Annotated in this window: 54 protein-coding genes and 1 pseudogene (2 of these 55 running past the window's edge); 34 read left to right on the top strand and 21 right to left on the bottom strand. The window is 43.3% G+C overall.

Annotated elements, in window-relative coordinates; all coding sequences use genetic code 11:
- Nucleotides 1-480 carry the 3' portion of a hypothetical protein gene (locus CA600_RS01025; RefSeq protein ID WP_094868485.1) on the top strand. It extends 105 nt beyond the left edge of the window, so the window shows 480 of its 585 coding nt (coding positions 106-585); the start codon falls outside the window, past its left edge; its stop codon occupies nt 478-480.
- 12 nt (nt 481-492) lie between these two features.
- On the opposite strand, the gene CA600_RS01020 is transcribed toward CA600_RS01025, so the two are convergent.
- Nucleotides 493-1,917, bottom strand: a complete 1,425-nt coding sequence (locus tag CA600_RS01020) for a HAMP domain-containing sensor histidine kinase (RefSeq protein ID WP_094868484.1) — start codon at nt 1,915-1,917, stop codon at nt 493-495.
- Nucleotides 1,914-2,603 (bottom strand): response regulator transcription factor, encoded by a 690-nt coding sequence (locus tag CA600_RS01015; protein WP_179281477.1) that lies wholly within the window; start codon nt 2,601-2,603, stop codon nt 1,914-1,916. The genes CA600_RS01020 and CA600_RS01015 overlap by 4 nt, the downstream gene beginning before the upstream one ends.
- A gap of 200 nt (nt 2,604-2,803) precedes the next feature.
- Here CA600_RS01015 and CA600_RS01010 point away from each other — a divergent pair, with 200 nt between their 5' ends.
- The gene (locus tag CA600_RS01010; RefSeq protein ID WP_094868482.1) at nt 2,804-4,006 is read left to right on the top strand and encodes a macrolide family glycosyltransferase; all 1,203 of its coding nucleotides are present in this window, start codon (nt 2,804-2,806) and stop codon (nt 4,004-4,006) included.
- A 37-nt stretch (nt 4,007-4,043) separates the two neighbouring features.
- Here the strand turns inward: CA600_RS01010 and CA600_RS01005 are convergent, their stop codons facing one another.
- Nucleotides 4,044-4,802, bottom strand: coding sequence for an SDR family NAD(P)-dependent oxidoreductase (locus CA600_RS01005; protein ID WP_094868481.1), 759 nt, complete (start codon nt 4,800-4,802; stop codon nt 4,044-4,046).
- A gap of 138 nt (nt 4,803-4,940) precedes the next feature.
- On the opposite strand from CA600_RS01005, the gene CA600_RS01000 reads away from it, so the two are divergent.
- The gene (locus tag CA600_RS01000; protein ID WP_094868480.1) at nt 4,941-5,327 is read left to right on the top strand and encodes a MerR family transcriptional regulator; all 387 of its coding nucleotides are present in this window, start codon (nt 4,941-4,943) and stop codon (nt 5,325-5,327) included.
- Between the two features lie 109 nt (nt 5,328-5,436).
- On the opposite strand, the gene CA600_RS00995 is transcribed toward CA600_RS01000, so the two are convergent.
- From CA600_RS00995 to CA600_RS00985, 3 genes are read right to left on the bottom strand one after another with little or no spacing between them, the layout of a single operon-like run.
- Nucleotides 5,437-6,342, bottom strand: coding sequence for a DUF5643 domain-containing protein (locus CA600_RS00995; protein ID WP_094868479.1), 906 nt, complete (start codon nt 6,340-6,342; stop codon nt 5,437-5,439).
- Nucleotides 6,343-6,362: 20 nt separating this feature from the next.
- Complete coding sequence (locus CA600_RS00990; RefSeq protein ID WP_179281476.1) at nt 6,363-7,520, bottom strand: DUF4179 domain-containing protein; 1,158 nt, start codon at nt 7,518-7,520, stop codon at nt 6,363-6,365.
- On the bottom strand, nt 7,513-8,055 hold the full coding sequence (locus CA600_RS00985) for a sigma-70 family RNA polymerase sigma factor (protein ID WP_256989671.1): 543 nt from the start codon (nt 8,053-8,055) through the stop codon (nt 7,513-7,515). The genes CA600_RS00990 and CA600_RS00985 overlap by 8 nt, the downstream gene beginning before the upstream one ends.
- Before the next feature lie 352 nt (nt 8,056-8,407).
- Between CA600_RS00985 and CA600_RS00980 the strand changes: the two genes are divergently transcribed.
- Together CA600_RS00980 and helD are read left to right on the top strand one after the other, a co-directional pair.
- Nucleotides 8,408-12,466, top strand: coding sequence for a glycosyl hydrolase 53 family protein (locus CA600_RS00980; RefSeq protein WP_256989675.1), 4,059 nt, complete (start codon nt 8,408-8,410; stop codon nt 12,464-12,466).
- 298 nt (nt 12,467-12,764) lie between these two features.
- A complete protein-coding gene (gene helD / locus CA600_RS00975) occupies nt 12,765-15,188 on the top strand; it encodes an RNA polymerase recycling motor HelD (protein ID WP_094868476.1) in 2,424 nt (807 codons plus the stop codon).
- On the opposite strand, the gene CA600_RS00970 is transcribed toward helD, so the two are convergent.
- On the bottom strand, nt 15,152-15,634 hold the full coding sequence (locus tag CA600_RS00970; protein ID WP_094868475.1) for a VOC family protein: 483 nt from the start codon (nt 15,632-15,634) through the stop codon (nt 15,152-15,154). The genes helD and CA600_RS00970 overlap by 37 nt on opposite strands.
- Before the next feature lie 159 nt (nt 15,635-15,793).
- On the opposite strand from CA600_RS00970, the gene CA600_RS00965 reads away from it, so the two are divergent.
- The 10 genes and pseudogenes from CA600_RS00965 (at nt 15,794) to CA600_RS00925 (ending at nt 25,114) form a co-directional block, all read left to right on the top strand.
- A complete protein-coding gene (locus CA600_RS00965) occupies nt 15,794-16,228 on the top strand; it encodes an Lrp/AsnC family transcriptional regulator (RefSeq protein ID WP_094868474.1) in 435 nt (144 codons plus the stop codon).
- Between the two features lie 100 nt (nt 16,229-16,328).
- Nucleotides 16,329-18,065, top strand: a complete 1,737-nt coding sequence (locus CA600_RS00960; RefSeq protein ID WP_094868473.1) for a sensor histidine kinase — start codon at nt 16,329-16,331, stop codon at nt 18,063-18,065.
- An 11-nt stretch (nt 18,066-18,076) separates the two neighbouring features.
- The gene (locus CA600_RS00955) at nt 18,077-19,651 is read left to right on the top strand and encodes a response regulator (protein WP_094868503.1); all 1,575 of its coding nucleotides are present in this window, start codon (nt 18,077-18,079) and stop codon (nt 19,649-19,651) included.
- A 169-nt stretch (nt 19,652-19,820) separates the two neighbouring features.
- Nucleotides 19,821-20,741: an ABC transporter permease gene (locus CA600_RS00950; protein WP_094868472.1), complete on the top strand. Its 921-nt coding sequence runs from the start codon at nt 19,821-19,823 to the stop codon at nt 20,739-20,741.
- 39 nt (nt 20,742-20,780) lie between these two features.
- Nucleotides 20,781-21,662, top strand: coding sequence for a carbohydrate ABC transporter permease (locus CA600_RS00945; protein ID WP_094868471.1), 882 nt, complete (start codon nt 20,781-20,783; stop codon nt 21,660-21,662).
- Nucleotides 21,663-21,715: 53 nt separating this feature from the next.
- Entirely contained in the window at nt 21,716-23,311 is a 1,596-nt protein-coding gene (locus CA600_RS00940; RefSeq protein ID WP_076298071.1) for an ABC transporter substrate-binding protein, read from the top strand.
- Nucleotides 23,312-23,545: 234 nt separating this feature from the next.
- The gene (locus CA600_RS00935) at nt 23,546-23,830 is read left to right on the top strand and encodes an alpha/beta-type small acid-soluble spore protein (protein WP_076285007.1); all 285 of its coding nucleotides are present in this window, start codon (nt 23,546-23,548) and stop codon (nt 23,828-23,830) included.
- A 192-nt stretch (nt 23,831-24,022) separates the two neighbouring features.
- Nucleotides 24,023-24,205: pseudogene (locus tag CA600_RS32065) on the top strand (YiaA/YiaB family inner membrane protein); the annotation flags it as partial.
- Between the two features lie 57 nt (nt 24,206-24,262).
- Complete coding sequence (locus tag CA600_RS32060) at nt 24,263-24,499, top strand: YiaA/YiaB family inner membrane protein (RefSeq protein WP_306035596.1); 237 nt, start codon at nt 24,263-24,265, stop codon at nt 24,497-24,499.
- Between the two features lie 27 nt (nt 24,500-24,526).
- Nucleotides 24,527-25,114 (top strand): DUF1349 domain-containing protein, encoded by a 588-nt coding sequence (locus CA600_RS00925; RefSeq protein ID WP_094868470.1) that lies wholly within the window; start codon nt 24,527-24,529, stop codon nt 25,112-25,114.
- 98 nt (nt 25,115-25,212) lie between these two features.
- Here the strand turns inward: CA600_RS00925 and CA600_RS00920 are convergent, their stop codons facing one another.
- Nucleotides 25,213-25,815: a TetR/AcrR family transcriptional regulator gene (locus CA600_RS00920; RefSeq protein WP_094868469.1), complete on the bottom strand. Its 603-nt coding sequence runs from the start codon at nt 25,813-25,815 to the stop codon at nt 25,213-25,215.
- Nucleotides 25,816-25,951: 136 nt separating this feature from the next.
- Here CA600_RS00920 and CA600_RS00915 point away from each other — a divergent pair, with 136 nt between their 5' ends.
- The 3 genes from CA600_RS00915 to CA600_RS00905 all read left to right on the top strand — a co-directional run bounded on the left by CA600_RS00915 (nt 25,952) and on the right by CA600_RS00905 (nt 29,334).
- The gene (locus CA600_RS00915) at nt 25,952-27,202 is read left to right on the top strand and encodes an MFS transporter (RefSeq protein WP_094868468.1); all 1,251 of its coding nucleotides are present in this window, start codon (nt 25,952-25,954) and stop codon (nt 27,200-27,202) included.
- Between the two features lie 88 nt (nt 27,203-27,290).
- Entirely contained in the window at nt 27,291-27,881 is a 591-nt protein-coding gene (locus tag CA600_RS00910; protein WP_094868502.1) for a spore coat protein, read from the top strand.
- A gap of 142 nt (nt 27,882-28,023) precedes the next feature.
- Nucleotides 28,024-29,334 (top strand): amino acid permease, encoded by a 1,311-nt coding sequence (locus CA600_RS00905; protein WP_094868467.1) that lies wholly within the window; start codon nt 28,024-28,026, stop codon nt 29,332-29,334.
- A gap of 4 nt (nt 29,335-29,338) precedes the next feature.
- Here the strand turns inward: CA600_RS00905 and CA600_RS00900 are convergent, their stop codons facing one another.
- The 3 genes from CA600_RS00900 to CA600_RS00890 form a co-directional block, all read right to left on the bottom strand.
- Nucleotides 29,339-30,112, bottom strand: a complete 774-nt coding sequence (locus CA600_RS00900) for a YqcI/YcgG family protein (protein WP_094868466.1) — start codon at nt 30,110-30,112, stop codon at nt 29,339-29,341.
- A 92-nt stretch (nt 30,113-30,204) separates the two neighbouring features.
- The gene (locus tag CA600_RS00895) at nt 30,205-30,831 is read right to left on the bottom strand and encodes a LysE family transporter (RefSeq protein ID WP_094868465.1); all 627 of its coding nucleotides are present in this window, start codon (nt 30,829-30,831) and stop codon (nt 30,205-30,207) included.
- 107 nt (nt 30,832-30,938) lie between these two features.
- Nucleotides 30,939-31,529 (bottom strand): DUF1989 domain-containing protein, encoded by a 591-nt coding sequence (locus tag CA600_RS00890; protein ID WP_094868464.1) that lies wholly within the window; start codon nt 31,527-31,529, stop codon nt 30,939-30,941.
- Nucleotides 31,530-31,754: 225 nt separating this feature from the next.
- On the opposite strand from CA600_RS00890, the gene hprK reads away from it, so the two are divergent.
- The 5 genes from hprK to CA600_RS00865 all read left to right on the top strand — a co-directional run bounded on the left by hprK (nt 31,755) and on the right by CA600_RS00865 (nt 36,601).
- Complete coding sequence (gene hprK, locus CA600_RS00885) at nt 31,755-32,672, top strand: HPr(Ser) kinase/phosphatase (protein WP_094868501.1); 918 nt, start codon at nt 31,755-31,757, stop codon at nt 32,670-32,672.
- Nucleotides 32,673-32,826: 154 nt separating this feature from the next.
- The gene (locus CA600_RS00880) at nt 32,827-33,393 is read left to right on the top strand and encodes a TetR/AcrR family transcriptional regulator (protein ID WP_094868463.1); all 567 of its coding nucleotides are present in this window, start codon (nt 32,827-32,829) and stop codon (nt 33,391-33,393) included.
- A 123-nt stretch (nt 33,394-33,516) separates the two neighbouring features.
- The gene (locus CA600_RS00875; RefSeq protein WP_094868462.1) at nt 33,517-34,638 is read left to right on the top strand and encodes an ABC transporter permease; all 1,122 of its coding nucleotides are present in this window, start codon (nt 33,517-33,519) and stop codon (nt 34,636-34,638) included.
- Entirely contained in the window at nt 34,638-35,336 is a 699-nt protein-coding gene (locus tag CA600_RS00870) for an ABC transporter ATP-binding protein (RefSeq protein WP_094868461.1), read from the top strand. The genes CA600_RS00875 and CA600_RS00870 overlap by 1 nt, the downstream gene beginning before the upstream one ends.
- A gap of 383 nt (nt 35,337-35,719) precedes the next feature.
- On the top strand, nt 35,720-36,601 hold the full coding sequence (locus CA600_RS00865; RefSeq protein WP_094868460.1) for an SMI1/KNR4 family protein: 882 nt from the start codon (nt 35,720-35,722) through the stop codon (nt 36,599-36,601).
- 157 nt (nt 36,602-36,758) lie between these two features.
- Here the strand turns inward: CA600_RS00865 and CA600_RS00860 are convergent, their stop codons facing one another.
- A complete protein-coding gene (locus tag CA600_RS00860) occupies nt 36,759-37,196 on the bottom strand; it encodes a MarR family winged helix-turn-helix transcriptional regulator (RefSeq protein WP_094868459.1) in 438 nt (145 codons plus the stop codon).
- A gap of 121 nt (nt 37,197-37,317) precedes the next feature.
- Here CA600_RS00860 and CA600_RS00855 point away from each other — a divergent pair, with 121 nt between their 5' ends.
- Complete coding sequence (locus tag CA600_RS00855) at nt 37,318-37,905, top strand: NAD(P)H-dependent oxidoreductase (RefSeq protein ID WP_094868458.1); 588 nt, start codon at nt 37,318-37,320, stop codon at nt 37,903-37,905.
- Nucleotides 37,906-37,930: 25 nt separating this feature from the next.
- On the opposite strand, the gene CA600_RS00850 is transcribed toward CA600_RS00855, so the two are convergent.
- From CA600_RS00850 to CA600_RS00835, 4 genes are all read right to left on the bottom strand, one after another.
- Nucleotides 37,931-38,443, bottom strand: a complete 513-nt coding sequence (locus tag CA600_RS00850) for a DinB family protein (protein WP_256989670.1) — start codon at nt 38,441-38,443, stop codon at nt 37,931-37,933.
- A gap of 164 nt (nt 38,444-38,607) precedes the next feature.
- Nucleotides 38,608-39,714 carry an undecaprenyldiphospho-muramoylpentapeptide beta-N-acetylglucosaminyltransferase gene (locus CA600_RS00845; RefSeq protein WP_094868457.1) on the bottom strand — a complete coding sequence of 369 codons (1,107 nt, stop codon included), beginning with the start codon at nt 39,712-39,714 and terminating at the stop codon, nt 38,608-38,610.
- Nucleotides 39,711-40,697, bottom strand: a complete 987-nt coding sequence (locus CA600_RS00840) for an SDR family NAD(P)-dependent oxidoreductase (RefSeq protein ID WP_094868456.1) — start codon at nt 40,695-40,697, stop codon at nt 39,711-39,713. The genes CA600_RS00845 and CA600_RS00840 overlap by 4 nt, the downstream gene beginning before the upstream one ends.
- 140 nt (nt 40,698-40,837) lie before the next feature.
- Nucleotides 40,838-42,403 carry a catalase gene (locus tag CA600_RS00835; protein WP_094868455.1) on the bottom strand — a complete coding sequence of 522 codons (1,566 nt, stop codon included), beginning with the start codon at nt 42,401-42,403 and terminating at the stop codon, nt 40,838-40,840.
- A 199-nt stretch (nt 42,404-42,602) separates the two neighbouring features.
- Between CA600_RS00835 and CA600_RS00830 the strand changes: the two genes are divergently transcribed.
- Nucleotides 42,603-44,015 (top strand): alanine/glycine:cation symporter family protein, encoded by a 1,413-nt coding sequence (locus CA600_RS00830; protein WP_094868454.1) that lies wholly within the window; start codon nt 42,603-42,605, stop codon nt 44,013-44,015.
- A gap of 129 nt (nt 44,016-44,144) precedes the next feature.
- On the opposite strand, the gene CA600_RS00825 is transcribed toward CA600_RS00830, so the two are convergent.
- Nucleotides 44,145-44,546 carry a RidA family protein gene (locus tag CA600_RS00825; RefSeq protein WP_094868453.1) on the bottom strand — a complete coding sequence of 134 codons (402 nt, stop codon included), beginning with the start codon at nt 44,544-44,546 and terminating at the stop codon, nt 44,145-44,147.
- A 347-nt stretch (nt 44,547-44,893) separates the two neighbouring features.
- Between CA600_RS00825 and CA600_RS00820 the strand changes: the two genes are divergently transcribed.
- From CA600_RS00820 to CA600_RS00810, 3 genes are all read left to right on the top strand, one after another.
- Nucleotides 44,894-45,460 (top strand): TetR/AcrR family transcriptional regulator, encoded by a 567-nt coding sequence (locus CA600_RS00820; RefSeq protein ID WP_094868452.1) that lies wholly within the window; start codon nt 44,894-44,896, stop codon nt 45,458-45,460.
- Nucleotides 45,457-45,969, top strand: a complete 513-nt coding sequence (locus tag CA600_RS00815; protein WP_218832750.1) for a DUF2798 domain-containing protein — start codon at nt 45,457-45,459, stop codon at nt 45,967-45,969. Before CA600_RS00820 ends, CA600_RS00815 begins: the two co-directional genes overlap by 4 nt.
- 258 nt (nt 45,970-46,227) lie before the next feature.
- A complete protein-coding gene (locus tag CA600_RS00810; RefSeq protein WP_094868451.1) occupies nt 46,228-47,409 on the top strand; it encodes a multidrug effflux MFS transporter in 1,182 nt (393 codons plus the stop codon).
- 99 nt (nt 47,410-47,508) lie between these two features.
- On the opposite strand, the gene CA600_RS00805 is transcribed toward CA600_RS00810, so the two are convergent.
- The 4 genes from CA600_RS00805 to CA600_RS00790 form a co-directional block, all read right to left on the bottom strand.
- Nucleotides 47,509-48,399, bottom strand: coding sequence for a diacylglycerol/lipid kinase family protein (locus tag CA600_RS00805; RefSeq protein WP_094868450.1), 891 nt, complete (start codon nt 48,397-48,399; stop codon nt 47,509-47,511).
- A 156-nt stretch (nt 48,400-48,555) separates the two neighbouring features.
- Entirely contained in the window at nt 48,556-49,539 is a 984-nt protein-coding gene (gene guaC, locus CA600_RS00800) for a GMP reductase (protein ID WP_094868449.1), read from the bottom strand.
- A gap of 349 nt (nt 49,540-49,888) precedes the next feature.
- Nucleotides 49,889-50,488, bottom strand: a complete 600-nt coding sequence (locus tag CA600_RS00795) for a DUF4179 domain-containing protein (RefSeq protein WP_179281474.1) — start codon at nt 50,486-50,488, stop codon at nt 49,889-49,891.
- A 97-nt stretch (nt 50,489-50,585) separates the two neighbouring features.
- Nucleotides 50,586-51,167 carry an RNA polymerase sigma factor gene (locus tag CA600_RS00790; protein ID WP_094868447.1) on the bottom strand — a complete coding sequence of 194 codons (582 nt, stop codon included), beginning with the start codon at nt 51,165-51,167 and terminating at the stop codon, nt 50,586-50,588.
- Between the two features lie 220 nt (nt 51,168-51,387).
- On the opposite strand from CA600_RS00790, the gene CA600_RS00785 reads away from it, so the two are divergent.
- The 6 genes from CA600_RS00785 to CA600_RS00760 all read left to right on the top strand — a co-directional run.
- The gene (locus tag CA600_RS00785; protein WP_094868446.1) at nt 51,388-53,175 is read left to right on the top strand and encodes a helix-turn-helix transcriptional regulator; all 1,788 of its coding nucleotides are present in this window, start codon (nt 51,388-51,390) and stop codon (nt 53,173-53,175) included.
- A gap of 197 nt (nt 53,176-53,372) precedes the next feature.
- On the top strand, nt 53,373-53,969 hold the full coding sequence (locus CA600_RS00780) for a sensor domain-containing protein (RefSeq protein WP_094868445.1): 597 nt from the start codon (nt 53,373-53,375) through the stop codon (nt 53,967-53,969).
- A gap of 25 nt (nt 53,970-53,994) precedes the next feature.
- Nucleotides 53,995-54,597, top strand: coding sequence for a YkoP family protein (locus CA600_RS00775; protein WP_094868444.1), 603 nt, complete (start codon nt 53,995-53,997; stop codon nt 54,595-54,597).
- Nucleotides 54,597-55,361 carry a polysaccharide deacetylase family protein gene (locus CA600_RS00770; RefSeq protein WP_094868443.1) on the top strand — a complete coding sequence of 255 codons (765 nt, stop codon included), beginning with the start codon at nt 54,597-54,599 and terminating at the stop codon, nt 55,359-55,361. Before CA600_RS00775 ends, CA600_RS00770 begins: the two co-directional genes overlap by 1 nt.
- A gap of 44 nt (nt 55,362-55,405) precedes the next feature.
- Nucleotides 55,406-57,040, top strand: a complete 1,635-nt coding sequence (locus CA600_RS00765) for a methyl-accepting chemotaxis protein (RefSeq protein ID WP_179281473.1) — start codon at nt 55,406-55,408, stop codon at nt 57,038-57,040.
- Between the two features lie 110 nt (nt 57,041-57,150).
- On the top strand, nt 57,151-57,671 hold the 5' end (the start) of the coding sequence (locus CA600_RS00760; protein ID WP_094868441.1) for an amidohydrolase. Its footprint extends 703 nt past the window's final position; 521 of the gene's 1,224 nt are visible here — the first part of the coding sequence; the start codon lies at nt 57,151-57,153; its stop codon lies beyond the right edge, outside the window.

The raw sequence follows: 57,671 nt of genomic DNA, 5'->3' as shown, positions 1-57,671 counted from the left end.
GATAAAACATTTCAAGCGGCCCTTATCATTCTGGTCCTGTTACTCTTTAAGGGCTTAATCACAAGGACCAACAGCGAACTGCCTCCCGTACTTCAATTTTCGGTGCTGGTCTTTATCACAATCACGATGATGCTCGCCAATTTATTCAATTTGTATGGTGTCATCCCTTACTTAGATAAGATTGAACATCTGCTGTCTGGAATTATTTTATTCTTCGTAGGACGATTCATCTTGTTCAAGTTGGCTAAGCGTAAAGAGCTGGGCGGTCTGCCTTCTAACATCATCACTTGGTTCGCGTTCCTGTTTGCTGTTGCAATGGCTGGAATGTGGGAGATTTATGAGTTTACGGTGGATCATCTCTTTGAGCTTCATTCGCAAAATGGTAGTTTGACCGATACGATGATGGATATGATTTGCGGAACATTGGGCGCTCTCGTCGCTTCCTTCTATTTATTCGTAAAAGCACGCAGAAAAACGTAGCTTTGATCAACGTTAATTTTCACGTTCACTAGGAGACTTCTTAGGAATTCTAATCTGAAAAATGGTTTCCGTCACGGCTTCGTCCAGCAATTGCACGCTGCCATGGTGCAATTCCGCGATTTCCTTGACGATCGAGAGCCCGAGGCCGAGCCCTTCGCCTTTTCTTCCACCGTCGGCGCGGTAGAAACGCTCGAAGATATGCTCGCGATCCTTCAGGGCGATACCTTTACCCCGGTTTTTGACCGTGAGAGCCACTTCCTCTTGTTCCTCCGTTAGTCCAATTCCCAGATAATGTCCCTCTTCACCGTAACGAACGGCATTGTCCAGCAAGTTGCGCAAAGCACGTTCGATTAGCGGTGCGTCGATCATGACCTCGACATCTGTATCTTGGATGTCTGCCTCCACCACGATGTTCTTATCGTCCAGGAATAAGAGGTACTCGGCTGCGATCCTTCGCATTAATTCCGACAGATTATGCGGAGCGAGTTGAAGCCGAAGTAGATGCTCTTCTTGACGGGTAATGTCAAGTAATTGATCAAGCAGCTTATCCATGTAGCGAGAGCGCTGCAGGATGATTTTGGCCCCGGACTGAAGCTCGTTCTCATTCTTGTACGCACCGGTTCGGATCATCTCGGCATAACCCAAAATCATAGTTAATGGCGTTCGCAAATCGTGAGACAGGTCCGATAAGAGCAGTCTTCGCCGATGTTCTAACTGTTCGATGTGGGCAGACTGGCTCTGGATACGCTTTGCCATTGAATTGTAGTGCTGAGTCAGCTGAGCAATCTCGTCCCTCGACTTATCCTCCAGCACGATGATATCGCGTCGGATTCCAACTTGGTTCAGCGCGTTGTTCAGTTTTGTAATGCGACGATCGGTGGAAGAGAAAAACCATAAGGAAAGGAGATAGGGTAGCAACAACGCCAGTAACAGAGGTAAAATAAATGTTAATAAAGCCTTATACGTTCGGAGAAAAAAATATATTTGTCCAGATGTCATGTCTTCGCTGGATAAACTCAATAACATGTAATAGGATCGATGATCATGGGCAACGGAATAAGTGAGAGTGATCGGAGTATTTTCACCCCAAAGATTATTTGGCATATGGTCAACACGGTCGGCTAATTTGCGGAAGTCGTAGGAATTATTCTCGCCGGCGGAATCATACAGCGTCGACCCGTCCTCAGCCAGCCACTCTAGGCGGATCTTGGAATGCGGGCGTAGTACTTCTTCCAGAAGAGGTTGAACCTCTGGTCCCGAGTAGGCGTCTTGCCGTTCTATAGCCGCAAGTGCTTCATGTGAGATGGCGTTTAACGTCTTCAGATCATATCCTGGGGTCCAAGTCTTCCCGGTCATTAGGGTAATCGTAATAAACAAGACGATACTTCCTGCGGCACTGGATAGCATCATCAGCCATAGCTTAGTTCGTCTCTTCATCGTCCGTCACCTGAGAGGCGGTAGCCGATGCCGCGAATGGTATGAAGATTAGATTGGGACCCGGGTGCGCTTTCAAGTATTTTTCGGATGCGGCTGATGAAGACGCTGAGGTTGTTGGCGTCATAGTTTTCATGCTGCCAAACTTGCTTGTATATTTCTCCTTTTGTTAGTACGCGGTCAGGATTGAGCATGAACACTTGCAGTAGATGGCATTCGACTGGAGTCAGTCCATGTTGTTGCCCATCATTATGTAGTACATAATTGTCGATATCCAGAATAAGCTTATTCAATTGAATCACATGGGGCCGGCTAAATGTCTCGGGATGGCGCCTGCGGAAATGGGCCTGTATCCGCGCCAGCAGTTCCATTGGACTGAAAGGCTTGGTCATATAATCGTCGGCTCCCAGTCCAAGCGCATCAATTCTGTCCTCCACTTCTCTTCTCGCACTAAGCGCAATAACCAGCGTTTCCGGGCGATGTTCCCGCAAGTAGCGTAGAACTTCGAAACCGTTACCGTCGTCCATCATGATGTCCAGAACGATCAGTGAGAAAGGCTGCGTTTGTAGCTGTAGGATCGCCTGCCGCCCAGACTCCGCTTCGGAGATGTCCCATCCCGCACGTTCCAGATGTAAGCGAATAAGCTCACGAATGTCGGGTTCATCATCGACGATCAGAATCCGGTCCATGTTTTCATCACTCTCCATTCTTCGCTAAATATGTTTTCATTATTATAGCAAGATTAGATAAAATTAGGATTAGAATATCATTTGGAGATTTTGATAAGTAGAAGTCGGTTCTTAGTTAAACATATAATGGGTACATTGAAAAGGACAAAAGAGGGAGCTACATACATCGTAACTAAGGTCATAACTGAGGAGTGGTAGGCATGGCACGTGTCTTATTTATTAATGCTGGATCAGAGGGACATATCAATCCAACGATTGGTGTTGTACAGGAGCTTATTTCTCGTGGAGAAGAGGTAATGTACTTCACTATAGAAGCTTTTCGGGAGCGTATGGAGGAGACAGGTGCTATAGTACGGACATTGGACGCTCAACAATTTGTAAAGGCCTTTATTTCAGGTGGAAGGGATTATCTGCTTGAAAGAGTCAATGGGCTTTTACTTACGGCGGATATCGTTATACCAAGCGTTCTTGAACAGATCAAAGGGGAGCATTTCGAATACATCATCCATGATTCGATGTTTGGTTGTGGACGTTTACTGGCTCAAATTCTTAATCTTCCTGCAATCAACTCTTGTACTTCTTTTGCACAGACTAAGGAATCATTTGATCAAATCATGGAACGATTCTACACAGAAGCCCCTGCAGAAATAGTAAAAGCTGTAGACGATAGATTTCAAATTCTGACCTTAAAAATAAAGGAACAATACGGTGTACAGATTCACTCTCCTTATGAAGTGTTCTGTAATCCTGCACCACTTACCATCGTGTATACGACAAGGGAGTTTCAACCTTATGGAGAAGCCTTCGACCCATCATATAAATTCGTTGGTCCTTCCATCTCTTCACGATTAACGTCAGATCATTTTGAATTTTCTGCAATCAAGGGGAAGGACCTAATTTACATTTCAATGGGTACGGTCTTCAACCAAGCAAGTGATTTCTATAAGCTTTGTTTTGAGGCATTCGGGAATACGGATCATACGATTGTTATGTCCATTGGGAACAAAGTGCAAATCTATGATTTGGGAGAAATTCCTCACAACTTCATAGTTAAAAACTATGTTCCACAGACGGATATATTACAGTACACAAAAATATTCATTACGCATGGTGGAATGAATAGTGCGCATGAAGGTCTCTACTATGGGGTTCCGCTAATTGTAATCCCACAAAGTGCGGATCAGCCGATCATTGCGGAGCAAGTCGTCAATCTTGGAGCGGGCATTAAATTACAAATGCAAGGATTAACTGCAACTGAACTGCGTGAAGCTGTAGAGCGTGTGCTCACCCTTCCGTCATTCCCAAAAGCTGTTGCAACGACTAAAGATTCTTTTCGAACATCCGGTGGAGCTCATCAAGCTGTTGATGAGATTTTCGAATGGAAGTGTCAATATCTTGGTTAGTGTGCATGGCCATATTTGTTTAACTTTCGAGACAAGCCTATCGCGTACTCTCCACATAATTTAAAATAGCGTCTCTCAACTCAAACTCATACGTCAAACCATTCACAAGTCCTACCACATGATTGCTGTCATACAGATCAAGCATGAAGCCAGCCATTTCCTTCGCGGTATGGAATTTCCGCACAGCGCCGTGATATTCGAAGTTCGTGACATCAAAAGCACGCTTCGCGAATTCTGTTTCTGTTGCGGCAGGTGCCAACACTTTAGCCTGCATAGGTGCACCTTGACTCTTTAATTCATGAGATAGTCCTTCGGTAAATGCACTTACATAAAACTTGGTCGCGCAGTAGGTTATAGCATTGCCCACAAGGGTGTAGCCGCCACCAGATGAAACGTTGATTAATTGCGCTCCTTCAACAGTAGAATAGTCACGAACGAAAAGAGAGGAGAGTATGGTTAACGCTTCTATGTTCAGATGTAGCATTGTAGTTATTTTATTTAAGTCTTGCTCGGCTACTGAAGCGAAGTTCCCAAATCCGGCATTGTTGATCCAGGTTTCGATGGCATATCCTTGCAGGCTCTCATACAACGTATAAGCATTCTCGATAACGGATAAGTCAGCCGTTTGAATGACGACCTCTACATTCGGTTGAATCCGGGCAATTTCAGACTGTAATTCCTCCAGCTGTTCCTTTCTGCGGGCCACAAGGATTAAGTTTTTTCCACGAGAAGCAAAAGCTAGGGCTGTTTCATAACCTATCCCTGAACTAGCGCCGGTAATTACAGTGTATTTCATGTGAATGCCTCCTATTTTTTCTACGAGAATGTAATTCGATCTTAAAGCGATTTGATTATATAGGTTAGAGTTTACTCTAAGGCAAATGTTTTTTATAATCAGGGTGACTTACAAAATAAAATAGAGTAGAGGATATGCATGTACACGATTAGCGAGGTATCCAAGTTATTGGGGATAACCACATATACACTGAGATATTATGAAAAAGAAGAGATCGTTGCTCCGATACGAAATGCCAATGGGGAAAGGGTATATGATGATACTCATCTTGCTTGGCTGCGATTTGTGCTGAGGTTAAAGCAAACCCAAATGCCCATCTCACAAATCAGGCAATATGCCCAGTTATATTTAGAAGGAGAACATACAAGCCAAGCCCGCTTGAATCTTCTGGAGGATCATAGAAGCTCAGTTCAGGATCAAATCAGACATTTAACAGAGACAGAGAAGATGCTGAACGACAAAATTGCTAATTACAAGGTCTTCATTCGAAAAGGGAATACACTGGATTTGTCTATGGATGACTAGTAGTACAATTACGTTTTATCCATGCAAAAGGGGAGTACCTCAGGCCTTACGGCCAACAGGTACTCCCCTTTTCCTCCTAAATATGGATCTGTTGCTGCGATAACGATTATTATTTCAAAGGAATTTTGATCTCCAGTTGTTTGTTGTAATTCTTAACTACATTGCCTTTGGCATCTACTTTATAAGCCCCGGCAGTGCCTTTTTCAAATACCGCTTGATAAGGTCTGATAATGAGATATTCTGCGGCCGGGCGAAGCGCCTCGAACAATAAATCTTCAGAAACAGTATTCTGGGTTGTTGCAACAGATTCCCGTGCAATATATTCTAATTCGTTTCCCAGATTATCATAAATATCATATCCTAAAGCCTGTGCTTGGGTAGCAACACCTTTCACTGCTAAAGCAATGCGCACAGAAGTCTCTCCCACAGCAACATGATTGGTTTTGATTTCAAATTGGTTGTCTTTCTTTAAAGCGGGTAGCTGAATGTTACGCGCTACTCCTGCTTGCTTGAGAGAAAACTTTAGTACATACGGATCTTCGATTCCGTTAAGCTTCACATGGATGCTCAATTCAGAGGAAGCTAGGCTTGCCTTTTGCTGTTCAGTTAGCCATCCGGTCTGCAATACAACAACCGCCTTGTTGGCGTCAGCATCACTGATCCAGCGTGGTGATTGTAAATCAATCCCTCCTGGTCCAGAGATCTTGGCGTCTATCCCCACAATGGTTCCTTCTGCCAGATAAGTTTCACCTTTCTCATTCAAGGTTACTCCTGCGAGCATTCCTGAGAACAGGGATCCCTCACGGTTCAGATCGATCTTAATATAATTACCGTCAAACTGTGCACTGCCCTTTAAAGTAAGCTGATCGTGTGAATCGGCGACTTTTGTTGTATTCAGGGAAGCTTCAGCGGCGGTTTGAACACTGGCTGCTTGGGTTAGCGCCGGCATTCCCAACGCTCCAAGGCATACAGCAGCACTTAAAATTACAGACAGTTTCGTAGTCATTTTCTTCATGAAATCCATCTCCTTAGTTTTTATTTAACTAGCACGTTTATTTCCAGACCGTCGATATAATGCTTCATAGGATTTCCAGCATGGTCTATTTTGAATGCGCCACTCTTACTTTTTGGGTCCTCGAACTCATAAAGATAGCCACGGATTGTGAGCATATTGGGATGTTTCTCGAACGGCTCTACAAGCAGATTCAGATCCCGCGATCTATTGGAAGACAGGAGTGCTTTTTGTGATATATTTTGCAGAACCATCCCCTGTTCGTCCATCACTTCAAAGCCAAATGTATTAAAATCTGCGTAATCGCCGCCAGTCTCTTGTTCAAGCTTAAGCAACAGACGTGTGGTTAATGGGCTATATTCCAGCTTTTGTAGCGTCAGACTCCATTCCTTTGCTTGTGCACGTATATCAGGTACGGCAATACTATTTTCTGTGACCTTCCGTGCAGGAATCTCTAGAATATATGGTGTATCTATACCGTTTAAGAGAAGGGTTACAGTCAGTACAAATTGATCAGGAAAAGGCTTGGTGATCCCCAAATTCGAAGCATCCACCAGTTCAAAAATAGCTGTATTCTGCTCCTTGCCTTCCATCCAGGATAGAAAAGGAACAGCTTCCCAACGACCATCTGAGAATTGCTCCATTGAAACCCCATCGATCAATACTTCTGCTGACATTATCGAACCTTTCCCTAGAAAAGGTTTTCCATCTGCTCCAATCGTCACCCCGGCAAGCTTACCGTCCAGCCCTTCTCCCTCACGTTTCACTGAGAATGCCAATCGGTTGCCATCAAATACTGCTTCTTCGGCAGACAAGGTGATTCCATCATGCGTATCACTGCTATTCGGTCGGGTGATCAGACCCAGACGCTGAGCGGCCTGCAATCCTATATCATCTGCCCTTTCAAAAATCCCACCAATCAATGGAAGCTGCTTGAGCGCATTGGCCAATGTTGGCGGATAGACGGCCGTTAGCATAACACTTAGCACTATCGCTGCAGATACAGCAGCTGCGATTTTTGGATATATCCGTTTTTTCTTTTCCTTTTTCACAGGATCCTGGACAATTGTGGCGAGCGATGCATAAATGGAATCCTGCCGCGACCGCAGTAAAGGAGGAAGCTCCTGTGTATTAGCCTTTCCTAGCTCCCTGATCTGCTTCTCTAAATGGTTATTATTCATTAGCAAGACCCTCCTCCCGCACAGGATGTATCTGTTTGGACAACAATCTCCGTGCGCGATGAAGTCGTGCTCTGACCGCTCCCTCGGAGATGTCGAGCACATCTGCAATCTGCTTAATGGATAAATCGTCATAATAAAAAAGCACGATAGCAAGCCGCAGGGATTCGTCCAACTGATTAATGAAGCTTTGCAGGTCTACGTTGCCTGAATCTTCAAAATGCACATAGGAATCGACCGGTTCTTCGGGAATCTCCGCCACAGCTATAGTTCGCTCTCGCATACGAAGTAACTGATTGCATTCATTAATCAGGATGCGTATAACCCACGTTTTAAAAAACTTAGGCTGTTTAAGGTTGGTGAGCCCTTTATACACCTTCAGTGTCGTTTCCTGAAGAGCATCCGCGCAATCTTCATCTTTTAGCAGAATGGTTTTGGCTAATCTGTACAACTGGGATTCCAGTTGCCTGAAAAGACGGGTAAACGCCTCGTGGTCGCCTTTCTGCGCTTTTTTGATATCCAGTTCGTTTTCCAGCAAATGATTGTTCCTCCTTGAGGGCCCTCTGTATGATTAGATGGAGAAGGCATACAAAAAGTTATATTTGGATAAAAAAATCTAAAATCTATTTAATATCATCTATTCCAGAATAATGGAAAATGAAGATTAAAGCCTATAAAGCTTGCTTAAGCATACAAAATGTTATCTTTTCATCCGTTACTAAATATTTTAACTATTGGTATATTGATTTGTAAGTGCTTACATAAATCAGAACGCGCACATATGCATCTAAAAATTTAGAATGGAAGGTGATCAGAACGTGAGAGTTAATCAAAAGGGTATCTCTGCATTTTTAGCAGTGTTGTTGCTGCTAAGTTCATTCTCATTCAACATGAGGAGTGCTTTGGCTGCAGATTCGAACAGTTCTTTAATAGTAAATGGCGGTTTCGAGGACAATTTCTGGGAAGATGGATCATGGAGTGTCGATGCGGCAGATTGGGATCAGGTAGAAATTAAGCATTTTGCATATGCCGATGATACTTGGCTAAATCCAGCTGAAGGTGCTCATGCTTTTAAATATTGGATTAACAAAGTTGCTACTGGAAACCAGACCATCTCGCTTAAGCAGACCATAACGAACCTGCCTGCGGGAAGTTATGAGCTCTCAGTTAAGTCAATGGGCGGTACTGACAATGAAACGGGGAATGTTGAATTGTTTGCGGGTGACGAGAAGGCATCCGCTGTGGCTACCACTGGCTATAATGCTTGGGGAACACTCAATCTGAAATTTATCCTGAAGCAGGCTATTCCGAGTCTTGAGGTCGGTGCGAATATAAGCGGCGCTCCAAGCGCATATGGATTTTTGGACAGCTTTGAGTTGAAACAAGTGAGTACGGATACGACCCTGCCGGTGCCGGCAGATATTTTTGTAAAGAAGGTGGAAGGACTTCAGCCTGATTTTATTAAGGGCGTGGACATCTCCAGTATTATTTCTTTAGAGAATAGCGGAGTCAAATTTTATAATGAAGGCGGAGCTGAGCAGGATATATTTCAAACCGTACATGAAGCCGGGGTTAATTACGTTCGGGTACGGATATGGAATAATCCTTTTGATACAGCTGGAAAAGGTTATGGTGGGGGCAATAATGATCTGGCAACCGCGATTGAAATTGGTAAAAGGGCGACCGCAAACGGCATGAAGTTGCTAGTGGACTTCCATTATTCCGACTTTTGGGCCGATCCGGCCAAGCAGCATACGCCGAAGGCATGGGCCAATTTGAGTTTTGAAGATAAGAAGACTGCACTTTACGAATATACCAAAGTAAGTCTGCAAGCCCTGCTTAATGCAGGAATTGATATTGGTATGGTTCAGGTAGGCAATGAAACGAATGGACAATTCGTTGGTGAATCTAATTGGACGAAGATGAGCCAATTGTTCAATGAGGGAAGTAAAGCCATTCGGGAGATCAATCCGAATATTCTGGTTGCTCTGCATTTTACAAATCCGGAGTCGGCAGGCAGATATGCCACTATAGCGAAGAATTTGCAAGATAACAATGTAGACTATGATGTGTTTGCAAGTTCTTATTATCCATTCTGGCACGGTACATTAAGCAATTTGACAGCTGTGTTGAAGCAAGTGGCTGATACTTATGGAAAAAAAGTAATGGTAGCAGAAACCTCTTACGCGTATACCGCTGAGGATGGGGATGGACACGGAAATACAGCACCGCAAAGCTCAGGTCAAACCTTAAACTATCCTATAAGCGTTCAAGGTCAGGCCACTTCGGTTAGAGATGTAATTGCAGCGGTTGCGAATGTGGGTAAAGCGGGAATTGGCGTGTTTTATTGGGAGCCTGCATGGCTTCCGGTAGGTTCGAAAGACAATCTGGAGCAGAATAAGTTGATTTGGGAACAGTACGGTTCCGGTTGGGCATCTAGCTACGCGAAGGAATATGACCCTGATGATGCAGGGGAATGGTATGGCGGAAGTGCCGTTGATAACCAGGCTTTGTTTGATTTTAACGGACATCCGCTTGCCTCGCTGAATGTGTTCAAATATGTGAATACAGGCGCAGTGGCCCCTATTGCTGTAGATGAAATTAAGGATGTTTCGATAACGGCGATTGCTGGGGAGCCAATTCATCTGCCAACAGAGGTAAGTGTTACTTACAATGATGGAAGTTCCGGCAAGATGTCAGTCGTTTGGGATCAAGTTGCGCTTGAGCAAGCCATTAGTAAGGGCGCGGGCAGCTATGTGATCGGTGGAACGGTGGAAGGCGGTCAGGTGGTAAAGGCTTTTCTAGTTATTAAAAAAGAGAACTTTATCGTCAACGCAGGCTTTGAAAATAGTGATAGAAGCATGTGGAAAATCACCTATGCTGACGTTAATGCTCCACATACAGACTACCAAAATAAAGTTACTGATGCCAAAACAGGCAACTATTCACTACATTTCTACTCTGCAAAAGCAGTGGATTTTAGAGTAGAGCAGACTATTTCTGGTCTGAAGCCGGGATATTATAATCTTTCGATGTTTATTCAAGGGGGAGATGCTGCCAACCCCAATATGAATCTATTTGCTGTAACGGATGGTAAGGAAGTGAAAGTAAACACCGGTGTGAAAGGATGGGCACAGTGGAATAATTCTGAGATCCAGGATATTCTCGTTACCGATGGAACCCTTACAATCGGAGCTAATATCAAAGCAGATGGCGGCGCATGGGGATCGATTGATGATTTCTATCTAAGCTTTGTCAAAGGTATTGAGGAATCTGCTATTGTTGATACGAATGCAGAAGTACAAAATATCACATCTATGACAGCTACGGTTGGAGGAAACATCACTTCGGACGGTGGTGCTACGGTTACAGAGCGCGGAATGGTATATTCTACTAGTGCCAATCCGACAATTGAGGATGGTAAGGCTATAGCTGAATCAGGTGGAACAGGAGCCTTTTTAGTAAGTCTTACAGGACTTCAGTCTGGATCTACCTATCATGTACGTGCCTATGCTGTGAATGGAGTCGGAGTAAGCTACGGACAAGAGATTACGTTTACAACATTAAGTTCCAGTGCAAGCTTGAACAGCTTGAATTTGAGTGGGATAATATTGGATCAAACAGTGAGCGGAAGTGTATACGATTATACAGCGAATGTACCGTATTCCTTATCTAATTTCACAGTAACGGCAACGGCCAGTGATGCGGTTTATGGCAGCTTGTTAGCGAATATGTACAATAGTGCCAATACGCTTGTGGCGGGTCCGATAAGTTTGGCAAGTGGGGCTACCAGCATAGAGCTTCCTCTTGAAGTCGGTAGTAATAAATTGGAGTTATTCGTAATTGCCCAAGATGGTACAGGTACGAGATATACAGCAATGATAACGAGAGCTGTGCAAGATAACGGTTCTGATGGCAATGGAAACGGTGGTAATGATGGTGGTAGTACCTCTAATCTATTACTTCCGGTTATCTCCTCCAATGGGAAACTGACGCTTCCTGCAGGTCAAGCGGGCGAAGTCAGACTGGATAATGGGCTTGTTATTTCTATTCCAGCTAATGCTTCAGGCAAGCAGTTGGTATTAAGGATTGAGAAAGTGCTCCAAACAGAGAGTCTTCTCAGCAATCATGAGATTTTCGTAAGCCCGATCTATGAAGTTCTAAAAAACTTCGCGGAGAACTTTAGTAAACCAGTCACGATAACCTTTGTGTTCGATTCAGGACAAGTGAAGAGCGGTCAAACTGTAGCGATCTTTTATTATGATGAAGTGAAGAAGAGCTGGGTGAAAGTTAATGGCGGCAAAATAGATGGAAATCGTATTGCTGCAGATGTGGAGCACTTTACGAAGTTTGCTGTACTCGTAGTGGATCAAGCGACTGGATTACCGGTAACAAATGCTTCTACTGAACCGACAACAGAGGCTCAATTTAGCGATATCTCGGGACATTGGGCACAGGCTAATATTAAGAAAGCGGTGAGCGAAGGGATCGTCAAGGGTTATACCGACGGAACGTTCAAACCGAATGATGCGGTGACACGCGCTGAATTTGCGGTGATGCTGATGAATGCGCTGAAGCCTACTGGAAACGGTGTGGAACTGGGCTTCACAGATACAATCCCTGCTTGGGCCGAGAAGTCCATTGCACAAGCCTTAGAGGCGAAGATTATACGCGGCTACGAGGATGTTACCTTCCGTCCGGCAGCGAGCATAACACGTGCAGAGCTTGCGGTAATGATCGCTAGAGCAGCAGGAGTAGATTTAACAACGGCGGCATCAACAGGTTTTGCTGATGATAGCCAAATTCCTGCATGGGCAAAGGATGCGGTTGCAGCCGTTAAGAAATCAGGCATTGTGAGCGGACGTAACGGCAATGTATTTGCACCAAATGAGACAGCAACAAGAGCAGAGGCAGTGACCATCATCATGAATTTATTGCAAACTAAATAGTAAGCTTACTTGAGTAAGAAAATAGACCGTCCGAGGGACGGTCTATTTTCTATGTACGCCCAAGCTAGGCATTCAAAAAAGAAGAACCAGCAGAGTCTGCTGGTTCTTCTAACTTATATATATAATTTGCATGCAAAGAAAGTTCATGATATTATAAGATAATCACTGTTTATTTCACTTTTTTAACATAAATATAGCATCTTATCTACAATATTATAATACCATGTGGATTAACAGTTTGTCAAATTTTAATTTTTGCTTCTTTATAACAAGACTGAAAAGGAGCGTGTTCGTGAAGATGGTAAACGTAATGGATTGGCAGCAAGAACAAGATCGGCTTGATTTGGTTACGGAAAAGCTGCGATCAAGAATCGCAGCACTAGAACCAGAAGTGACTGGGTTACGTGATCAAGTGGTGGACATTCGCAAGCGGTTTTGGGAAGAAGTCACGGTCAATACGAGCACCGATGAAGATTTCGAAGAGACCTTCTACAGTATAAAGCAGCAAGAAGCGTTGTTATCCGAGCGGGAGCGCAGCCACCGGCAACGGGTGCAGCGTTTTAAGAATATGCAACGGCTACTGCCGTCTCCCTATTTTGGACGAATGGATTTTCAAGAAGACGGTTTGAGCTTGAGTGAGAAAATTTATATCGGAGTGGCTTCTTTCGTTGATGCAGACGGTGTGGACTTTCTGGTGTATGACTGGCGAACGCCTATTGCAAGCATGTACTATGATCATTCCCCAGGGCCATCTACTTACGAAACGCCGGGAGGACAGATTACTGGTAAGATGATGCTGAAGCGACAATATCAGATCCGTTCCGGTCAGCTCCAGAATGTGTTCGATACGAGCTTAACGATAGGGGACGAATTGCTGCAGCAGGTGCTTGGTAAAGGCGCAGATTCACAAATGAAGAGCATTGTGGCGACCATCCAGAAGGAACAGAACGCCATCATCCGTAATGACAAAAGCCGTATGCTTATTGTGCAGGGAGCGGCTGGCAGCGGCAAAACGTCCGCAGCGCTGCAACGGGTAGCCTATTTATTATACAAACACCGCGATAGGCTCAAGGCGGATCAGATCGTTCTTTTTTCGCCAAATCCGATGTTTAACAGTTATGTATCGACGGTGCTTCCTGAGCTCGGCGAAGAGAATATGCAGCAAACGACCTTTCAGGAGTACCTTGCCTATTGGCTCGGATCCACGATGAATTTAGAGGGCCCCTTCGAGCAGATTGAATATGTACTGACATCACAATCCTCACAGGGGTATGAAGCACGGTTAACAGGGATGCAATATAAGGCTTCTGAGGCTTTCCTGCATGCTCTTCAAAGCTACGCTTTATGGTTAGGCAAAGATGGAATGCTGTTCCACAGTATCCGTTTCCGGGACCGCGAGTTGATTACTGCGGAGCAAATGAAGTCGCAATTTTATAGCTATGACAGCTCTATACGATTGGCTAATCGCGTCGCTTTACTACGTGAGTGGCTGCTGCGTGAGTTGACTAAGCTACAGCGTCAGGAAATGGAGGCACCCTGGGTTCAAGATGAGGTCGATTACCTCGACAATGATCAATATGCCGAAGCATACAGTGAGGTGCTTAAGAAGTACCGGCGAGAAGAGGCTGTCTTCGATTTTACGGAGCAGTATCTTGAAATCTATGGCGATTTTCGTACTCAGAAGGACGGGGAAGAGAATGTCTTTGATTTTAGTTCGCAGGAAGATGAGCTGCTGCGGGGCATGATCGTGAAGGAGCACTTCAAACCGCTGAGACGGGATGTCAAACGGTTAAAATTCATAGATATGATGGGATTATACGAGCAGTTATTTAGGGATGAAGCCACTTATCGGAATATGACGGGTGAGACCGAAGTACCTGATCAATGGCCAGAAATCTGTATGCAAACGAAAGAAAAGTTGAGCCATACCGAACTTTTTTATGAGGATGAGACCCCATTCCTTTATTTAAAAGAGCTTATCGAGGGTTCACGTACGAATACAGTGGTGCGGCATTTATTTATTGATGAAGGACAGGATTATTCGCCGTTCCAATTCGCGTTTCTCAAGCAACTGTTTCCCCGCGCCAGCATGACAGTACTCGGCGATTTCAGTCAAGCGATATTCCCGCAAGCGACGAATTTGCAAGAGGTGGATTCTCCTTTGATCCGGCTTTATGGTGAAGAGGAAACGAACCTATTTCGTTTAATCCGAAGCTATCGTTCGACTCGTGAGATTGTGGAGTTTACGATGGCGCTGCTACCTAATGAAGAGATCGTACCTTTTGATAGGGGAGGCAAGAAGCCGCACCTATTGAAGGCTAGCAATGATGTGGAGCGGGCGGTGCGGATAAAAGAGGATCTTGCGGCGCTTATGGCTGAAGGTCTAGACTCCATCGCCATTATTACTAAGACTGCTGCGGAAAGCCGCGAAGCCTATGAAGCATTGCTTGCACAGGGGGGCGAGAATCTGCGGCTTATTACGAAGGAGACGCTCACCTTTGAGAAGGGAACGCTAATTATCCCTGCGTACCTTGCTAAGGGCGTAGAATTCGACGCCGTGCTAATTTACGATGCTTCTACGCAGACTTATCATCGGGAGAGTGAACGTAAACTCTTTTATACAGCTTGTACACGCGCGATGCATCGGCTTCTACTGTACACGACAGGCGATTGGTCGTACTTTATTCAAGCCTTGGATGCATCTTTGTATGAAGTAGTGTAATTAGACATATCAAAATCAACTTCTTCAAGAAATTCGATAACTTCCCCATTGGGGCTGTGAACGATCGCGTTCTTGATCAGAAGAGGCGGTTCACCAAGGGAAAGCGAATCTGGTTCTATAAAAGCCTTTGCTCCATGAGCAAGGGCTTTTTGGTATATCTCATCCACATTGTCTACGTAAAAAGCAAAATGTAGTAACGCTCCGTGTGCTACTTCCTCTTCAGACAAGGCTTTTTTCCCTTGGGCGGCAATGACTGCATCGTTATCAAAAATCTCTAAGCAAGTTCTTTGATCAGGTGAAATAAGCATCGAAGCTTCTTTGATTTGAAAGGAGGGCAGACTCCAATGATGACCTAACTTGAACCCTAAAACGTCGATATAAAATGAAATTGTTGCTTTATAATCTTTGGCTTGAATCGCTATATGTGCAAGGCCTTTTACGCTCATCTTTAATCGCTCCTATATCTAATGTACTATTTATTATAGTTGGATTAAAATAGGAGATACATATATAAGATAAGTGTTTTATACTGACATGGTTATTGAATATAAGGTATTTTAGACGAAAGAGTTTATTTTATTAAATAACGTTAGGAGGCGCTTGATATGGAGCATCTTATGGATGATATTGATAAAAAGATTATGCAATTATTACAGTACAATGCCCGAATGCCCATTTCACAAATCAGTAAAGAGGTTTCGATGTCACAACCATCCGTTAAAGAAAGAATCATTAAGTTGGAGGCAAGGAACATCATATCGGGGTATCATACAGCTTTTAATTTGCGGGATCTGAACCGGGGTACGACTACTTTTATTCTAATTAAAACAGAACATTGTCAAGAGCTCACCGATTTTTGTAACAATGCTATGGAAGTTACCGATTTGTTCCGCATTAGTGGAGAATATAATTATCTCATTAAGGTACAGACCTCAACGATTGAGGTGCTTGCTGAATTTCAAGATCACCTTATAAAGTTCGGGCCTTCCAAATCGCATATTAGCTTGAAAAATATTTTGGAGAACAGAGTGCTACTCTAAAGCAAAGTTTCCAAATACAAGATATAGTAACCGCTTTCTTTTCGTTGTAGAATGGGTCGAAATAGCAGTCGTATGGATACGTATATAAGGGAGCATGCGCATGGAGAGAAAACTGTCTAGTAAAAAGTATATTCCATTCACATACAAGATGATGATTCCGTATCTCATTCTTGTATTGCTGACAGATATGCTGGTAGGCTATATAGCCTATACAATGCTCGTAGAGTCCAGGACTGAAATGGCGGAAACGAATGTCCGGACCGCATTAAAGCAGACGAGGAACAACATCGAATACCAGACAGATGAAATCAAACGTATGACCAACTCGCTGTTTCTAAATACGAATTTTCAGAATGCCCTTCAGTTCAGGGGAGATCCTTTGGAAAATATGCTCAAAATGAGAGATGATATCGTTCCTTATATGAAAGCCCCTCTGCAATTGTATGGGAACAAGCTGAGACTTGCTCTTTTTACCGTCAATGAGACGATGCTTGAAATTACCGGGGATGATATGTCGACACCCATCGGTCGAAGTGATTATTATGTTCTTTCTGACCAGGTGATCGAGAATACGGAGTGGTTTAAGTCGATTGTTACGAATAATCAAGACAGTTTGTGGCTTCAAGCGGATACCGACCGGGAGCTGGGTAATATTTCATATTTCCGCAAGCTTGTTTCTTCCAAGGCAGCACCTGCTATTATCGGATATATTCGCGTTACGGCGAGGATTGATGAGCTATTTGGTAATTTTGATACTTTTCCGATTGAACAGGGGATTGAACTTCGTCTGTTGGATAGGGCTACAGGAATGACTTTGTATGAGCAAGGTGTTGCTGCTGAAGATACGAAACAAGATGCTTATTTAGTTATTAGTGAAGATATTCCGGTATCAAGCTATGTCATTGAGGCGCGCGTACCCCACTCTTATTTGAACAAAGATGCTAGTAGAATGCGGAAGGTGATTAGTACCGTTTGTTCCATCAGTTTTTTGGTGATGGCTATGATCGGTTTTCTAGTCGCACGTATATCTGGCAAGAAGATCAAGCGGATTGTGTATTTGGTCCGATCGTTTCAGGAGGGTAATTTTTATAAAAGAATCGGATTTCCGGGGAACGATGAATTTGTCTATATCGCTAATAGCTTCAACCAAATGGCGACCAGCATTCAGGAACTCATCCGGAACGTTTATGTGCAGGGTATTCAGAAAAAGCAAGCGGAGCTGGATGTGCTTCAAGCCCAGATCAGTCCGCATTTCCTGTACAATACGCTGTCGACCATCGGCAGTCTGGCCAATATGGGGGAAGTGGAGAAGGTTACGCAGATGGTGCAAGGCCTCTCCAAGTTTTATCGACTCACATTAAACGACGGGCATGTATATATTTCTCTTGAAAATGAGCTGGAGCAGGTGAGGATGTATCTGGAAATTCAGAGAGTGAAGTATGCGGACGCCTTTGAGGTTTATTATGATGTCGATCCGGAAATTTTACAGGTACCTATTATTAAGCTGATTTTGCAGCCATTTGTGGAGAATATATTCAAGCACGCCTGGTTCGGGGAGACCATTGCGATTCGTATTACTGGAAAGCGGCTGGGTGACCGCATCGAACTCAAGGTCATTGATAACGGGATCGGCATGCGGCCGGAGACACTTCAAAACATGCGATCAAGCGCATATCAACCAGGCAGCTACGGTCTGAGAAATGTGGAAGAACGAATTAAACTGCGATACGGGAGCGATTTCGGCATTCAAATCGGCAGCTATTTTGGAGCGGGAACGACAGTTCAAATTATTTTACCGGTGGAAAATGCAGAAATCAGGGAAGTGATGGGGGAGTGAGGAGTATGGCGATGGAGATCAATGTTCTGCTGGTGGATGATGAAGTAATCGATTTGGAATGGCTTAGACGGCGTGTAGCCGGCAGTGATCATTTGTCTTTGCATAGCGTGAGAACGGCAACGAGCGGGTTTGCCGCTCTGAAAATGATGGAGCAGCATCCTATTGATATCATTCTTTCTGATATCGGCATGCCGATTATGTCGGGCGTGGAATTTGCGCGGAAAGCGAAGGAGATTAACCCTGAGGTCCATATTCTTTTTATTAGCGGACACCAGGATTTCAATTATGCCAAGGAAGCGATTCAATTGAATGCATACAGTTATCTGCTTAAGCCTGTGGATGATGACGAGCTGAACGAGACGCTGACCGAACTCTGCGCCAAGATTGAGAAGGAGAGGACGCAGCGTACTTCCTTGTCGGAAACGCTGACGCTTGTTAATCAGGAGCTACTGCTGCGTTGGTTTAACGAGGCGGCACCGGGACAGGTTGAAACGCACATTCACAACGTCCTCACGCCATACTTACAAGGTGCATCGGCGGTTGCCATCATTGAGATCGACGACATGGCGCGAAAAATCCAAACCTGGACGGAAGAAGAGCGGAGTTTATGGAGCAGCACTGCCAATCAGTTTATCCGGAAGTTTGCTCAGGATCAAAATTTGGGCATGGTAATTACGACCTATGACGATCACTTTGTGATCCTTGCTGCGGTTCAGGAACAATATTTTACAGCTTTGCTGGAAGAGTTGATTCGGGCGTTCTATCAGGAGTTCTCCTGTTCGATTACGATCGGAAGAGGAATGTACACAACCGACCCGGTCAAGCTACATGATTCCTATCGGCAGGCGCAGGCCGCTTTAAGCATTAAATGGATCGTAGGGAAGAATAGGTTAATCCAAGATGCCTCGGAATGGTCTCCAAAGGAAAAGATGGCTTCGGACTTAGAGGTTATTGTGGATCGTATGCTTAAAGCTATGCTCGACTACGACCTTACCACTATTGATGATTGCTTGCTTCAACTATTTGCCGGAGACAGCCCGATCTCCCAGAAAAACGACATCTACGATATCATTATCCGGATCACCTCTAAGCTTCATGCTGATCTGCAGCAAATGAATGAGCATTTGTACGAGATTTTGAATTGGGATTCGCATCATCCTTTTGTACTGTTTCAGTTCGAAACGGTGCATGATATCCTATCGTGGCTGAGAAGAAGATTCTTTGAACTGTCTGAGCTGCTTTATTTGAAACGCCAAAGGCAAAAACGTAAGTTAATTGATGAAATCACGGAGTATGTGAAAGAAAGATTAGATCAAAAAATAACGCTAAACGAGGTCGCCGCACATTTCGACTTTACCCCTAACTATCTGGGGCATCTGTTCAAGGTCGAAACCAATAGTCTCTTCAGCGATTTTCTAAGTGAATTACGTATGAAGCGGGTATGCGAGCTACTCGAGGATCCAACAAAAAAAGTATATGAGATTGCGGAACAAGCCGGATATAAGAACATTATTTATTTCAATAGGCAGTTCAAGCAATATATGGGCATGTCGCCCGGCGAGTACCGGAAGAAAAATAAAATCTGAATCGATTGCTTATTGAGGAGGCTCGTGTTCTATATGGAACAGGGTCTTCTTTTTTATCGAAATTGTTTATGAATCGTTGAATTAGTATTATGTTTAGTTGTTTCGCTGAATTATCTCACCGCCGCCGTCCTTTTATAATGAGAGATATAGAGAAGAAAGGGGTGCAAAGATGAAAGGGCATACATTTTGGAGCGATTTAAAAAACTATAGGGTTCTGTTGCTGATGCTGGCTCCGGCGGTTGCTTTTTTTCTTTTGTTTGCCTATGTCCCAATGGCGGGCATTATTATTGCCTTCAAGCATTATGATTACGCGGGCGGTATTTTTGGAAGTGCCTGGAACGGGCTCGATAACTTCCGATTTTTCTTTGAATCAGGAGATGCCTGGCGGGTAACACGGAATACAGCATTGTACAATATTGCATTCATCGTTGTAAATAACGCTTTGCAAATTTTTGCAGCCATTATGTTGTTTGAGGTCGGTGGCAAATGGTTCCGCAAAATTACGCAATCGGCGTTGTTCCTTCCCTATTTTATTTCATGGGTAGTTGTCGGCGCGATTGCCTATAACCTGCTCAATTATGATATTGGTACTGTGAACGCACTCCTTAGAGGACTCGGGCTAGAACCTATTGATATTTACAATACGCCTGCCTACTGGCCGTATATCCTGGTTCTCGTGTCCGCCTGGAAAGGCCTTGGATACGGAACGGTAATGTACTTGGCTGCGATTACGGGCATAGATACTGAACAGTATGAGGCGGCTGAAATCGATGGCGCCAATATTTTTCAGCGGATCCGGAAAGTGACGATTCCAAATCTTTACCCGACGATTATTATTTTGGTGCTGCTGGCGGTCGGGAATATTTTCCGCGGTGATTTCGGGATGTTCTATAACATGATCGGCAATAATGGCTTGTTGTTCTCTTCGACGGATGTTATCGATACCTTCGTCTTCCGATCGCTGATTACTTCGAATGATATCGGCATGTCGGCTGCAGCTGGCGTTTTCCAGTCCGTTCTTGGCTTCGCAACGATCATGACTGTGAACTATGCTGTTCGTAAATACGATAAAGACCGCGCCTTATTCTAACCGCATCAGAGGTACAGTTTTCATAATGGAGGTAACGATATGAAGCAGCTCGATCGTAAAATATTCTCGGGTATTGGTTATGTATCCCTAATCGTTCTCGCAATTTTATGTATATTCCCGTTTGTACTTGTCGTCTCTTCATCACTGACGGAAGAGTCAAAAATATTAACAGAGGGCTATCAATTTATACCTACGGCCTTCTCAACAGAAGCCTACAGCATTTTGTTTAAGTATCCCGACCAGATGATTCAAGCCTATATGGTGACCATAGGCGTTACTATAATAGGCACATTGCTTGGCTTGTTTCTGACTTCGATGACGGCTTATGCGCTATCCAGAAAAGATTTTAAATGGCGTAATAAATTTTCGTTCTTCTTTTTCTTTACAACTTTATTTAACGGCGGTCTGGTTCCATGGTATCTGCTTATGGTCAATTACCTCCATATCAAAGATACACTGATGGCTTTAGTGATTCCGATGATGCTCAACGTCTTTTACATTATTGTTATGAAGTCGTTTATGGGCAGCATTCCGGAAGCAATAGTAGAATCGGCTAAAATTGACGGTGCAGGCGATTTTAAGATTTACGCCCGTTTAATCCTGCCTCTCTCTAAGCCGGCGCTAGCTACTATTGGTTTGTTTCTGGCTCTTGCCTTTTGGAACGACTGGTACAATGCCCTTCTATTTATTTCTGATGAGAAGCTGATGCCGCTTCAATATTATTTGTACAAAATGCTTGGTAATATGGACGGCATGCGAAAAGCCATGATGGGTGCAGGAGCAGTCGTAACCACATCGATTCCAAGCGAGAGCTTGAAGATGGCAATGACGGTTGTAGCTACAGGTCCGATTCTGCTCGCTTATCCATTCGTTCAGAGATATTTCGTTCAAGGCTTGACGATTGGCGCTGTGAAAGGATGAACCCGGGGAAATCCGGTTTATCAATATAATGAATACAAGGGGGAAGGCTTGAAATGCTGAGAAAAAATAGATTCATTATGCTCGCACTCGTTTTAACCTTCGTAATGATCTTGAGCGCATGTGGTGGTGGCAACAACAACGCCAATACACCGGCTAAGGCTACCAATAATGCCGCTGAGGTAACAAGTGAGCCTACCGAAACAGCGAGTGCAACGAATGCAGCCGAAACTTCAGATACCATAGACACCTCTAAAGAAGTAAAGCTGAAAATGATCTTCGTTGGGCCTAAACCGATAGACTATGATAGTGTTTTTGCTGAAATTAACAAGAAACTGAAAGAAAAAATTAATGCGACCCTTGAGGGAGAGTTCTTGGACTGGTCTGACTGGGCTCAAAAATATCCACTGAAGCTGGCGGCAAATGAAGATTTTGACCTCATCTATTCGGCAAACTGGGCTGGTTATAATGACCAGGCGCTGAAAGGCGGATTTCTAGAATTAACCGACGAGCTGCTTACCAAATATATGCCGCAAACTAAGGAAGCTATGTCAGATGTGAGCTGGGATCAGGCAAAAGTAAACGGTAAGCTGTATATGGTTCCGCAAAACAGAGGAGAGTCTGTTGAAAAGCTGATTCTATATCGTGAAGATTTGCGCAAGAAATACAATCTTCCTGAAATCAACAGCCCGGAAGCATATGCTACCTATTTGAAGACGATAGCTGAGAAGGAAAAAGGAATTACACCTTTCACTCCGGAAACAGGAGACTGGAAGTATCATAACTTGGACCGTGTATTACTGAAGCAGCAAAACGAATGGAATATGTTTGACCTGGATCTTCCGTTTGCCTTCAAATTGACCGATGAAACAGGCAAAGTCTTTAACGTCTATGAAACGCAAGAGTTCAAGGATCTACTCGTGTATTACAAAGATCTCGCTGATAACAATGCCTGGTCGAAAAACGTTCTGAACAGCAAAAATGATCATCAGGCGGATTTTAAAGCAGGCAAAACGGCCTCGATTACGCATAATAACGGAACACTTGGAGCACTCATGGCCTTGATGCGCCAAGAAAATTCTCCTTATGAAGTGGCGTTGGCTGATATCAACCAAGGGAAGAAAAAATCAGTGGCGATTTCTACACAAAACGGTACGTCGATTCATGCGACTTCCAAAAATGTAGAACGTTCCTTGATGCTGATTGATCTGATGCAGAATGATAAAGAACTGCACGACCTGATAATGTACGGAATTAGTGGCGTGCACTATGAACCGGTTGGCGACACCAAATATAAAGCACTCGACAAAAATCCAAACTTTACTGGATTCTCTAATTGGAACTTCAACTCACCACTCAACCTTGATAATGAAGCATTCCCTCAAGAAGCTAACGATCTGGCTAAGGGATGGGAAGCTAACGTCTACCACTATGCCCTTGAAACCTTTGTATTCGACAATAGCAAAGTGAAGACGGAAATTGCCAATGTGGGCAATGTAATGCTCCGCTATGCCATTCCGCTCGAGTACGGCGTAATTAAAGATATCGACAAAGGCCTTGCAGATTTGAACAAACAGCTGAAATCAGCTGGCATTGATAAAATCCAGGCTGAGCTGCAAGCGCAAATCGATGCTTTCTTAGCGAACAAGTAATATACAGGATAAGGGAGGCCCAACAGTCATGAAATGACTGTTGGGCCTCCCTGTTGTGGGGATCGTCCGAATAGGAGGTCGCTATCGGACACAGGATTTATCTTTAAATTTACATCAAATTATCAAATTAACGGAAGTTAGCACCCTCTTGGAAATAATCGGAGCAAATCAACAGGGGTGGAGGTTCCGATTTCCGGGCATGTTACTTAAAACATGTTTAGGAGGGGATAAGGGATGTCCAGAAGAAACAGGAAATATGCAGTGCCGGGAGTTAATCGCGGAATGCAAACATTTAAAGCCGAGGTGATGCGGCGCGAGGGTTATGATGTAGATCCGGAGCGGCCTGATGATGTGAAATATGAAGTCGCAAAAGAACTTGGTATTCCATTGGAACACGGTGAGAATGGACATTTGAGTACAGAATCAGTGGGTCAGATTGGCGGAAAAATTGGTGGATCGATGGTCCGCGAGATGATTCGGCTCGCACAGCAGCAATTGGTGGATCAGGAGAGGGAGTAGCATTTTTTCTAAATCATAAAGTTGCAGAAAATGTAGGAGGCGGCTTTAGTCCTGAATTACCTGGGACTGAGACCGTTTTCTTTGCGTTTTCCCAAAACAACCTAATTAATGGTAGAATTTTACCGATGTTCCACGGTATAGTGAAGAAGGTTATAACACCATTCAATTCTGTATTGGGAGAGGAATCGTCGGATGAATCAGAGGTATCGTAAACGCAACACAGCTGCTTTCACAGGGGTATCGTATTTTGCATTGGCTGCAGGTCTTTTTCTATTCTGTTTGGGGGTGTACAACGACGATTGGGAATTGAACGTTAAAGGGTATTATTTGCTTTGCATGGTGTTAATTACGATTAGCTGTATCGTTGTGCAAAAGGTTGTTAGAGACAATTCAGAGGATAAGGAAATTAAGCTAGAAAATCCGAAACACAGGATGAGAAATACAGGGGCTTTCACAATTATGGCTTTTGCAGGCTTGGTTATTGGGTATGTAATGTTCTTTATTGGTCTGTACAATGCTCCATTTCAATTGAATGTAAAGGGGTATTATATAGCTGTTATTCTGTTGATTTCATATAGCGCCGTTGGCGTTCAGAAAGTGACGAGAGATAACGCGGAGGATAAAGAGATTCTCGCCGAGCAAGATGCCAGGAGGGACATTCAAGGGTAAAGAGGGACCTAGATAAGGAGCAGTGAAATGAACTTTATAAAAGAAAATCTCTTTTGGCAACATCCAACAAGCACTTCTTCTATTACAGATAACAAGATTGAAATTGTGACTGAGCCTAATACTGATTTTTGGCAACGCACCTATTATGGGTTTAGAAATGATAATGCACCTGCACTACTGATGAAGACTGATGAGAAATATTTTTCTTTTATAGTGAAGACTGATTTTGATAGTGCTCATAGATTTGATCAGTGTGGAGTAATTGTCTATCAGGACAGTGACAATTGGTTCAAGGCATCGATTGAATATGAGAATGAAGAATATCAAAGATTGGGTAGTGTGGTTACGAATCACGGATATTCGGATTGGGCTACAACAGATATCGATGCAACTATAAAAACAATGTATTACAGATTAAGTCGGCGTGAGAGTGACTTCTGTGTTGAAAATTCTCTTGATGGGATTACATTTAAGCAGATGCGTATTTTTCATTTGTTTGAAGGGAGCGAGCATATCAATTTTGGTTTATATGCTTGTAGCCCAGAAGATTCATCATTTAAAGCAACATTTACAGAAATAGAAATCACAGAATGCCAGTGGTTGGAACATAAATAAAGTTATGGAACTAAGATTAAGCTAAAGGAGCCTCGTGAGTAATGACGAAGCTCCTTTTTATTTTAAAATCTTTGTATGTTAACAAAGTTTTGAATGAACTAACCGGGCTCGCGTAGGCACTCATTTTTTAAATAAGCAGCAAAGCTCTTGATATTCATCCGTATGTGCCGATTATTACCTTCGAGCTTGCTCATCATGATACCGCCCTCCATGATGGAAAGGGAGAAGGTAGCTAGTGCCTCAATATCGAGGTCTGCTTTGAATTCACCACTTTGTACACCCTCAGAAATGATTTTCTTTTTGGATTCTAGTGTGCCTATTAGGGCTTGCTGGGCTTTTTCACGTAAGCCTGGATGACTGTCGTCGCTTTCAATAGCCGTGTTGAGGAGCGGGCACCCCCCAATAAAAGGTGGCGCTTCAACTACTTTCTCGTACACATGTAAATATGCTAACAGCTTGCCAGAGGCCGTTTCTTGCTGACTAATGGCATTAGCCAGTTGGGCCCCCACAATACTACCCGCATAGCTAAAGGCTTCATATGCAATCTCATCTTTACTGGAAAAATGGCGATAAATGCCACCTTTCTTAATGCCTGTCAAATCTGTTATATCAGATAACGAGGAGCCCGAATATCCCTTCTGGTTAAACAGTTCAGCGGCTTTAGCTATGATGTAATTGCGAGTCTTCTCCCCCTTTTCCATTATCATCCTCCGTCCTTAATTGTATATGTACACGTAGTATATCAAATGAAATTATTCTGTTGCAAAAAAAAGCATTTATGCTAATATAAAAGATACCGATTGGTATCTTTTATATTAGACAAGGGTGGAAACCATAATGGAAACGACATGGTTTAAGGAATCCAGGTATGCATGGATTGGATTAGGATCTCTCTGGGTTATTGGATTTATTGGTGCATTGACCCGCTTCAGCTTGTCTTTCTTTCAGGTGCAGATATCGACGGATTTACAGATTAGCAGGGGATTTATCTCAATGGCATGGTCCACCAATTTATTCATCGTAGCCGTATGTGCACCTTTGGGGGGCTGGCTCGTGGATCGGTATGGTACAAAGAAGATACTAATGTTAAGTGCAATTTTGAGTACTTTGGGTACTGGTATTGTCGTGTTAGGTCACCATCCTATTGTCTTTTTTATTGGATACGGTGTTATCTCTGGTTTGGCAGGTATTGGGGCGACGACGAATTATATATTGATGTTTGAATGGTTTAGGCATCATCGGGCTAAAGCAATGGCTTTGCTGGCGAGTGCTTCTTCCGTAGGATTAGCGATTGTTACTCCTATTTTCGTAACCATAGACTGGCTGACTTGGAAGAACGCTTTTATGGCTTCTTTTATCTTAGGTGTTTGTGTGACGCTTCCCGTAATTTGGTTAGGAATTAAGAGTTCACAACCGAAAAATACGGAGAGGGCTCCTTCGGATCGTTCAATAGAAGTCGATGGTCAAGATACATTATCTAGCGTAATTGCACCGTCTAAAAGATTTATCTCTTTTCCTATCTTTGTCGTGGTCGCGATTGCGCTGTTCACCTGCGGTATCAATATGGGATCCGTCGAGATGAATTTGGTAGCCATACATCAGTTGGCAGATGTATCACCAAGCATGATCGCCCTATCTATGAGCATACTTGGAATTATGGAAATCACGGGGGCGCTTATTTGCGGCTATTTTCTGGACCGATACAATAAATTAATGATGATGTCTCTATTGTATGGCATACGTATTGTAGGTTTTGCTTTCCTCTTTATGCATTTAGGAAGTTCACCAATTCTTTTTGCTATAGCGTTCGGAATTACCTACTTAAGCGCATTACCAGGTGGAATGCTTGTTATTAATGAGATTGCAAAGGGTAAAGGAAAACAAACCGGTGTTCTACTTCTCATACACCAGGGCGGCGGTATAGTAGGTGCATTAATTGGAGGCCTGTCCTTCGATTATTTTGGGGATTATCAGAACTTGATTGTTGTTGATGTTATAATCTGTATCCTCGTAACGATAGGGTACTTCGGATTATTCACGACACATAGAAGGAAGATTCGGATTGATAATAAGAAGGTGCATGCATAATTGGCCACCTGATCCTTCATATTATTGAGGGTACTCATCTAAGAACAAAGGAGAATACACTTTGCAGCAGCAACTACAGCCAGGAAGCATGACAATAGGGGGACAGCAGCTAGACCACGGCGCCCATGAAATGTTCGATGTGCACGAGGTATTGTCCTGCCAGATCAATGTACTGGACCAGTTTATGATGTTCAGAACTTTTGTACAGGATCAAGAGCTTTTGTCTATTTTGGATCGGCAGTACAATTTCATGCTGGATCAGTACAACTTGACCTGCCAATGCTTTAAGACAGGGCAAAAGCCAAGCCAGGAAACGGCTACCTATCTTATCCCGAATATGACACAGCCGGTTTACGGCCTCCAACCGGCCCAGCCGAAGAAGCCTAACCAATCACTGGAAGAGGTGAAAGATGCGGGCGTCAGCGGGTATATGCTGGGTCTAATCAAATCCCATGCCTCACTGCTGGCCATGTCTTCACCCGAAGTGACGAACCCAGCGCTGCGCCGGGTGCTGGCTTCACAGGTGCAGCATTTTATTGAAATGGGATATGAGTTGTTCCTTTATCAGAACAAACATGCCTACTATCAGGTTCCGCAGCTTCAGGTTTCAGTAATACAGCAGATGCTGGATGCCTATGTTCCCGCTGCCGGATCCCCTCAGATGCCCGTAAATAACTAGGCACTGACCAATTCTAACCGTAGAAGACCCGACTCGTTTGTTGTTGAACAGGAAGTCGGGTCTTCTTTTGTCTGCCTAAGCCTATACCAGAATAAAATAGCTCCCGAAAACGCATAGTAACACCAGACGGGGGGATATACATATGGGTACTCCAACTGGCAAGCTACCTTGGTGGCAGCTTACTCTGTTTGGTGTAGGCTGCACAATTGGCACGGGATTTTTTCTTGGTTCCAGCATCGCTATCCGTAAAAGCGGATTATTGGTGTTGGTTATTTTTGTGTTAGCGGCTGTGGCAACTCTGTTCGTCTATGAGGCGCTGGCCCAAATGACTATGCAGGATCCTCAAAAGGGTTCTTTCCGTAGTTATGCTAAGGCGGCTTTTGGACGTTGGGCCGGATTTGGCATGGGCTGGATCTATTGGTGTTCAGAAATTTTAATACTTGGCAGTACTTTGACTGCTTTGGGACTGTTCTCGCGGGTATGGTTTGCGAGTTGGCCGCTTTGGGTTTTTACCGCAATTTATGCCGTGCTGGGTCTGCTGGTAATTATTCTAGGTAGCCAGGGGATTAACAAAGCGGAAAATGTATTCGCCATGATCAAAATCGCCGCGGTACTGATGTTCATCGTGGTCGCCGTGGTTGCCCTTTTGAGAGGGAGGGGGAATTGGGATACGGTTCACAGTTCGGCAGCATGGTTGAACAAAGGATGGATGGGCGCTTGGAAAGGGTTACTTTATGCGTTCTATGCTTTTGGGGGTATTGAGGTTATGGGCTTTATGGCGATGGACTTACGCGACCCAAAAGAAGCTCCGAAAGCAGGCAGGTTTATGCTGCTGGGCGTGACCCTGCTGTATGTACTGTCGATAGGACTCGCCCTATTATTCGTGAGCCCTGAGAAAGTGAGACCTGATCAAAGCTCAATTATTGCTGCTCTTGAAGCGATGGAACTACCTATTCTTGTATACGTGCTGAACGGGGTAATGATCGTGGCCGGGTTCTCTATCCTAGTGGCTTCATTGTATGCGGTCTCGACTATGCTGGTGACCTTGGCCGAGGATAAAGATGCCCCTTCTTGGTTGGCGGTGACAAAAGGAAAAAGAAAGATGCCGCTCTACGCGCTTGGTATCAATATGCTGGGCCTTTGCGTGACAATTGTACTGAGCTTGTTTCTGCCAAAGCAAATTTTTGAGCATATCACTACAGCTGCCGGTCTAGTTATTTTGTACACATGGCTATTTATCCTTGCCTCTTTCCTTAAGCTATTGAAACCAAAGATGGGCGGTTGGATTAGATCCATGGTTGCTATGGCGCTGATCATTGCTGCCGTGGCAGGTACACTTTTTGAAAAAGGGGGCCGTCCCGGCTTCTGGTCCAGCCTTCTGATCATCTGTGTCGTTGCTTTGTTTACCTGGTTTAGGGAGCACCTCTTGAAAAAACGCGAACAAACCTCATAAGCGCTTAAGAGTGAAATTTAATTCCTATAGCTTTGAACTTGTTCTTCATATAAGTATATGGACATTTAGACGGCGCACTTTCGTCATCCCGCAGAAAATATTGCTTCCATTCCAAATTGCTCTCCTGCCCATACCATTGAAGGGAAGGATGCGCAGGTATACTATCATAGTCTGCGAGCTTCTTGCGGATCTGCTTTTTCATATTTCGACCAAATGCGGTAGAATCGTTAATATTCTCGAATACCCAACGCGGCTGAAAGGCAATCACAAAATAAGGGGTATGGCGGCTTCTTCGCAGCTCATGTGCCGGGGTTGCGCAGAACGCAAAATACGGATGCCCATCATAGCAAAACTCCCACGAAGGATGTGCGGGATCGGTAGAAATTTCATCCGGCCAGGGCACCGTATCCACCGCACTGACGCGGCCCAGAATGGACCAGAACAAATTCTCATATTCCTCGATGGAGTAGCCTTCTGCCAGATCTGCCGGAGTTTCAAAAAACAGGACAAGGGAGGCATATTTACCGGTATCCCGCGAGCATTGGCCATATTGGCGAAGTAAATAAGCGACTTCCGTAGTCGAATCTTCGTTTCGTGGATCAGCAACGAAACCAAAGCGTAAATTATTGGATAGAAACCCCTGCCGTCCCGGGATACAGGGATATTTGCCTTCAGGATCTGCAATCATAGATGTAAATTGACGAAAAGCATCCTGCTGCCAGTACGGCAGCTCAGCCAGATGTTCATCCAGCCAGACCTTTGTGTTCAAATGGGCCATCCAAAAACACCCTCCTCGTTAAGTTCAAAACATCCTATGCGAAGGGAGGGAGATAGGTGAAGGCCTAGGAAATCTCTTGCTGGTTGAACCTATTAGCCAAACAACTGTATAAATGCCTGAGAGCCGAAGTAGATGCCAAAACCAAGAAGGCAAATCCCCGCGGCAAGGGAAATGAACCGGAGCATAGAAGGGCCGGTGAACCGATGAAAGAAGCTAGACAGCATCGCCATCACCACATCCCAGAGTAGGATGCCGACAAAAATACCCATGCTGTTCCACAGCACCTGATCGAAATGTTGATTTTCTATGCTTTTGGCCAGAATGGAGCCGTAAATGCCTAACCAGAACAGAATGCTGAGTGGGTTCATCAGTGCCATTAGAAATCCAGAACGGAAGGCGCTAGTGCCGGTCTGTGCACCACGCGAGGCGGATCCAGGCACGGCATTGATATTTTTCAAAGTGTCAATTCCGGTATACAGGAGAACGAAGCTGCCGAATGTCCATAGGAAGGTTTTCATAAACGGGGTATTCAGAAAGTGTGCTAATCCAAAGTAAATGAGTAGCATATACACTAAATCCGCACACATGGCCCCCAGTCCAATCATCCAGGATTGGAAAAATCCCATCCGCGCTCCCCGGTCAAGCTGGGCTGCATTGATGGGACCAATAGGTGCAGATAATGAGATGCCGAGTACTATATAGGTGATAAAGCTATTCATGGTCATCGCTCCTTGAATGAGATGTTAACTTGTACAAGTCATTCTATTCAAGAAGTGGGCCGGTTAGAAGACGAGCCTGGTGGGCGCTATTCTTTTTGCAACATACTCTAAAGAATCTCTACGGCAATCGGTGTACACTTGTACCCATTGCAGACACTTTCGGAGCAGGGACAAGCTGATATGGCAATGATCAGATCCATCTCAGCCCGCAACTCCATATAATCCCCGGCTTTAGAAAGCGGTCGCTCCACGCTGACTTTTCCAGAAGGATCAATGACAGTATTCATAAAAAGATTAAACGGATAATGCTGATCGGGAGCGGGCAGGCCAAACTCCGATAGCGCCTCATTCAGGTTATTGTAACAGCTGGCGTGATCCTTTTTGTTATACAGCACCTCATACATCTCGGGACGACAGGCAGAGTTAATGAAATCATGACGGCCCACAGTATCCTTAATAATCGTAAGCAGTGGCCTGTATTGGTTGGAATAGAGGATGTCCCCCGGGAGCACATTCATCTTGCCTAGAGCATCTATCGTTACACCGGGGTCAATCCGTTCATTAGGGCGAACGGCGTTATAAGCAGCAAAATCTGCTACCTGCTCTCCTTCTACATCGGTTACCCGGACGATCTGCCCTTTGTCCAACTTGAAGCCCAATCCCTTGGTTGCTGGAATTAGCCATTGGTGTTCACTCATGAGTATTCTCCTTCGGTCATAGTCTGTGAGAAGTAGTATGGCTTTTTGCCAAAAAAGTCATACCAAGTATGGAGCAGTGTGACGTTCATAGAAACAATTGTATTAGATATGATGACATTACAAGCCTATAGTAGCGTTGTTGCAGGAATCATCCCATTTGTCGTTGAATATATCCCGTTAACCGTATTGCGTATTCAAGATACGCAGCCACAGGAGGGAACAACTTTGAAATCGACTACCGTTCAAAGCCTTACAGAGAAGTTTAAGCTGGAAGTACTTGCAGGTGCTAGCTGCATGGAACGTGAAATCACTCGTTCAAAGGCGCATAGACCTGGTCTGGAGTTCGTGGGTTACTTTGATTTTTTCCCAACGAAGCGGGTACAAGTATTGGGCTGCAAGGAAATCAATTATCTGTTAACCCTAAGCGTTGAAGAGCGCAAGTTACATATTGGTAATATCGTCAAGTATCATCCACCATGCTTTATTGTGACGACAGGTCAGCAGGAGATTCCTTATTTAACTCTATTCTGCGAAGAAGAGGGCATCCCGTTGCTTCGGACGCAGGAGACGACGACAGAGATCATCGCAAAGATTGACACCTATCTGGTGAAGGCGCTGGCGCCAGAGCTTTCAATTCATGGGGTATGTGTAAATGTGTCTGGTATAGGTGTCCTACTCCGGGGCAAGTCTGGGATTGGAAAAAGCGAAACCGCGCATACGCTTATTAGAAGAGGCCACCGGTTTGTGGCGGATGATATCGTGGTGCTGAAGAAGCTGGGACCGGCAACGCTTCTCGGCACACATAATGAGACGACCCGCGAATTCCTAGCGCTGCGCAGTATTGGTCTGATCAATGTTGTACGCCAGTACGGGCGTAGAGCTTTTCAGGATGAGACGCGAATTGTACTCGACATTGAGTTGTCTCCTTGGCGAGAGAATTCCTTGAATAATGAGCTCGAGCTGGAGCCGAAGTTCACAGACTATCTTGGTGTCCAAATTCCACATATTGAAATCCAGCTTCAGCCCGGCCGTGACGTAGCCGGCCTAATCGAAGCTGCCGCCAACAACTGGTATCTGAAACAGCTTGGCTATAGCGCCGTTGAAGAGTTTATGCAGAGGATTGAAAACGGGATGCAGTCGTGAAGGTAAAACATATGGATAAATAGAATATCCAAGTACTTTTGAAAGGACTGTCCGCAGGTGAGAGTGCTGCTTATGGACGGTCTGTCTTTTTATTATGACCTACGCATTACTTTTTGCGTATGCTAAACTGTAATAATGAAAAGGGGGATGGACCATGGGTAGAAAACAAACTTTTACTGAAACCGAGCTGCTTGATATGACAAAAAAATTAGTATTGGATCATGGCTACGATGGCTTTCATCTCAAACTGCTCTCGCAGCATCTGTCCGGTGCCCGAAGTACCATTTATCAATATTATGCTAATAAAGAAGAAATCGTTGCCGCTTGTATGAAGCGCGTAATTGCAGCGGTATTAGATAAGGCATTAACAATTAACGAGGCAAATCCCATGGACGCTCTCGAGCAGTTACTTCTCATTTACGTAGAAGAATCTTCGCTCCATCAGCTCCTGGGAGATGCCAGTAAAATAAACACAGCGAATTCTGCTGCAGCGGCGAGGGATCTTGAATTTATTGAAGAAGCACATAAGACTCTTAAAATTCAGTTATCTGGTTTGTTCGCACGCGCACAGCAGGAAAAAAGCCTACGGCAGGATATCCCACTTCCTGTACTTATTGGTGTTTTTTTTAACCTAATTAATACACCAAATATGCTGAATATCCCAACACCTGATTGGGGTAAGGTGTTATTTCAAATGTGGATTGGGGGTGCAAAGAGCTGATCTAATTTTGAAGAGAATTTGACACATGTGTCATTTATATTGTTTAATAAATGAGACAGATGTGGTGGTGCCATCTAAATTGACACATGTGTCAATTAATATAAAGGGAGCTGAAAAAAGATAATGTTCTTAGCTATGAAGGAAATAATGCATAGTAAAATGAAGTTTTCAATGATTGCTATTATTTTTGTATTAATTGCTTGGTTGGTATTCATTTTATCAGGTTTAGGAACTGGATTATCTACACTAGCTGCATCCACACTCAAGACTATGAAGGCTGATTATGTAGTTTTTGAAGAAGGGTCGCAGTCTTCGATGAGCAAGTCTCTTCTGTCTGAGCAGTTATTGACCGAAGTGGAGTTATTGCCAAATGTTAGTGCTGCAGCACCGATGGGAAGTACAATGGCAACAGCGCTGAAAGAGCAAGGTGCTAAGAATGAGGATAAGGTAGACATCGCGATTATTGGAATTAATCCAGGAAGTTTCTTGGAGCCGACTATCGTGGAAGGGGAGAGTTTAACTTCTGAGAATTCTACTGGTGTACTAGTGAACTTGACCATGAAGGATGAGGGTTATAGCCTAGGTGATACTTTTCAGTTAGACGGTACAACGGAATCATTAACGATTATCGGGTTTGTGAAGGATCAGACCTATAACCACGTTGCTTCCGTATTTACTCCGATGGAGGAGTGGCGGAAGATTAGTTTTGCTGCTCCGGGTTCAGATAAAGGAATTCCAGGTCCGGTTAATGCAATTATGCTGCAAGGCAAGGATATCGATCCAGAAGTAATGAATAGCAAATTATCAGGTACGGATACGGTTACCCGGGCAGAAGCTGTTCAAGGGATGCCAGGTTACAAGGAAGAGAATGGTACTATTTTAATGATGCTAGCATTTTTGCTGGCGATCTCTGCATTCGTGCTTGGAGTGTTCTTCTATGTAATTACGATGCAGAAGAGTAACCAGTTTGGCATTATGAAAGCTATAGGTGCCAGTAACAAATTCCTTGGAAAAGCCATTATATCGCAAGTATTTATAATTTCTTTGACTAGTATTGTAATTGGAATCTTACTTACTTATGGGACAGCCGCCATTATGCCGAAGGGTATGCCTTTCAAGCTGGAAACGAATCTTGTCGTAATTTATTCTTTAATCTTACTAATCATCGCTGTGTTAAGTTCGATGGTATCCGTTCGAAAGATTACAAAGATTGATCCGCTACAGGCATTGGGGAGGGTTGAATAATGACTAAGGGATTACAAATGAATGATGTCACAAAATACTATGCTGAAGGAAGTAATCGTATCGCCGCACTTGATCATGTAACCCTATCGGTCGAGCCGGGTGAGTTCGTGGCTGTAATTGGACCGTCGGGTTCAGGTAAAAGTACGTTCTTGTCTATTGCTGGAGCCATGCTTGAAGCTTCAGAAGGGGAAGTTAAGCTGAATGGGCATACTATTTCTACGCTTACTGCCAAAGAACTGTCGAATATAAGACTACAAGAAATCGGATTTATTATGCAATCTTCAAATTTGGTTCCATATTTAAATGTTTTGGATCAATTGCTAATAGTAAAAAGGATGTCAAGCACAGTAACTAGAGAGGATAAGCAATTGGCCACTAAGCTGCTCGAAGAGCTGGGTCTTGGCGCGAAGCTAACAAGTCTTCCAGAAGAGTTATCAGGTGGGGAGAAGCAACGGACAGCCATCGCTCGCGCTTTAATAAATAACCCTAATGTCATCTTGGCGGACGAGCCTACAGCTAGTTTGGATACTAAACGGGCCCATGAAGTAGTTAGTCTAATCGCGCAAGAGGTGAAGTCACGCCAGAAAGCAGCGATTATGGTTACTCACGATGAACGTATGCTTAAATATTGTGATAAAGTATACCGGATGGAGGATGGTAAGTTATCTTTGTTCCCTCTAAAAGATGTTTATAAATAAATTTTTCTCTGTCTACACAAATAGACCGCAAATCAATTCTGCGGCCTATTTTTTTAATAGTAAATTATGCTTTCAGAAATTAGAGGATCATTTAAGATTAGAGGTGTTGTATTCAACCAGCTCGAGTCAGTTGCTAAGTTTGAAACTTTTGTTAAAGACTGAGTAGCTAATGATGAAAAGAATCGTAATCAAAGAGCGACTGTGGCTGACACGGCGCTTTTTTTGTGATGATTGTAATCTTCTTGCGACATACTATTCCTATGTAATAACCCCCTCAAGGGTATGAATACGCAGGAGGACTTGCGTTATTGGCTGGGCATAGGCTATAAATGGTATAATTTCTAATAGGTATTTTGAGTGATCGTTACTAGGAGGTATTAATGATGAGTGATGAGCTATTGGAAAAATTGGACACTTGGCATGAAGAGGATGAATTTCAAGAAATCGTGGATGCAATAACGGAAATTCCTGAAGAGGAAAGAGATTATGTTCTAACTAGTCATTTGGGCAGAGCACTTAATAATCTCGGGCAATATGAAGAGGCCTTAGAGCAGTATTTGAGCATTGAAGAAGAGGGTGAAGGTGATCCGCTCTGGCATTACCGTATCGGAGTTTCCTACTATTATCTGAAGCGCTATGACGAAGCGTTAAAAGCATTTACAATTGCAGACGAGCTAGAGCCTGATGATGAGGACACCTTGGAGTTTTTGGGTTGGATCAAACGCAAATTGGCTAAGAAAGCTACCAAAAAGCCTGTGAGTAAACCCGCAAATAAGCCTGTAGTAGCAATCGACTCCACCAATTTTTGGGATGACAGCGAGTATGCGTTCGAACAATATATCTCTGAACCGCCTACAGATGCATTGATTGCTTCAGTGGAAGAAGAGCTGGTATTTAAGTTGCCAAAATACTACGTTGAAATGATGAAGTTACATAATGGGGGAATTCCTCATAACAATCGGTACCCAATTCCGGGAACAGGAGAATTTATTACGATTTCAGGTATCCTTGGCATTGGACGAGATAAAAATAGGTCGCTCTGTGGAGCTTCAGGCAGCCGGAATGTGATTGAAAATGGACGTTATCCAGAGGTTGGTGTGGTGATTTGTGATTGTCCTTCGGAGAATGAAGTAATCATGCTGGATTACCGCGAGTTTGGAAATGATGGCGAACCTGAGGTTATCCATGTAGATCGTGATAACAAATACAAGATTACTCGCTTGGCTGACAATTTCGAGTCCTTTATCGGTGGACTGGTGAAATAGTGGATTCGGCGATTTAGCTGAAGGCGAGACGGGTTCCGAGTCGTTAGACTTTGGTGAACCTATAATTAGTCATGAATCAGCCCATTCATGAACCAGGAAACAGAGCAGCGGTTATCCAATCATGGAGATACGCTGCTCTGTTTTCTTTTTAATCCACTCATTGACCGTTAATGAACACCCTGGACTGAAGTACATCGAGCGCTTGGTTGATTTCCTCCAATTCTTCAGTAGAAGAATCTTTAATTCGATCCAGAAAACGTTCGCCGATTTGCTCAAAAGCTTTATTCATCATCGCTTGTCCCTCTTCAGACAGTCGGATAAATTGCTTACGCCGATCTTCTGCGACATCAAACTTCTCACAAAGGTTCTTTTCCGTTAATTTCTTAAGTTCACGGCTTGTGTTTGGCATAGAGATATTCTTACAATCGCTGATTTGGCTGAGGGTAACAGGCTGGCTAACGGCAATATACTCCAGAATACTATATTGAACAGGCGTAATACCTTCCGGTCTAACATCTTTGGTTAGGTCGAATGTTACTTCATGGACTGCCGTCGTAAAGGTCACTAATTTATGAAAAAACGCTTCTTTGTCCATTACGATCACCTCTTAGTGTAAACTTTAACAAAATAATTATCATAATACAATTATCATTTGACAACTAAATATAGGTTGTGATACGATTTTGTTATCAAATGATAATTAAAGAGGTGGAGCAATGAACGTCTTAGTCATCTATACACATCCGAATCATAAAAGTTTAAGTTATTCTTTTTTCAATAAAGTCATCCAAGGAAGTAATGAGAATCAACAGATCTCGAAGATAGAGGTACTTGATCTATATGAAGAGCAATTTGATCCGGTGCTGGTTTTTAATGAACATAAACGGAGAAGAGACATGCACACCGATCCCCAGCTAGAGAAATATCGTGAGCAGATTCGTCAGGCCGACAAAATTGTATTCGTGTATCCCATCTGGTGGGGGCGGCCTCCGGCCATGCTGCTAGGTTATATTGATCAAATGTTTGCTTCTAATTTCGCTTACAGAGAAAAGGGCGGGCTTATACCTGAAGGGCTGCTGAAAGGGAAGTCGGTAGTTTGTATTTCCAGCATGAAGGGTCCAACCCTGTATCCTTTATATTGGTTAAATAATTCCCATAAAGTGCTGATGAGAAAAGCATTGTTTCAATATTGTGGGATCAAGAAAGTGAAGTTTTTCGAGTTTGGCAACATGGAGAGTCCGAAAGGTAAACATGAAAAGAAGCTAAATCAGGTGTATCAATATTTCAAATCTGTAGCTAATTAATACGATAGATGAAGCAGCGTTATGATTATTTCGGCTCGTTGTATAGATAGGCAACATAATCCTGTAGTACTGAGGTATGATCCATTTGTCGCAGCATTATCCCGATATTACCGCGGTGATAGCTGCCATGATTCGCGATGTGAAAGATAGCTCCGGAAATAGATGTCTCAAGCGATCCCATAGTTGGATGATCTAACACAACGGCGGGGTCCTTATCTATGTGACTATTCAGAACCATTTTATTTTTACTGGATAGCTCACGATAGAGGACATCCATTTCTTCAATATCTTTTATTGCTAACAAGGGCTCTAGTTGTGCTGCTGATGCTATAGCTTCATTCCTAGTTCGCCCTGAAATCAAGTCAAACCAAATATTCTCCACGACATAAATATGCGTCACAACCTTTGCTACCGAAGAAAAACCACTCTGGATATCCTTATGATAAATGTCTTTAGGCAACTCCTTTAAGCGATGGATGATCGTTTGATTAGCCCATACATTGTAGTCATACATTTCTAACGTAGGATGTTTCTCCATGAGTTACTCCCCCTAAGATTATTGATGCTTTAATTATACCCATTCCAAAAATGTTCGGTACAATTTAGAGATGTTTATTATAGGATCCTTTGTCCAAAATAAACCAAGATACAGACGACAGCGATAAAGCAGAGGAGTAGCCAATTCGCTAGCTTCATTCCCATCTAAACCGTACCTGCCTTGAACATTGTTAAGTCCTCGCCGCTTACTTGTTTGATTAAATTCATTACCTTATAGGCTCCTCTGCCGTTCTCATAAGGCTTCATCTTATCTTTGTAAGTAGAGCGGTTCTCGTATAGCATCATAATCGAATGAACAAAGGTTTGATTAGTCATCTCTTCTTCAAGTAACATTTCAGCGAGTCCAGTTTGTTGAAAATACTGCGCTTGGGCAAGTTGACCAGAGCGGCTGCCACCATTCGTGTGAGGAATTAATAACATTGGCTTTTGCATAAAAAGAAGCTCCATCATAGAATTTGAGCCTGCACGCGATACGACAACATCCGCCATAGCTAATAAATGCGGCAGCTCACAGCTTGTAATGAATTCATACGATTTGTAGCCTGACATAGAGAGGTGATAATCAACCTTTCCCTCCCCGCAAATATGAACCACTTGAAATTTATCTATCAACTCAGCGAGTACATTGTTCACCATTTGGTTAATGCTGTGTGCCCCTTGGCTTCCTCCCATAATAAGAAGAACAGGCTTAACAGAGGTAAATCCGCAAAAGGCTAAACCACGTTGTTTATCCGCTAATTTGAATTGCTCCTTCAAGAGCGGTCCCACATGAACGGCCTTGAGTGAAGCAGATTTGGTTACAGTATCCAGAAAATTTGTACACAGATGTGTGGCAAACGGAAGTGATATTTTATTAGCTAGTCCAAGATTTAAGTCTGGTTCATAAATAATGATGGGCACTTTGTTAAGTTTGGCTCCAATCACGACCGGTACAGAAACAAATCCACCTTTAGAAAAAATTACACCTGGTTTGATGGCTCGTAGGAGCCGGTAGGATTGAAAGATGCCCTTCATGACTTTGAATACATCAGTTACATTCTTCCAGTCGAAGTAGCGTCTCAATTTTCCTGTGGAAATGGGGTGGTAGGTCACATCCTCCTTGTATTCAGACAAAAGCTTGCGCTCAATCCCTTGTTCAGAACCTATATAATGGACGTCCCAATCCTCTGCAAGACATTTAGGGATCAACACTAGATTACCAGATACATGTCCTGCGGAGCCTCCGCCTGTAAATACGATCGAGGGCCTCATGATAGGAACCCACCTTGTTGTAGCATTTCTTTTATTGCGGGTTGGCTCATCAACACATGATTGGAATCATAGCTTTGGAAGTCCACAGGCGGGCAAGAGGCATAAGCTTCTTGTAACCCTTCTATAGGAAAAGGAGGGAGAATCACATAATAGTGATCATCCAGATGAATGGAAGAAGCACTCTCGAATTCCGAAATTAGGGCCTCGCTTAAGCTTTCTCCTGGGCGAATCCCCGTTTCATTGATTTGGATCGTGCTAGTTGATAAGTTATCAATTAAGACTTGGGCAAGATCCTTAATATTGCAAGCAGGCATCTTGGTCACAAAGACTTCTCCGCCCCTGCTTTCTTCTGTCGCTTTAAGGAGTAAGGTAATTGCATCATCTATGGTTAAGAAAAAGCGAGTCATTCTAGCATCTGTAAGGGAAATGTCTACCTCATCCGCAATACTTTGTTTGAAAATGGGAACCACACTGCCGGTTGAGCCGAGGACGTTGCCACTTCTCACACATACAAACTGTGTTTTGGTTTGTCTGAGATTGGCATGAACCATTAACTTTTCGCCGAGTGATTTTGTCATTCCATAGGTGCTCGATGGATGAGCTGCTTTATCAGTGGAGACGTAGATCACTTTTTTAACGCCATGTTTAATAGCGGCTTGAATCACATGCTGAGTTCCGAGTACGTTAGTCTTCATCGCACTGTCCGGTTGTTGTTCGCAGATCGGGACATGCTTCAAGGCCGCTAAATGATAGATATAATCTACCTGATGGCAAGCCTGCATCAGTTCTTGCTTATCACGTATATCACCGATGATGAACGTTAGTTTGGGATTATGATGATATTCCTGTTGTAGTTCTACTTGAAGTGACTCATTGCGGGAAAATATTCTGATTTCTTTAGGGTCACTTTCCAATAACCGTTTCACGAGTTGTCTTCCCCATGATCCGGTTCCCCCAGTAATTAATATGGTTGTATTTTGCACGGTTTGTTCCTCCTATGATCTTAGCTACACAACAATCATAGTGTTCATATGTTACGTGAATATGGCAAAGCGAAAGCTCCCAAAATCAAAAAAAGGTTAAAGAACCCGTATAACAGGTCCCTTAACCCTTCTTTTAACATCTAATAGCCATCGGTTTGTTTACCGGATTGCTCCGCAATTTCCGCGCCGGCTCGATTATCCGAGGTACCTATATGCTTGTGGTCGGCTTGGGCTTGAGCAAGACCTTCAGCCACTCGACGGCCATAGTCTGGATCGGCCTTTGTGAAATGCTCGATCATATTATTCTGAATGACAGGCGCACATATTTTCAGTGCATCGACCAGGTTATGAATCAATTCATCCTGTTCCCAATCCTCGAACTTGCGATAGGTATCTCCAGCTTGCCCGAAGTCATTTGCCCGACTAATTTTGTCGCGAACTAGTCGATCATTATACATCGGTTGATGTTCTTTGCCAGAAGGGGTTGCCTCCTTTAACCCGCCAAGCGAGGATGGTTCGTAATTCACGTGTGGGTTTTGCTCAGGTGCCTTATCCACATGATAAGTCATTTGCCCATCCCGCTGATTCGTTGCTACCCTTGTCTTTGGAGCATTAATCGGCAACTGAATGTAGTTCGCGCCCACCCGGTGCCGCTGAGTATCCGAATAGGAGAACGTCCGGCCTTGCAGCAGCTTGTCATCCGAGAAATCCAGACCGTCTACTAGAACTCCAGTCCCGAAAGCGACCTGTTCGACCTCGGCAAAATAATTATCTGGATTTCGATCCAGAATCATCTTCCCTACAGGTAAAAATGGAAAACGTTCATGATCCCAAAGCTTAGTAGGATCGAGTGGATCAAAGTCGAGCTCTGGATGCTCATCGTCACTCAGGATTTGTACACAAAGCTCCCATTCAGGATAATCCTTGCGCGCAATAGCCTCATATAAATCCTGCGTAGCATGGCTGACGTTTTTGGCTTGGATATCCTCAGCGGCTTGCTGAGTGAGATTCTTAATGCCATGTTTCAGCGGCTCCCAATGGTATTTGATTAAGACGGCTTCGCCTTTTTCATTCACCCATTTATAGGTGTTGACCCCAGACCCCTGCATCTGCCGATAGTTGGCTGGAATCCCCCAAGGAGAGAACAAAAACGTAATCATGTGAGTAGCTTCAGGAGAGTTCGATACGAAATCAAACATCCGTTCCGGGTTTTGCAGATTGGTCACGGGATCTGGCTTGAAAGCATGAACCATGTCAGGAAATTTCAGCGGATCACGGATAAAGAAAATCTTCAGATTGTTGCCGACCAAGTCCCAGTTGCCATCCTCTGTATAGAATTTTGTGGCGAAGCCACGGGGGTCCCGAAAGGTCTCCGGAGAGTAAACACCATGAACTACCGTAGAAAACCGTACGAATACAGGTGTTTTTTTGCCTGCTTCTTGAAAAAGCTTAGCACGCGTATACTTCGAGACGGGTTCATCGCCTACTTTTCCATAAGCTTCAAAATACCCGTGGGCTCCTGCACCCCTAGCATGTACAACACGTTCCGGAATACGCTCTCGATCAAAATGAGATATTTTCTCGATAAAGTGGTAGTTTTCGAGCGTCGACGGTCCGCGATTGCCTACCGTCCGTATATTTTGATTATCTGTAATTGGATGACCCTGTCGATCCGTTAAAGTCATATCTTCTTTTTCCTTGTCCATAGGGCAGAGCTCCACCTTTCTTCAGATATGTATAGTATTTTCTACCATAATTCTGAAAAGTATGCGAAACCCACTGACAAGAGATGTTATGAAAGTTACAATTTTTATTGGCATTTGAAATAATGACTGTTATATTTGAAAATACTATGTGTTATAAGCTTAGCAACTTGGGATCGACAGAATGGAGAGGCGGAATTACATGCAACAATTTTTAGATAGTATGATTAGCGTAACAAATGATTTTTTATGGTCGAAAATATTGGTGATCCTTCTTATTGCTTGTGGACTTTATTTCACCGTAAGATCGAAATTTGTACAGTTTGGTATGTTCAAAGAAATGTTTCGGGTTCTTAAAGGATCTAATGAAAGGTCAAAAGATAGTATTTCATCCTTCCAGGCCTTCTGCATCAGTATGGCGGCGAGGGTAGGGACAGGTAATATAACGGGAATCGCAATTGCTATTGCGATAGGTGGTCCAGGGGCTATCTTCTGGATGTGGGTGATTGCCATTATTGGATCAGCGTCTGGTTTTATAGAAAGCACTTTGGCACAGGTATATAAAGTGAAGGATAAGACCGGATTTCGCGGTGGGCCTGCCTATTATATGGAGAAAGGCCTGAACAAGCGCTGGATGGGAGCGATATTCGCGGTTCTGATTACATTATCCTTCGGGCTTGTATTTAACGCGGTCCAATCGAATACGGTCACAGTGGCCTTTGAGAATTCATTTGGCACCAATCGGGCCATTCTTGGCCTTATAATGGCTGCTACCTTTGCGCTGGTTATCTTCGGCGGTGTTAAGCGTATCGCAAGAATGTCCGAATATATTGTGGTGGTAATGGCAGGAATCTACATTGGGGCTGCTCTTATTATTATGCTGATTAATATTACAGAGCTCCCGGGAGTTCTCGCACTCATTGTGAAAAGTGCCTTCGGATTTGAACAAGTCGCTGGTGGCTCTCTTGGTGCAGTAATTCTACAGGGCGTGAAGCGTGGTTTGTTCTCTAACGAAGCGGGCATGGGGAGTGCGCCAAATGCTGCAGCAACGGCAACCACAAGTCATCCGGTGAAACAGGGGCTAATGCAAGCCCTGGGCGTACTCACGGATACGTTACTCATTTGTTCGAGTACGGCATTTATTATTTTACTGTCTGATGCCTACAAGCAGCCTGGGCTAGATGGGATCAAGCTGACACAAGCCGCATTAAGCGAGCATATTGGTTCGTGGGCATCTGGATCACTAGCGATCATGATTTTATTGTTTGCCTTCAGTACATTAATTGGAAATTATTATTACGGTGAGACTAATATAGAATTCTTGAACTCCAACAAAAAAGTATTATTATTCTATAGATACAGTGTCTTGGCGATGATTATTTTTGGTTCCGTAGCAAAGGTTCAATTGGTATGGGATTTGGCTGACTTATTTATGGGTTTCATGGTTATCGTGAATTTGATTGCCATCCTGCTATTATCCAAAGTGGCCTTTGCCGCCTTGAAGGATTATAAGCAGCAGAAACGTGAAGGGAAGGATCCTGTTTTCTATAAAGACAGCATTCCGGGGCTCGAGAACGTTGAAGGTTGGGACAATTCTTCAGATATAAAAAGATAGAAATGTATTTGAAGAGCTCAGGAGACTGAGCTCTTTTTGCTGTCAGATTAGAAAAACGAGCCTTTAGAATTGCTTCTATAGGCTCGTTTTGCATAGAGAATATTTAAACAGTCTTTTTTAATCTAGTATTTAACCTGCCGCCCACACATCTAACTCAATTTTTAATTCTAGTAAACCTAATCCTTTAACATAAGCAATGGTCATTGAAGGAGGCGTCATCCCGAATACTTTATTCCAAATTTCATAGAAATGATCCCAATCGATTTCTTCAGTGGCCCAAATGTTGATTTTGATTACGTTATCGGGAGTCAACTTTTGAGAAGAGAGGACTTCCACAATATTACTCATCGTGTTTGTTACTTGTTGATTAAAATCTGTAGGGATATTACTATTTTGATCGATTCCAATTTGACCAGAAAATACATACATTTCAGCGTTTCTGCTTATTTTTGTTACATGACTGTAGTTACCAACGGGTTTCGCAATATTTTCTGGATTATATCTTGTAATCACATGATTATTTAAGTTCATTTTTATGAAGTCTCCTTTAAATAGAAGATACATAACGATAGCTAGGTTATATATCTCCACTGTTTTTTAGTTTTAATTTTTGACAGACCTATCCTATCCATCATTAATTCTAGAAAAAAACAGCAGTAGAATACCCAATACCAAAAGATAAATATTTTAGGGATCTCTTTTTCATCAGGTATTCCTCCTTCATATTTAAAGTAAGATAACTCCATCAGAATGATAACATTAATCCATGCGTGACGGCAACTTTGCCTCCCTCGGCACAAAAAACACTTACATTAGCGGATATTATGTTGTTATAATAACAAACAGACCGGTTGGTATGTTAGGGGGAATACGTAATTATGGATACAAAATCACTAATGATTGAGAAGGCGACACTCCTTTTTCAACAAAAAGGTTACAAGAGTGTAGGCGTTAGTGAAATTTTAAAAGCTTGTGATGTTACCAAAGGAGCGCTCTATCATCATTTTCCAAATGGAAAAGAAGAACTATTAATTGCTTGTCTAAAGAGCCTAAAGGAAGCAATCACAATAGATATGGAGGACATTTTCAAAAAGCATTCTTCTACGCAAGAGGCCACGCAATTCATGCTTAATAAGTTAATTCACAACTTGGAAACCGAGGGCAAGCTTACAGGCTATACATTTAGCAGTATTGTCAGTGAAATGGCTACGGTCAGTGAGCCTGTCCGCCAAGCATGTAACTCACTTTATGAGAACATTCAGACTATTTACTACACGAAGCTTGCAACTGAAGGCTTCTCAAATGAACTAGCTTCTGATATTGCTTTATGGATGACAACCTCGATTGAGGGAGCGATCATGCTGTGTCAAACGCAGCGATCTACTGCACCTTTAAAGACTATTGCGAAACTATTACCCACAATTTTGAAAGGAAGAACGTCATGAATCTAGAAACAAGATTACCGAGAAACGGCAAAGAGGGCGCATTATACGGTGCAATTATTTGTACACTAACCGTTCTGTTTATGTCTTCATTAAATATCATTTTAGCGGTTGGAGAATTCAATGGGGAAGTTGCTTTATCGATCCTTAAGGTGTTTCCGATCATTTGGGTCATTGTTATGATTATAGAGCCTGTTGTTATTGGGCGTATCGCAGAAAAGCTGACAGCTAAATTCACACAACCTAGTGATAGCTTCAATGCCAAAATTCTATTTCGTATTCTTTTCACCGTACTAGGAATGTCTTTTGTGATGACCTTTATTGGAGACATTATCGGGAATGGATTGAGTTCTGATACGTTCCATCACTTCTTAGCGAATTGGCCAAGAAATTTCCTGATTGCACTGATCGCTGAAAGTATAGTGATCCAGCCTTTTGCACGATTTGTGATGGTAAAGCTACATGCTTCTCAGGATAAAAAGAAGTCCAGCACCGCTGGTATAACTGCATAAGGATTTTCGGAAAAAAACTCGTAACATAAATAAGCTCTCAGGCGAAGCGTTTCGTTTGAGAGCTTTTCTATTACCGTATATAATGATATTTTAGTCGAATAATTGAAACCCTCCTATAACAAAGAAAGCTTAACAATGAAAGGTAATATCGAACATGATGATCTATAGTCGTCTTGCCATAATGATGCCCCCATTTCCCTAGCTAGGCTCATATTCTTGTTGTTCTAGGATATAAGCTTGTAGGAGGGCGAATTTAATATGAAAAAATATGCAGCACCATCTTTACTGCTAATGATTGTTCTTGTGGCTTTTCCGCAAATCAGTGAGACGATCTACACTCCATCGTTGCCGGATATTGCGGTAGCACTTGGGGTCTCTAATAGTTCTGTACAATTAACATTAAGTATCTATTTTATCGGATTTGCTTTAGGTGTTTTGTGTTGGGGTTGGCTCTCTGATTTCATCGGACGGAGACCTGCCATGCTGGGTGGCCTCATTGTATATGGTATTGGATGCTTGATGTGTTTTAACTCGGAATCCATTACTCTACTTCTGGTCAGCCGTTTCATTCAAGCGTTTGGGGCAGCGACAGGCTCAATCATTACACAAACGATTCTTCGTGAGAGTGTATCCGGAAATAAGCGGCATGCCATGTTTGCCCAAATCTCGGCGGTGATTGCGTTTACTCCAGCCGTAGGGCCTCTTATTGGCGGATTCGTGGATCAAGCTTTTGGCTTTCGGGCGGTTTTCTTTACACTAGTAACGATGAGTGTGTTGTTATTTGTATATGCTTTTTGGAAGCTGCCAGAAACGACTGATGTTTCCGCGAGAAAAAAGGTGGCTATTCTACCTATCGTTAAAAGAATGCTCTCATTGCCACGTGTACTGGTGTTTGGGTTACTGATCGGGGGCATCAATGGAGTTTTATTTAGCTATTATGCAGAAGCACCCTTTATATTTATTGAACACTTTAACATTTCACCGGGAGTATATGGTTTTCTAGGTATTGTTGTGGCTTTGGCATCGATAGTGGGAGCAATGATGTCCAAGAGATTATTGAGTCTCTATGCCGCAGAAAAAATAATTCACATCGGCTGTCTAGTCATGGCTACCGGTTCCTTACTATTAACATTAGTATGTAGTCTCGGAACGTTGCCGGATATGATACTGATCGTATGTATCTTGGTAACCCTTTTTGTCATGTTAATGGGGGCCGGTATCGCCTTACCTAATTGTCTAAGTCTTGCGCTTGTCAATTTTCAGGATGTTGTGGGAACAGCAGGTGCGATCTTCAGCTTGGGATATTACTTATTAGTTAGTTTGGCGACATGGGGAATGAGCGCCCTGCATAATGGTTCATTACTGACGATGCCCATCTATTTCTTAGGGATTAGCGGCGGAATGTGGTTATTAAGTAGAAAGTTTATTGTAGCGGAATAGAATTTTTATAAGTGATTTGCAAAGAGAAGGTATGGAATGGGGCATCCATATAATAATGGCAGTCTGGAACCTTTTGAGTTCCGGACTGCTTTTTATTTGTTAGTCTACTTCCGGCACAATGACTTGGATATGACGAGGGAGAACACTTAGCGAAATTGGTAAAATCGGACCTTCTTCACCATCCACATTGGTTCTTACAGCTTCTGGAGAGCTTACAGTTACATTTTGGGCCGTGAAATAGACAACGTCTTTATGATCCTTAAGACTGCCAAGTAATAAAGAAATACTGGCTGTAATGGTATTGAGTATACTGAGGTCTTGAATAATAAAACAGTGAAGCAGACCATCGTCAACCGCAGCATCAGGGATCAGATTCTCGAATCCGCCAACGGAGTTGGTTAACACGGCGAGAAAAAGCGGGGAATCGCCTTGCCATGTTTTCTCGTCATAATGAATAACAAGAGGGTGCGGGGAAGTGCTTGTAAGTTGTTTTAGGCCTTCTTTCAAATATGCCAATGAGCCGAGCTTGGTTTTCTCTTCGATTGTTACGGAGGATAAGGATCCGGCGATTGAACCTACAGCAACAACATTTCCGAATAAGCGGTCATTTAAGCAACCAATATCTACTGTCTTTACGTTAGAGGAAGCAAGGGTTTGAATGGCTATTTCGGGATTCAGTGGAATCTGTAACGCGCGGGCAAAATCATTAACTGTTCCTAAAGGGACTACACCTAACTTTGGGTGTTGTTTCTGATTCATAAGACCATTAATGGTCTCGTGAAGTGTGCCGTCCCCGCCAATGGAGACGACTAAATCGTAACACTCCTCACAGGCAGTGATACAATAACGAGTTGCATCTAGTTCTTTTGCCGTCTCCTTGATTGTAACCAAGTAGCCTTGATCAGCTAGAACTCTTTCTGCATATCTGACATATTCGCCAGCTTCTTCTTTACCAGATGAGGGGTTAATAATAATCATAGCTTGCGGCATAGGGATTATCCTCTCTTATTCAATCTAATACCTATTAGATGATTACCCCAAAGTGGTATAGCAGAAATCATAACAACCTAAAAAAGGTGAGCAAGAACGACCTAAGTCGCCTTACTCACCTATTTATATATACATAATTCTTATATTTCTTCTGGATTAATAGACCTTGTCACCATTAAAAATGGAATTCTTAACGATAACATAATCGACTTTACGAATGGCTTCTAATTTATTGCCCCCAGCATAAGAAATCGAGGACTGAAGATCCTGCTCCATCTCTCTCAAGGTTTCTGCTAAAGCGCCTTTGTGTTCGACAACTATTTTTTTGCCCTCAACATTCTTCTTTTCACCTTTTTGGTATTCAGAAGCGGAGCCAAAGTACTCTTTATACAGCTTTCCATCGATCTCGATGGTATCACCAGGAGATTCTTCATGCCCGGCAAATAGGGACCCGATCATGACCATAGAAGCGCCAAATCTAATAGATTTGGCGATATCCCCATGTGTCCGAATACCTCCGTCAGCGATAATAGGCTTACTTGCAGCTTTGGCACACAAGCGTAGTGCTGCTAATTGCCAGCCACCTGTTCCGAATCCTGTCTTAATCTTCGTGATACATACTTTCCCTGGCCCAATTCCCACTTTAGTAGCGTCGGCCCCAGCGTTCTCTAATTCTCTAACGCCTTCAGGAGTTCCCACGTTTCCAGCAATAACGAAACTAGCAGGCAAATACTGTTTAATATGTTTAATCATTCGAATGACAGCCTCGGAATGACCATGTGCAATATCGATCGTAATGAATTCCGGAATCAACTGTTCGTTAGCTAATTGTTCAACAAAATCGTATTCTTCTTCTTTGACTCCGACACTAATGGATGCGATTAATCCGCGGGCGTGCATTTCTTTGATGAAAGACGTACGCTTCTCCGGCTCAAAACGATGCATAATGTAGAAGTAGCCATTTTCTGCTAAGAAGCTGGCGATCTTCTCATCTATGATGGTTTGCATATTTGCGGGTACCACAGGTAATTTAAAAGTATGACCACCTAAGGTGACTGTTGTATCACACTCAGAACGGCTATTTACGATACATTTTGCAGGAATTAACTGAATATCTTCATAATCGAATACTTTTTTCATTATATACACCTCTAAATGCGAACATTATAGTATTTGTTTTGATTATTGTTCGTCCACTTTGTAATGTACAGCATTCCGAACAAGAAGTCAAAATTCTAGTACATTATGGTGTAAATTGGACTTAATTATACGACGATTTGGTGTACGGCTTATGATTCATATAAAAAAGCAGATTATTCATAACGAACCAAAGAAATGAGTATTGCGTTAATATGTACTATCATACAATGCCGGCCATCATATAAAAAAATAGTTGTTTAGAGGTCATCGAGCGATTCAAGCGATATAGACAAAGAAAAACCCCTTCTGCGGTTTGTTCAGCGGAAAGGGCTACATTTTTCTTTGAAATTTATTGTGCTTCTGCCTTGCTTACAGGCACCTGGATTTCATAAGTATCATCAATCCCTGCTAGTTTGACCTGAAGGGTTAATTCGAACTCATCCGGCAGCTGCTCACCTTCCTCGGGAATTATATCCACCAGAGCAGCATTCTTTTGTACAGTATGATCAGAATTGATGATTGGCATCACGCTCATTAAATTTCGCTCACCGTTCACCAGAACGATAAATTCTTCTGTCACCAGAAGACCTCTTTCCCGATTTTCCCAGTGTCCAATTAACTGATCGTCCGTCGTGGTTACTCCCTCGCGTTCAAGGGCAATCGACAGGCGGCTTCCATCGTGGTAAGCCTCAGAGACTTTCAGTGTTACTCCTTCATGGGTATCGCTGATGCCGAGCTTGGTAATAAGGCCATTCTCTGCAGCCAACTTCAGCCCATTATCCACGTTATTATTGAACAGACTGCCTATGACAGGAATTTGTCCCAGTGTATCTGCCATAGCGGGTGAGATAAAGCCAGTGCTGATAATCCCTAGACCAAGTGCAGCTGCTGTAGTGGCGGCGATTAATGTTTTCTTAACCATACGTCCTCGTTTAGTGGTTTTATTCATGGGATTTTCTCCTATCCGGTTCATAATTTGTGTACTAAGGCTATACTGTGGCGTCCCGGTTTCCCGGATCATGCTTTCAATTTGTTCCATTTGTCTGTCATTCGTTGGATTGCGCAAATAATCCGCCTGCCCTTCGTTGTTTATTGGCTTGTTCCATGAGCTTCTGGCGCAAGCGCTGATATTTTTTTCGTACGGTTGCTGCCTTACAGTCCATGATTTGACCAATCTCTTCAAAATTGTATTGCTCCACTGCTTTCAGCAATAGAATGTGCCTTTCCTCTGAAGTGAGATAGGTCAGTAACTCAGTTAAAGGCGATTCCGGCTCTGGAATGTGCTCCGTGGCTTCCTCCTGTTGTTTGAAGTACGATACAATCTTTAACCTTCGATGCTGTTTCTTTAGCAGGTTTAGGCTGTGATGATAGGCAAGCTTGTACAACCATGCAGAGAAGGAGACAGTAGGCTCATAACGGTGAATATCTTGATAAGCTTTGATGAATATTTCTTGAACGGCATCTTGAGCTTCTTCCCGGTTTTTGAGCAGATGATAGCAATAGATGTACATGGGTTTTTCAAATCTGTGGATGATAGATGTATAAGCCTCATGATTTCCCGACTTAACCAGTGAAATAGCGGCCTCTATTTGCTCTGTAGCAGCGCCACTAGGTCTAGCTTCTTCCAAGCGATCACCTCCTTTGCTTTTCGTTTATATAACAATTTCAAGTCGTTGATTTGTGACATTGTTTTGTTTAGAATCTCAGAGACGTCGATAGTGACCTCTATGGAATTTGTAGCATCAGCATAAATGTCATTCCAACTCATGACCTTTTGTAACTAGTAAGGTCCCAGGGGGTTACACTATAATAAAGGTCAAGTCAGCACAGTATATAGGGGGCAATGTCTTGTTTAATCTGGTCAAACAGTGGTTCTGGTACGATTGGCTCGTCCTCCTGTTTCGGATTTGTTTTTCTACTTCTTTATTGATTACCATGTGTTATCTTTCGGACAATTTTACGATTCCTTTTTGGATCGCGTTTGTTTGGGGCTTGATCGCTTTTTCAGTGCCTTGGTTCTGTTTGCAACTGCATTATAAATATTATCTGATTGCGGAGATACTTCTTTCGGGTGGTCTATGTTTATATTTGGCTGCGCTATTTCCTGAATCCTATGTAACTTTTTTACCTACTGCCTTTATGATTGCTAGCAATAGTGCACAGAAGTCTTATCGTTGGTCAGCACCGATTACGGTTATTTTGATTCCAATTCTGTTGTCTAGGTTGTCACAGCAAGTGGATGCTGTATCGATGATCTTGAATATTGGCTTGGTGTATACGCTTGGCTTCGCCTTTCATTTACTGATGGTCAATCACAAGCAGAGCGGAATCATTAAGGATCAGAATGCGGTCTTGGAGCAGTATATCTCACAAGTCGAGCGTATGACACTTCTGGAAGAACGAGATCGGTTGTCCAAAGATCTGCATGATACGGTGGGGCATTCTTATACATCCATTCTTATGGGGCTAGAGACTTTACGTACGGAGGTGAACACTTCGGACGGGGCGCAAAAGATAGATGCCTTGTTAAAACTAACTCGCCATGGCCTAGATGACGTTCGGAGATATTTGCACCAAGTGGGTTCTTCGCAGGATTCGTTGACGCTTATACAGTCTCTGCAGAAATTAGTGGATGATTTTCAAACCTTCTCTAAGGTTAAGATTCGCCTAAGAACGTTCGGAGAGGCCTACACAGTATCCAAGCAGGCTCAAATGACATTATACAGATGTCTCCAAGAGTCAATAACCAACGCTGTACGCCATGGTCAAGCCAGTGAAATTGTCATTAGTCTCCATTACGAAGAGAAGTTGATCCGGCTGGATGTGCAGGATAATGGATTAGGCGCAGAGGATTTAACAGCAGGGTTTGGTCTGAACGCAATGAAGGAACGAGCTTCTAACTTGCAAGGGCAAGTGTATGTTTATTCAAAGTTAGGAGAAGGGACCTTAGTGACCTGTAGTTTGCCGAGGCTTGAAGAGATACAGGAGGAAACGGTCCGCTTACTACTGGTAGATGATCAGCCTTATATCCGGGATAGTCTGCGAATTATTTTAGAGCAGGAACCCGATTTTGAGATCATAGGTTTAGCAGAGAATGGTGAGCAAGCAGTAAGCTTCTGCGAACAGGATCAACCTCACGTGGTGCTAATGGACTTAAATATGCCAGACATGGACGGTGCGGAAGCAACGAAGCTTATTAAGCAAAAGTGGCCAGGGGTACGCGTGCTGATCCTGACTACTTTTCAAGAAACAGATTTGGCAGTCGAAGCACTGCAAAACGGGGCAGATGGCTACTTGTTAAAGTCTACTGAACCGCAGGAGCTATTCGAAGGGATACGTCTCGTACATCGGGGTGTGAAGATGATAACACCAGCTATTACGAATGTATTAATTGATCATTATGAGATGCATCCAACATCTGAAGCGCAGACTGAGCAGAGTAATGAGTATGGGCTGACCCCGCGCGAGCTGGAAATTCTAGAATGCCTGTCAAAGGGCATGCGTTATAAGTCTATTGCAGCTAAATTGTATTTGTCCGATGGCACGGTGAGAAATTACGCTTCTACCATCTATGCTAAGCTAGGTGTACGGAATCGCGAAGAGGCTGTTGAGAAAGCCTTTGGTACTTTGGAATAACTAAAACCGAATGATCTGAAATTGAAGCGCGAGCACCTTGTTGTCTATATTCCCTTACGGGAGTAGGCAATAGGGTGCTTTTTTTGTATGAAAAACTGTCATATGACATTACGGCACTGGTCGATTTTACATCAGAAGCGCTAGCATGGGAGTTGCTTAGATGAACAAATTTTTATTGCAGAGAGGGAGAGAAGAAAATGAATCAAATGATCCGGAAACATGTGAGGAATTTCTGTTTCTTATTAATTACTTTTGCCACAGGGCTGTTTTACCTTTGCTTTTATTTGGTAGGCATCACCTTTGGAGTTGCAATGTCCTTCACCATAGTAGGGATTCCGATCCTTTATTATGTTTTGCGTTCTACCGAAACCTTTTTACAGCATGAGCGAATTCGAACGAAAATCTATACGGATATCTCCGTTCGCACGCTTCCAACCCGATCTCAAGAAGAAGGCAGCATGTGGGAACGGGTTAAGGCAGAGTTTCTAAATGAACATAACTGGAGAGCGATTATTGGACTGATGCTGCACGGTATTATCGGAATGCTCAGTCTAATCTGTGCAGCTCTTTTTTACTTCGCTCCGATTATTCTTTTGCTGGCACCTATCTTGTACTTATTTGATGTCACGTCTATCTCATTATTCGGGATTGAAAATAAAACGCTGAGCAGTTCACTTCTTTTCATGCTATTAGGTGCGGTATTTCTATGGATAGGTGCTTATCTCGGCAACGGTTTGGTAAGGATGATCGGCTTGTACACGCGGCGCTTAGTGAAGAATTTTGCTAGAAGATAGTCATAAACAGAAAGAAGGAAGATTAATGGTAGCCTCAGTTTCATTTATAAAATTATTCTCGCAATCTCTATGGATGATGTGGGAGAGCGTATTTGCTGTCATAACCAAATTTCGCAGTCAGTCTGTGCGCACATATGGGATATGTAAATTGGTAGTGGTGAAGTATCACGGGGAAAGTGTGGTCTGCCAAGATGGGCACCAGATACTTCCCGGTGATTGGGTGGGTGAGCTTCATCTGGATAATCGTCAGGTCGTGCAGCTGACACGTACATTTGGTGCAGATCGAGCGGGAATCCGTACTGCACGTATGCTCCGTGAGGCTATGAAGGAGATCAGTCGTGATCTGGACAACAATCCAGAACTAAGCAAAGTGCAGGCGTTAACGGGGATTACGCTACTTCACCGCGGAATCATTCATGGCATAGGGTTTGAGCAGCATCCTATCAAGTCCAAATGGCAGCGGCGATGGTTCGGAATCTATCTTCGGTTCTTACTTCGGATGTTGCATCCTGAGGGGAAACATCGCGTTGAGGACAGCACGGAGAAGTTGTCTCCTAAGATGCTCGTGCTTAGTAAGCAGTCTTTGAAAGCACGGTTTGCTCCTCGAAGGAAAGAGGCGGTTTCCTGATGCTAACGTTCATTATTCTAGCTATAGATATAATTGTTCTCTTTATGATCGTTCCTTTTGTGATTACCCGCATTTGGGGATGGGGAGTTCATACGGAAGGAGGAGCCGTGAAGGAAATTGCTTTTACGTTCGATGATGGCCCAGATCCTTGTTATACACCTGAACTGCTGGACTTGTTACATGAGCATGACGTTAAAGCGACCTTCTTCGTATTAGGCAAAAAGGCTGAGCAATACCCGGATATAATCGAGCGAATGCACCGGGAAGGACATCAGATCGGCATTCATAATTATGCGCATACGCCTAATTGGATCTACTCCCCATGGACGAATAGACGGAAGCAAGTAGATCGAACTGCTGATATTGTGGAACGAATCACAGGCAAACGTCCTATCTTTTACCGCCCGCCTTGGGGCCTTCTGAATCTAGGGGATCTCTTTTTAATCAGGAAGACTTATCGGATCGTGTTGTGGTCTGTCATGGTCGGAGACTGGAAAGCGTCAGTTAGTGCAGAGCAATTAAAGCATGCCTTATTAAAAAAAATTAAACCAGGCTCCATCATCGTTCTTCACGACAGTGGAGATACGCCTTGGGCAGATGAAGAAGCGCCATTGAACATGATCACAGGACTGGAAGAGGTCTTAAAGGAGATTCCTAGAAGGGGGTTAAAGGGCCTGCGGGTGGATGAGCTGCTCAACAAGGAAGCTAGTCGTATTGGAGAAGCTAGATCCAGAGTCAACCATCACGGTCAGATTAATCTGTAGCTATGGATGACATGATGTCACTAGATTGGAAGGGAAATCCGACATTGAAAAAGAAAACCGTTCGAACTATCGTTATGACCGTTGCTGTAGTATACATGGTGTTGATTTTTGCAGGTCTATGTATGTATACATTTTCTAAGTTTAATGAAATTCTCAGTCATGAAGTTGAACAAAAGCTTAACTATAAGGTGGAGCTTACTTCTACTAAACTAAATAGTCGATTCTCGAATGATTTCGAGAAGAGCTTGGCTGGAATGAGGGAGGATGCAGGTTATTATTTTGTCATAGATAAAGCTGGTCGATATGTAGCAAGCCAGAACCCTAAGCACGTTATAGGCAAAGCTATATCTGATGAACCGGACATACAGCTGCAAAAAGTCGGTCAGGTCATAGCACAATCTACGGGAACTAGTGGTACGGAGAACTCGAAGAATGTCTATGCCTTTACAAGAATCGGCGATACAGATTATAAGTTAGTGCTGGTGATGCCTGTAAAACAGATTTTGGAGCCTATGATGGATAACCAATATTTAATTATAAGCGGTTTTGTTATCGCTCTGATTATTTTTATTGTCTTACTCTTCATTATCTTAACCCGCCTTATTGTACGACCGCTTCGCAGAATCAATGAGCATGTAATGGAGCTTGTTGAACACGGAGGCGATCTGACTAAGAAGCTGGACATGAAGCGAAATGATGAGATTGGGATGTTGGCGTATTCTATGAATCAGTTTCTGGATAACATTCGGGCCATCGTCAGGAATGTCACGTCACAGGCCAATCATCTGAATGAAAATGCAGGGATACTTCAAGTTTCAGCAGAGCAGACAAATGAGACATCCAAGCAAATCACAACGATTATTACGGATATGGCTGTGAGGTCGACGGAGCAAGCAGAACATGTGCGGCAAGTACTCACGATGATGGAACGGACAGTTGAAATCTCCGAGGAAATTATGCAGGAGACGGTAAATACAGTTCACGATTCCAATCATTTAATAAAAGCCGTGCAAACTGGCCAGCGTGCAAACCAGGCATCTGTAGATCATTTGGAAACTATGGTTAGTTCCATTGAGCGCTCAACAGAAACCATTGCACAGCTGAACAACCGATCCAGCCAAATCGGTGAGATTATTCTCGTGATTTCCGAATTAGCCAGTCAAACGAATCTACTCGCGCTTAATGCAGCCATTGAAGCGGCCCGCGCTGGAGAGCAAGGGAAAGGTTTTGCAGTAGTTGCAGGAGAGATCCGTAAGCTTGCTGAAGGTTCCGAAAGAGCAGCCGAGCAGATTGCCAAGCTTGTTGGCGCGATTCAAGCGGATACGAATGCAGCGGTCAAAACGATGGAATCAAGTCAACAAGTGGTCAATCAACAGAATGACTTAGTATTACAAGGGCAACAATCCCTAGAGGAGATCGTACAGAAGGTTGATCTAACGACCCAAAGCACGCTGCGCATTCAAGGCATATTTGGTGAGTTATCTACCATGTCACATCAATCATTGAAGGCGCTAGTGCAATCTTCGCAGCTCATTGATCAGTCGGCATCTTCCTCACAGGAAGTAGCGGCTTCCACGCAGGAGCAACTTGCGACTATCGATGAGATGACGACCAGACTTAGAGAACTCAGCGAGTTATCTGTATTTTTAAAGTTAGAAGTTGGGATATTTACGATATAGTCTTATGCTAAAAACCTTTCAAACATTTTTATATAGGAAGGGCTATGGTACCATTTAGGATAAAGTGGTTCGCACCTATATTAAATCGTTGAGAAAAAGGATGGGGTAGCATGTTGAATGCTTCTTACTGGTTAACCAATATAAGATTAGAGCAGGGTTATGTTATTGAGGATGGACAAGTGGTTGGTACGGATACGAAGGTTTGTCATATCCGAATTGACGGAGATAAGATTTCAGAAGTGGTTGGAGCGGACGTAGAGCTTCAGAGTCATCTACCTAAATATGACTGCAAAGGGTTATTGATGCTTCCTTCTTTTGAGGAGGCGCATATCCATTTAGATAAAACATATTTCGCTGGACCCTGGAAAGCGGTAAAGCCTGCGGCCGGTGTCTTCGAACGCATTGAGGAAGAGAAGGTATTATTGCCTAAGCTGCTGCCTATGGCGAGACAACAAGCGGAGAGCATCTTGACGCTTATACAGCGTTTCGGTGCGACACATGTGCGTAGTCATTGTAATATTGAGCCTGTCAGCGGTCTGAAGCGTTTAGAAGCAACCCTGCAAGCTTTGGATACCTTCTCCGGAAAAATTTCATTTGAAATTGTAGCTTTTCCGCAGCATGGTCTGCTTCG

The organism is Paenibacillus sp. VTT E-133280, from assembly GCF_002264385.1.
GTDB lineage: Bacteria > Bacillota > Bacilli > Paenibacillales > Paenibacillaceae > Paenibacillus_AQ > Paenibacillus_AQ nitricinens.
The sequence above is the reverse complement of the archived record's forward strand: the minus strand, read 5'-3'. Positions and strand labels throughout refer to the sequence as shown.

Excerpts from the sequence above, each read along its gene's own strand:
- CA600_RS00865 (WP_094868460.1), top strand. The coding sequence starts at position 35,720 with ATGAGTGATGAGCTATTGGAAAAATTGGACACTTGGCATGAAGAGGAT.
- CA600_RS00815 (WP_218832750.1), top strand. The coding sequence starts at position 45,457 with ATGAATCTAGAAACAAGATTACCGAGAAACGGCAAAGAGGGCGCATTA.
- CA600_RS00955 (WP_094868503.1), top strand. The coding sequence starts at position 18,077 with ATGGAGATCAATGTTCTGCTGGTGGATGATGAAGTAATCGATTTGGAA.
- CA600_RS01005 (WP_094868481.1), bottom strand. The coding sequence starts at position 4,802 with ATGAAATACACTGTAATTACCGGCGCTAGTTCAGGGATAGGTTATGAA.
- CA600_RS00950 (WP_094868472.1), top strand. The coding sequence starts at position 19,821 with ATGAAAGGGCATACATTTTGGAGCGATTTAAAAAACTATAGGGTTCTG.
- CA600_RS00875 (WP_094868462.1), top strand. The coding sequence starts at position 33,517 with ATGTTCTTAGCTATGAAGGAAATAATGCATAGTAAAATGAAGTTTTCA.
- CA600_RS00980 (WP_256989675.1), top strand. The coding sequence starts at position 8,408 with ATGAGGAGTGCTTTGGCTGCAGATTCGAACAGTTCTTTAATAGTAAAT.
- CA600_RS00845 (WP_094868457.1), bottom strand. The coding sequence starts at position 39,714 with ATGAGGCCCTCGATCGTATTTACAGGCGGAGGCTCCGCAGGACATGTA.
- CA600_RS00945 (WP_094868471.1), top strand. The coding sequence starts at position 20,781 with ATGAAGCAGCTCGATCGTAAAATATTCTCGGGTATTGGTTATGTATCC.
- CA600_RS00900 (WP_094868466.1), bottom strand. The coding sequence starts at position 30,112 with ATGGCCCATTTGAACACAAAGGTCTGGCTGGATGAACATCTGGCTGAG.
- CA600_RS00990 (WP_179281476.1), bottom strand. The coding sequence starts at position 7,520 with ATGAATAATAACCATTTAGAGAAGCAGATCAGGGAGCTAGGAAAGGCT.
- CA600_RS00915 (WP_094868468.1), top strand. The coding sequence starts at position 25,952 with ATGGAAACGACATGGTTTAAGGAATCCAGGTATGCATGGATTGGATTA.
- CA600_RS00920 (WP_094868469.1), bottom strand. The coding sequence starts at position 25,815 with ATGGAAAAGGGGGAGAAGACTCGCAATTACATCATAGCTAAAGCCGCT.
- CA600_RS00825 (WP_094868453.1), bottom strand. The coding sequence starts at position 44,546 with ATGAACTTAAATAATCATGTGATTACAAGATATAATCCAGAAAATATT.
- CA600_RS00905 (WP_094868467.1), top strand. The coding sequence starts at position 28,024 with ATGGGTACTCCAACTGGCAAGCTACCTTGGTGGCAGCTTACTCTGTTT.
- CA600_RS01015 (WP_179281477.1), bottom strand. The coding sequence starts at position 2,603 with ATGGACCGGATTCTGATCGTCGATGATGAACCCGACATTCGTGAGCTT.
- CA600_RS01010 (WP_094868482.1), top strand. The coding sequence starts at position 2,804 with ATGGCACGTGTCTTATTTATTAATGCTGGATCAGAGGGACATATCAAT.
- CA600_RS00935 (WP_076285007.1), top strand. The coding sequence starts at position 23,546 with ATGTCCAGAAGAAACAGGAAATATGCAGTGCCGGGAGTTAATCGCGGA.
- CA600_RS00970 (WP_094868475.1), bottom strand. The coding sequence starts at position 15,634 with ATGAGCGTAAAAGGCCTTGCACATATAGCGATTCAAGCCAAAGATTAT.
- CA600_RS00960 (WP_094868473.1), top strand. The coding sequence starts at position 16,329 with ATGGAGAGAAAACTGTCTAGTAAAAAGTATATTCCATTCACATACAAG.
- helD (WP_094868476.1), top strand. The coding sequence starts at position 12,765 with ATGGTAAACGTAATGGATTGGCAGCAAGAACAAGATCGGCTTGATTTG.
- CA600_RS00780 (WP_094868445.1), top strand. The coding sequence starts at position 53,373 with ATGAATCAAATGATCCGGAAACATGTGAGGAATTTCTGTTTCTTATTA.
- CA600_RS00830 (WP_094868454.1), top strand. The coding sequence starts at position 42,603 with ATGCAACAATTTTTAGATAGTATGATTAGCGTAACAAATGATTTTTTA.
- CA600_RS01000 (WP_094868480.1), top strand. The coding sequence starts at position 4,941 with ATGTACACGATTAGCGAGGTATCCAAGTTATTGGGGATAACCACATAT.
- CA600_RS00995 (WP_094868479.1), bottom strand. The coding sequence starts at position 6,342 with ATGAAGAAAATGACTACGAAACTGTCTGTAATTTTAAGTGCTGCTGTA.
- CA600_RS00860 (WP_094868459.1), bottom strand. The coding sequence starts at position 37,196 with ATGGACAAAGAAGCGTTTTTTCATAAATTAGTGACCTTTACGACGGCA.
- CA600_RS00835 (WP_094868455.1), bottom strand. The coding sequence starts at position 42,403 with ATGGACAAGGAAAAAGAAGATATGACTTTAACGGATCGACAGGGTCAT.
- CA600_RS00910 (WP_094868502.1), top strand. The coding sequence starts at position 27,291 with ATGACAATAGGGGGACAGCAGCTAGACCACGGCGCCCATGAAATGTTC.
- CA600_RS00890 (WP_094868464.1), bottom strand. The coding sequence starts at position 31,529 with ATGAGTGAACACCAATGGCTAATTCCAGCAACCAAGGGATTGGGCTTC.
- CA600_RS00895 (WP_094868465.1), bottom strand. The coding sequence starts at position 30,831 with ATGAATAGCTTTATCACCTATATAGTACTCGGCATCTCATTATCTGCA.
- CA600_RS00795 (WP_179281474.1), bottom strand. The coding sequence starts at position 50,488 with ATGAATAAAACCACTAAACGAGGACGTATGGTTAAGAAAACATTAATC.
- CA600_RS00940 (WP_076298071.1), top strand. The coding sequence starts at position 21,716 with ATGCTGAGAAAAAATAGATTCATTATGCTCGCACTCGTTTTAACCTTC.
- CA600_RS00870 (WP_094868461.1), top strand. The coding sequence starts at position 34,638 with ATGACTAAGGGATTACAAATGAATGATGTCACAAAATACTATGCTGAA.
- CA600_RS01020 (WP_094868484.1), bottom strand. The coding sequence starts at position 1,917 with ATGAAGAGACGAACTAAGCTATGGCTGATGATGCTATCCAGTGCCGCA.
- CA600_RS00810 (WP_094868451.1), top strand. The coding sequence starts at position 46,228 with ATGAAAAAATATGCAGCACCATCTTTACTGCTAATGATTGTTCTTGTG.
- CA600_RS00855 (WP_094868458.1), top strand. The coding sequence starts at position 37,318 with ATGAACGTCTTAGTCATCTATACACATCCGAATCATAAAAGTTTAAGT.
- guaC (WP_094868449.1), bottom strand. The coding sequence starts at position 49,539 with ATGAAAAAAGTATTCGATTATGAAGATATTCAGTTAATTCCTGCAAAA.
- CA600_RS00820 (WP_094868452.1), top strand. The coding sequence starts at position 44,894 with ATGGATACAAAATCACTAATGATTGAGAAGGCGACACTCCTTTTTCAA.
- CA600_RS00965 (WP_094868474.1), top strand. The coding sequence starts at position 15,794 with ATGGAGCATCTTATGGATGATATTGATAAAAAGATTATGCAATTATTA.
- CA600_RS00880 (WP_094868463.1), top strand. The coding sequence starts at position 32,827 with ATGGGTAGAAAACAAACTTTTACTGAAACCGAGCTGCTTGATATGACA.
- CA600_RS00775 (WP_094868444.1), top strand. The coding sequence starts at position 53,995 with ATGGTAGCCTCAGTTTCATTTATAAAATTATTCTCGCAATCTCTATGG.
- CA600_RS00850 (WP_256989670.1), bottom strand. The coding sequence starts at position 38,443 with ATGGAGAAACATCCTACGTTAGAAATGTATGACTACAATGTATGGGCT.
- CA600_RS00925 (WP_094868470.1), top strand. The coding sequence starts at position 24,527 with ATGAACTTTATAAAAGAAAATCTCTTTTGGCAACATCCAACAAGCACT.
- CA600_RS00770 (WP_094868443.1), top strand. The coding sequence starts at position 54,597 with ATGCTAACGTTCATTATTCTAGCTATAGATATAATTGTTCTCTTTATG.
- CA600_RS00805 (WP_094868450.1), bottom strand. The coding sequence starts at position 48,399 with ATGCCGCAAGCTATGATTATTATTAACCCCTCATCTGGTAAAGAAGAA.
- CA600_RS32060 (WP_306035596.1), top strand. The coding sequence starts at position 24,263 with ATGAGAAATACAGGGGCTTTCACAATTATGGCTTTTGCAGGCTTGGTT.